At 35.2% G+C, this 57,671-nt stretch carries 50 protein-coding genes and 1 pseudogene (1 of these 51 running past the window's edge); 24 read left to right on the top strand and 27 right to left on the bottom strand.

What is annotated here, in order from left to right; translation table 11 throughout:
- Both BLQ19_RS03470 and fucP read left to right on the top strand, forming a co-directional pair.
- Positions 1-957, top strand: the 3' portion of a protein-coding gene (locus BLQ19_RS03470) for a solute:sodium symporter family transporter (RefSeq protein ID WP_074537409.1). 621 nt of this gene lie to the left of the window's left edge; only the last 957 of its 1,578 coding nucleotides appear in the window; its start codon lies beyond the left edge, outside the window; it ends in the stop codon at positions 955-957.
- Positions 958-988: 31 nt separating this feature from the next.
- On the top strand, positions 989-2,287 hold the full coding sequence (gene fucP / locus BLQ19_RS03465) for an L-fucose:H+ symporter permease (RefSeq protein WP_074537408.1): 1,299 nt from the start codon (positions 989-991) through the stop codon (positions 2,285-2,287).
- Between the two features lie 140 nt (positions 2,288-2,427).
- On the opposite strand, the gene BLQ19_RS03460 is transcribed toward fucP, so the two are convergent.
- The 3 genes from BLQ19_RS03460 to BLQ19_RS03450 form a co-directional block, all read right to left on the bottom strand.
- The gene (locus BLQ19_RS03460; RefSeq protein ID WP_024479538.1) at positions 2,428-2,613 is read right to left on the bottom strand and encodes a CsbD family protein; all 186 of its coding nucleotides are present in this window, start codon (positions 2,611-2,613) and stop codon (positions 2,428-2,430) included.
- Between the two features lie 114 nt (positions 2,614-2,727).
- Positions 2,728-3,315: a porin family protein gene (locus BLQ19_RS03455; protein WP_074537407.1), complete on the bottom strand. Its 588-nt coding sequence runs from the start codon at positions 3,313-3,315 to the stop codon at positions 2,728-2,730.
- Positions 3,316-3,532: 217 nt separating this feature from the next.
- Positions 3,533-4,081, bottom strand: a complete 549-nt coding sequence (locus tag BLQ19_RS03450; RefSeq protein WP_074537406.1) for a lipid-binding SYLF domain-containing protein — start codon at positions 4,079-4,081, stop codon at positions 3,533-3,535.
- A gap of 312 nt (positions 4,082-4,393) precedes the next feature.
- Between BLQ19_RS03450 and BLQ19_RS03445 the strand changes: the two genes are divergently transcribed.
- The 6 genes from BLQ19_RS03445 to BLQ19_RS03420 all read left to right on the top strand — a co-directional run bounded on the left by BLQ19_RS03445 (position 4,394) and on the right by BLQ19_RS03420 (position 8,918).
- Entirely contained in the window at positions 4,394-4,792 is a 399-nt protein-coding gene (locus BLQ19_RS03445) for a VOC family protein (RefSeq protein WP_029445524.1), read from the top strand.
- Positions 4,793-4,805: 13 nt separating this feature from the next.
- The gene (hpf, locus tag BLQ19_RS03440; RefSeq protein ID WP_074537405.1) at positions 4,806-5,108 is read left to right on the top strand and encodes a ribosome hibernation-promoting factor, HPF/YfiA family; all 303 of its coding nucleotides are present in this window, start codon (positions 4,806-4,808) and stop codon (positions 5,106-5,108) included.
- A gap of 136 nt (positions 5,109-5,244) precedes the next feature.
- Positions 5,245-5,640 carry a hypothetical protein gene (locus BLQ19_RS03435; protein WP_074537404.1) on the top strand — a complete coding sequence of 132 codons (396 nt, stop codon included), beginning with the start codon at positions 5,245-5,247 and terminating at the stop codon, positions 5,638-5,640.
- Positions 5,641-5,676: 36 nt separating this feature from the next.
- Positions 5,677-6,678 (top strand): DNA topoisomerase IB, encoded by a 1,002-nt coding sequence (locus BLQ19_RS03430; RefSeq protein WP_074537403.1) that lies wholly within the window; start codon positions 5,677-5,679, stop codon positions 6,676-6,678.
- A gap of 638 nt (positions 6,679-7,316) precedes the next feature.
- Positions 7,317-7,766, top strand: coding sequence for a response regulator (locus BLQ19_RS03425; RefSeq protein WP_024479545.1), 450 nt, complete (start codon positions 7,317-7,319; stop codon positions 7,764-7,766).
- Positions 7,767-7,883: 117 nt separating this feature from the next.
- Complete coding sequence (locus BLQ19_RS03420; RefSeq protein WP_074537402.1) at positions 7,884-8,918, top strand: helix-turn-helix domain-containing protein; 1,035 nt, start codon at positions 7,884-7,886, stop codon at positions 8,916-8,918.
- 24 nt (positions 8,919-8,942) lie between these two features.
- On the opposite strand, the gene BLQ19_RS03415 is transcribed toward BLQ19_RS03420, so the two are convergent.
- On the bottom strand, positions 8,943-9,434 hold the full coding sequence (locus BLQ19_RS03415) for a YciE/YciF ferroxidase family protein (RefSeq protein ID WP_074537401.1): 492 nt from the start codon (positions 9,432-9,434) through the stop codon (positions 8,943-8,945).
- 433 nt (positions 9,435-9,867) lie between these two features.
- On the opposite strand from BLQ19_RS03415, the gene BLQ19_RS03410 reads away from it, so the two are divergent.
- The 3 genes from BLQ19_RS03410 to BLQ19_RS03400 all read left to right on the top strand — a co-directional run bounded on the left by BLQ19_RS03410 (position 9,868) and on the right by BLQ19_RS03400 (position 15,064).
- Entirely contained in the window at positions 9,868-12,171 is a 2,304-nt protein-coding gene (locus BLQ19_RS03410) for a chondroitinase-B domain-containing protein (RefSeq protein ID WP_074537400.1), read from the top strand.
- An 11-nt stretch (positions 12,172-12,182) separates the two neighbouring features.
- On the top strand, positions 12,183-14,423 hold the full coding sequence (locus BLQ19_RS03405) for a heparinase II/III family protein (RefSeq protein WP_074537399.1): 2,241 nt from the start codon (positions 12,183-12,185) through the stop codon (positions 14,421-14,423).
- A gap of 77 nt (positions 14,424-14,500) precedes the next feature.
- Positions 14,501-15,064 (top strand): DUF6642 family protein, encoded by a 564-nt coding sequence (locus BLQ19_RS03400; protein ID WP_024479550.1) that lies wholly within the window; start codon positions 14,501-14,503, stop codon positions 15,062-15,064.
- Positions 15,065-15,246: 182 nt separating this feature from the next.
- Here the strand turns inward: BLQ19_RS03400 and BLQ19_RS03395 are convergent, their stop codons facing one another.
- The 6 genes from BLQ19_RS03395 to BLQ19_RS21475 form a co-directional block, all read right to left on the bottom strand.
- Positions 15,247-16,977, bottom strand: a complete 1,731-nt coding sequence (locus tag BLQ19_RS03395; RefSeq protein ID WP_024479551.1) for a RagB/SusD family nutrient uptake outer membrane protein — start codon at positions 16,975-16,977, stop codon at positions 15,247-15,249.
- 48 nt (positions 16,978-17,025) lie between these two features.
- Positions 17,026-20,217, bottom strand: a complete 3,192-nt coding sequence (locus BLQ19_RS03390) for a SusC/RagA family TonB-linked outer membrane protein (protein ID WP_074537398.1) — start codon at positions 20,215-20,217, stop codon at positions 17,026-17,028.
- 485 nt (positions 20,218-20,702) lie between these two features.
- Complete coding sequence (locus BLQ19_RS03385) at positions 20,703-22,580, bottom strand: CRTAC1 family protein (protein ID WP_074537397.1); 1,878 nt, start codon at positions 22,578-22,580, stop codon at positions 20,703-20,705.
- 29 nt (positions 22,581-22,609) lie between these two features.
- Complete coding sequence (locus BLQ19_RS03380; RefSeq protein ID WP_083332171.1) at positions 22,610-24,094, bottom strand: sulfatase-like hydrolase/transferase; 1,485 nt, start codon at positions 24,092-24,094, stop codon at positions 22,610-22,612.
- A 12-nt stretch (positions 24,095-24,106) separates the two neighbouring features.
- The gene (locus tag BLQ19_RS21480) at positions 24,107-24,940 is read right to left on the bottom strand and encodes a sulfatase-like hydrolase/transferase (RefSeq protein ID WP_254788202.1); all 834 of its coding nucleotides are present in this window, start codon (positions 24,938-24,940) and stop codon (positions 24,107-24,109) included.
- Positions 24,913-25,758 (bottom strand): sulfatase-like hydrolase/transferase, encoded by an 846-nt coding sequence (locus BLQ19_RS21475; RefSeq protein WP_254788199.1) that lies wholly within the window; start codon positions 25,756-25,758, stop codon positions 24,913-24,915. The genes BLQ19_RS21480 and BLQ19_RS21475 overlap by 28 nt, the downstream gene beginning before the upstream one ends.
- A 305-nt stretch (positions 25,759-26,063) precedes the next feature.
- On the opposite strand from BLQ19_RS21475, the gene BLQ19_RS03365 reads away from it, so the two are divergent.
- Positions 26,064-26,522, top strand: a complete 459-nt coding sequence (locus tag BLQ19_RS03365; protein ID WP_024479557.1) for a (2Fe-2S)-binding protein — start codon at positions 26,064-26,066, stop codon at positions 26,520-26,522.
- 2 nt (positions 26,523-26,524) lie between these two features.
- Complete coding sequence (locus BLQ19_RS03360) at positions 26,525-28,711, top strand: xanthine dehydrogenase family protein molybdopterin-binding subunit (protein ID WP_074537394.1); 2,187 nt, start codon at positions 26,525-26,527, stop codon at positions 28,709-28,711.
- Positions 28,712-28,797: 86 nt separating this feature from the next.
- Here BLQ19_RS03360 and BLQ19_RS03355 read toward each other — a convergent pair whose 3' ends face one another.
- The 14 genes from BLQ19_RS03355 to BLQ19_RS03295 all read right to left on the bottom strand — a co-directional run bounded on the left by BLQ19_RS03355 (position 28,798) and on the right by BLQ19_RS03295 (position 45,757).
- Positions 28,798-30,786, bottom strand: a complete 1,989-nt coding sequence (locus BLQ19_RS03355; protein WP_074537393.1) for a glycoside hydrolase family 127 protein — start codon at positions 30,784-30,786, stop codon at positions 28,798-28,800.
- 30 nt (positions 30,787-30,816) lie between these two features.
- Positions 30,817-31,143, bottom strand: coding sequence for a hypothetical protein (locus BLQ19_RS21470; RefSeq protein ID WP_254788196.1), 327 nt, complete (start codon positions 31,141-31,143; stop codon positions 30,817-30,819).
- A 29-nt stretch (positions 31,144-31,172) separates the two neighbouring features.
- The gene (locus tag BLQ19_RS03350) at positions 31,173-32,258 is read right to left on the bottom strand and encodes a family 16 glycosylhydrolase (protein ID WP_254788193.1); all 1,086 of its coding nucleotides are present in this window, start codon (positions 32,256-32,258) and stop codon (positions 31,173-31,175) included.
- A gap of 49 nt (positions 32,259-32,307) precedes the next feature.
- A complete protein-coding gene (locus BLQ19_RS03345) occupies positions 32,308-33,873 on the bottom strand; it encodes an MFS transporter (protein ID WP_074537392.1) in 1,566 nt (521 codons plus the stop codon).
- Positions 33,874-33,909: 36 nt separating this feature from the next.
- Positions 33,910-36,003: a glycoside hydrolase family 127 protein gene (locus BLQ19_RS03340; protein ID WP_074537391.1), complete on the bottom strand. Its 2,094-nt coding sequence runs from the start codon at positions 36,001-36,003 to the stop codon at positions 33,910-33,912.
- Positions 36,004-36,030: 27 nt separating this feature from the next.
- Positions 36,031-37,446 carry a sulfatase gene (locus tag BLQ19_RS03335; protein ID WP_074537390.1) on the bottom strand — a complete coding sequence of 472 codons (1,416 nt, stop codon included), beginning with the start codon at positions 37,444-37,446 and terminating at the stop codon, positions 36,031-36,033.
- Between the two features lie 170 nt (positions 37,447-37,616).
- A complete protein-coding gene (locus BLQ19_RS03330; RefSeq protein ID WP_025614218.1) occupies positions 37,617-37,943 on the bottom strand; it encodes a hypothetical protein in 327 nt (108 codons plus the stop codon).
- A gap of 65 nt (positions 37,944-38,008) precedes the next feature.
- Positions 38,009-38,656 (bottom strand): bifunctional 4-hydroxy-2-oxoglutarate aldolase/2-dehydro-3-deoxy-phosphogluconate aldolase, encoded by a 648-nt coding sequence (locus BLQ19_RS03325; RefSeq protein ID WP_025614219.1) that lies wholly within the window; start codon positions 38,654-38,656, stop codon positions 38,009-38,011.
- Positions 38,646-39,593 carry a 2-dehydro-3-deoxygalactonokinase gene (locus BLQ19_RS03320; protein WP_074537389.1) on the bottom strand — a complete coding sequence of 316 codons (948 nt, stop codon included), beginning with the start codon at positions 39,591-39,593 and terminating at the stop codon, positions 38,646-38,648. The genes BLQ19_RS03325 and BLQ19_RS03320 overlap by 11 nt, the downstream gene beginning before the upstream one ends.
- Complete coding sequence (locus tag BLQ19_RS03315; protein ID WP_074537388.1) at positions 39,594-41,042, bottom strand: aldehyde dehydrogenase family protein; 1,449 nt, start codon at positions 41,040-41,042, stop codon at positions 39,594-39,596. It abuts the gene before it with no gap.
- Positions 41,014-42,183 carry a mandelate racemase/muconate lactonizing enzyme family protein gene (locus BLQ19_RS03310; protein ID WP_024479571.1) on the bottom strand — a complete coding sequence of 390 codons (1,170 nt, stop codon included), beginning with the start codon at positions 42,181-42,183 and terminating at the stop codon, positions 41,014-41,016. The genes BLQ19_RS03315 and BLQ19_RS03310 overlap by 29 nt, the downstream gene beginning before the upstream one ends.
- 76 nt (positions 42,184-42,259) lie before the next feature.
- On the bottom strand, positions 42,260-43,267 hold the full coding sequence (locus BLQ19_RS03305) for an L-rhamnose/proton symporter RhaT (RefSeq protein ID WP_074537387.1): 1,008 nt from the start codon (positions 43,265-43,267) through the stop codon (positions 42,260-42,262).
- A 158-nt stretch (positions 43,268-43,425) separates the two neighbouring features.
- Positions 43,426-44,730, bottom strand: coding sequence for a GntP family permease (locus BLQ19_RS03300; protein WP_074537386.1), 1,305 nt, complete (start codon positions 44,728-44,730; stop codon positions 43,426-43,428).
- A 142-nt stretch (positions 44,731-44,872) separates the two neighbouring features.
- The gene (locus BLQ19_RS03295) at positions 44,873-45,757 is read right to left on the bottom strand and encodes an AraC family transcriptional regulator (RefSeq protein ID WP_024479574.1); all 885 of its coding nucleotides are present in this window, start codon (positions 45,755-45,757) and stop codon (positions 44,873-44,875) included.
- A gap of 216 nt (positions 45,758-45,973) precedes the next feature.
- Between BLQ19_RS03295 and BLQ19_RS21180 the strand changes: the two genes are divergently transcribed.
- A complete protein-coding gene (locus BLQ19_RS21180) occupies positions 45,974-46,144 on the top strand; it encodes a hypothetical protein (RefSeq protein WP_175444391.1) in 171 nt (56 codons plus the stop codon).
- 121 nt (positions 46,145-46,265) lie between these two features.
- Here BLQ19_RS21180 and BLQ19_RS03290 read toward each other — a convergent pair whose 3' ends face one another.
- Complete coding sequence (locus tag BLQ19_RS03290; protein ID WP_034656635.1) at positions 46,266-47,081, bottom strand: glycosyltransferase family 2 protein; 816 nt, start codon at positions 47,079-47,081, stop codon at positions 46,266-46,268.
- Between the two features lie 165 nt (positions 47,082-47,246).
- Positions 47,247-49,133, bottom strand: a complete 1,887-nt coding sequence (locus BLQ19_RS03285; RefSeq protein ID WP_074537385.1) for an immunoglobulin domain-containing protein — start codon at positions 49,131-49,133, stop codon at positions 47,247-47,249.
- Positions 49,134-49,424: 291 nt separating this feature from the next.
- On the opposite strand from BLQ19_RS03285, the gene BLQ19_RS21175 reads away from it, so the two are divergent.
- The 10 genes and pseudogenes from BLQ19_RS21175 to BLQ19_RS03240 form a co-directional block, all read left to right on the top strand.
- Positions 49,425-49,571, top strand: a complete 147-nt coding sequence (locus BLQ19_RS21175) for a hypothetical protein (protein ID WP_155854901.1) — start codon at positions 49,425-49,427, stop codon at positions 49,569-49,571.
- Between the two features lie 419 nt (positions 49,572-49,990).
- Entirely contained in the window at positions 49,991-50,353 is a 363-nt protein-coding gene (locus BLQ19_RS03280) for a hypothetical protein (protein WP_074537384.1), read from the top strand.
- A 108-nt stretch (positions 50,354-50,461) separates the two neighbouring features.
- The gene (locus tag BLQ19_RS03275) at positions 50,462-51,088 is read left to right on the top strand and encodes an MCP four helix bundle domain-containing protein (protein WP_074537383.1); all 627 of its coding nucleotides are present in this window, start codon (positions 50,462-50,464) and stop codon (positions 51,086-51,088) included.
- Positions 51,089-51,223: 135 nt separating this feature from the next.
- Entirely contained in the window at positions 51,224-52,069 is an 846-nt protein-coding gene (locus tag BLQ19_RS03270) for a universal stress protein (RefSeq protein ID WP_074537382.1), read from the top strand.
- A 165-nt stretch (positions 52,070-52,234) separates the two neighbouring features.
- A complete protein-coding gene (locus BLQ19_RS03265) occupies positions 52,235-54,136 on the top strand; it encodes a SulP family inorganic anion transporter (protein WP_074537670.1) in 1,902 nt (633 codons plus the stop codon).
- A 1,059-nt stretch (positions 54,137-55,195) separates the two neighbouring features.
- On the top strand, positions 55,196-55,528 hold the full coding sequence (locus BLQ19_RS03260; RefSeq protein ID WP_074537381.1) for a single-stranded DNA-binding protein: 333 nt from the start codon (positions 55,196-55,198) through the stop codon (positions 55,526-55,528).
- Positions 55,529-55,621: 93 nt separating this feature from the next.
- A complete protein-coding gene (locus BLQ19_RS03255; RefSeq protein WP_074537380.1) occupies positions 55,622-56,002 on the top strand; it encodes a DUF6876 family protein in 381 nt (126 codons plus the stop codon).
- An 11-nt stretch (positions 56,003-56,013) separates the two neighbouring features.
- Entirely contained in the window at positions 56,014-56,211 is a 198-nt protein-coding gene (locus tag BLQ19_RS03250; protein WP_074537379.1) for a hypothetical protein, read from the top strand.
- Positions 56,212-56,640: 429 nt separating this feature from the next.
- The gene (locus BLQ19_RS03245) at positions 56,641-57,021 is read left to right on the top strand and encodes a BfmA/BtgA family mobilization protein (protein ID WP_074537378.1); all 381 of its coding nucleotides are present in this window, start codon (positions 56,641-56,643) and stop codon (positions 57,019-57,021) included.
- An 11-nt stretch (positions 57,022-57,032) separates the two neighbouring features.
- Positions 57,033-57,356 (top strand): annotated as a pseudogene (locus BLQ19_RS03240) (DUF5712 family protein); the annotation flags it as partial.
- A 6-nt stretch (positions 57,357-57,362) separates the two neighbouring features.
- Here BLQ19_RS03240 and BLQ19_RS03235 read toward each other — a convergent pair.
- The coding region (locus BLQ19_RS03235; protein WP_139150191.1) for an integrase core domain-containing protein at positions 57,363-57,671 on the bottom strand (309 nt) is incomplete at its 5' end.

Raw genomic sequence — 57,671 nt, 5'->3', positions numbered from 1 at the left:
GTAAGCATTGGTGATGGTAATCCAATAGCGGGTTTAACCAAAGTATATAACCATAGTCCAGAAAAATTTAATGTAATAGGCGCTAAAGATTCGGTACTTCCCTTTGAGGTACTCTTTACGGGGTTGATTATTAATCAATTATATTTTTGGAGCATGAACCAAACCATTGTTCAGCGTGCTTTAGGAGCTAAAAATTTAGTAGAAGCTCAAAAAGGATTATTGTATACAGGTGTTTTGAAAATACTAGTACCTATAATTATTATCCTTCCCGGGGTCATCGGGTTTTACTATTTCGGAGATTCTTTATATGACAAACAAGATATGATCTATCCGGAACTGATAAAAAAGGTACTTCCTATAGGTCTTGTCGGTATTTTTGCAGCCATAGTTATGGGGGCTGTTTTAAGTACTTTTAATAGTGTGTTAAATAGTGCAGCAACTATATTTAGTATCGATGTGTATAAACGTCATTTTGGAAGAAATGCTACAGATAAAAAACTCGTTAAAATTGGGAAGCTTACTTCTGCAGTTTTAGCCGTTTTCGCTATTCTTGTGGCGCCAATGGTGGCCAATGCACCAGATGGTTTGTATCAACTTTTACAACAATTAAACGGAATTTTCTTTATCCCGATTGCATCAATTATGTTAGCAGGCTTTTTTCTAAAAAAAATATCGGCGACTGGTGCGAAGGCTGCTTTATTTATAGGTTTGGCCTTCTATATTCTGACCACTTTTGTTTTTAAGCTTAATATACATTTTGTGCATCTCTGGGGAATAGAATTTGTATTAAATGTTATTGTAATGTTTGCAGTTTCTTATTTCTACCCCAACCATAAGAAAAGTGTTGAAGAAGAACATGATTATGTAGAAATGAAAGAATGGAAATATACAAAACCAATGGCGATAGCACTTTGTGTGATTACGGTTTTAATTTACGTGCTTTTAGGAACTAACTAACTAACTAACTAACTATTTAAAATTCACTATTATGAGCAAACCAGCAATTGTTTCTAAATCGGTTTTGTTGCCATTTATATTAATAACCTCTCTTTTTGCTTTATGGGGCTTTGCGAATGCCGTTACTGACCCTATGGTACAAGCTTTTAAAAAAGTGTTAGAGCTATCTAATTCTCAGGCAGCATGGGTGCAAATGGCATTTTATGGTGGTTATTTTTGCATGGCATTACCTGCAGCATTATTCGTAAGAAAATATTCCTATAAAACAGGAGTGTTAATAGGCTTAGCCTTATTTGCAGGAGGAGCGCTTTTATTTTATCCCGCAGCAATAACACAGCAATTTTGGTTCTTTTGTTTGGCACTTTATATTCTAACCTTTGGCTTAGCTTTTTTAGAAACTACGGCAAATCCTTATGTTTTGGCAATGGGAGCTCCAGAAACGGCAACTTTGCGGCTAAATTTAGCACAAGCTTTTAACCCAGTAGGTTTATTATTGGGACTTTTAGTGGCACAACAATTTGTACTTAAAAAATTACAATCAGATGATGTGAAAAATTTTAGTGCCCTTGCAGAAGCCAAGAAAGCATTGATCCGTACCTCAGATTTAATGGTGATTAGGGATCCTTATGTGATCTTAGGATTGGTAATCTTGGGCGTATTTGTGCTCATATTGGTGAGTAAAATGCCACAAGCAAAGGAAGATGGAGCCATACCAAGTCTATCTACCACCTTTAAAGATCTAGGTAAGAACCACAAATATGTCTTAGGGGTTATTGCTCAAATCATGTATGTTGGGGCGCAAATAATGTGTTGGACCTATATATACCAATATGCAGAAGCTATGGGTATGTCTAGTGAAGATGCGGCCAACTATCAATTTGCTGCATTCTTCTTATTCATGATAGGTAGAGCTATAGGTACGTACCTACTTCGCTTTTTGAGTTCAGGAAAGTTATTGATGTATTTTTCAATCCTTGCGGCAGTCTTTGCTTTAGGAACTGTATTTATTGATGGTATTTATGGACTGTATTGCTTGGTAGCGATATCCTTTTGTATGTCTTTAATGTTTCCTACAATCTACGGTATTGCCTTGCATGGCTTAGCGGAAGAGGAATCAAAGATAGGAGCTGCAGGCCTAGTTATGGCTATTGTAGGAGGGGCCTTAATGCCTAAGCTTCAAGGAATGATTATAGATTTGGGAGGTAATAAGGTCAATGATATAAAAATTGCGGGGGTTTCAGAAGTGAATTTTTCATTCGTACTTCCATTGGTATGTTTTGTATTCATAGCGTATTATGGCCGCCTGGTGTACAAGAAGTACATGAAGTAACTAAAGCTTGTTCTTTATTGGAATACTCTATGAAATAATAAACCACCAAAAATTGCTTTTTGGTGGTTTATACATTCGTCTTAACAGAATTTGCAATAAGAGTACTCTCTTAAAAAAAGTATACTCTGTGATTTAGAATTTTACAATTCTTGAATCTCTTTTTCAATTTCCTCTTTCTTCTTGCCTGTTTTTTCTTGAAGTTTTCCAATCATCTCGTCAAACTTTCCTTCAGTATAGGTAAGGTCGTCATCGGTAAGTTTTCCATATTTTTGTTTAAACGTACCTTTTACTTGTTTCCATTTACCTTCTAATTGTGTCGTATTCATATCTTTATTTTTTAGATTATTATTTTTGTATACCCTAAAATTAAGAATGATTACGCGAAGAAATTGCTCCATTAGCGTTAAGTTTTAACGGGATGCATTAAGCAGTTGTTTTTATTAAAACATGTATCCTATACCTGCAGAGAAATAAGAATTATGAACGTCTGTGTCTTTAATTAATTCAGAGAAACCGTACGTGTATCTTGCTTGAATAAAGAAAGATTCTGCAAACTTATATTCCAAGCCAGATGTTAATTGAAAATCAAAATCTCTTACAGCATCCGTGTCAATATCACCATCATCATTTGTTGGTTGAAAATCTACTTCTTCATTTACTTTAAAACCAAATTGAGGTCCAGCTTGAATGTTTAATCCGTCTACCAAATAAACTTTCAGAAGTACAGGAACTTGAATGTAATCTATTTGATATTCTGCATCTGCTCCGTTCGCATTGTCATTTAAATCAAAACCTTGTCCTGAATAAAATACCTCTGGTTGTAGTGATAATGTTTCCGTTAATGGCGCTTCTGCTACAAGACCTGCATAAAAACTTGTTCTACTATCTGGACTGTCAAAATCATCACCGGCCACGGTAGCAAAGTTGGCTCCACCTTTAATACCTATTTGAAATTTATCCGACCATGATTGTGCAAATAGAGAAGAACCCGCTGTCATAAATACTAATAATGCTACTACTTTTTTCATAATTTTTATGTGTTTAAAATTTTATAAATTGTTTTTAATTTTGGTCAAAACTAAGTCTCAAGAATAGAAGAATTTGAAACAATCAAAACACTTTTTGACGCTAAAAAAAGTGCTTTGTTAAAATGTTTTAAGGGCATTTTTAAGTACAGAATTTAAATGTAGAGCAAAAAAAAAGGCTGTCTATTTAGACAGCCTTTTTACCATATCAAATATGTTATTATTTATCAGAACGATCATCAAAAGAATCGTAACTCAAACGTTGTCCTCCAACAGATAAATCGGCCATAACTCCAGCTTTCGGCATTGCAAATACAACGACACCGTCACTATAGTTAGCATTTTTTGAGGCTCCAGATTCTAACACTACTGCAGATGCTTCTGCAGAAAAAGTAAGCTCATCATCTTTAAATTTAGCTAGAGCTTCTTCTGTTTCAAAAAAGATAATTTCAGAAAGTGCTTGTCCACCAGCTTGTAGCCCTATATCTACTTTTTTAAGATCTGCTAAACCTACTGGTTTTCCGTTCTCGTATACAACTCCGTTTCCAGAAGCCCCACCGATGATAAGTGCTCCCTCACCAACATTTGGAAAAATTACGTAAGCTGTAGAATTATCCATGAATGTTTTTAAGCCTTTGTCCGTTTTCACCATTTTCATTTTAACTTTTTCAGCATCTTTCATAATTTTTGCTTCTTTCTCTGTTTGAGAAAATCCACTGAAAGTGGTGAAAAGTATTGCTCCTAATAATATTGTTTTTAAAGTTTTCATATGTGTTTTGTTTTTAATTATTACTACCACAAAATTAGAAAGCTCCTTCGTTACAATTTAGCTTGATTACCGATTTTCTTGACGCAATGAAATCGAGTTTATTAAGAGAATTATAAAATATTTACTACAATATAAAAACTCCTTAATTTCATACCTTATTATATAGGGGTGCTTGTTTGAAATCAAAATTAAGAAGGTACTTTTTTTTATTCTATAAATGCCAATTTTACATTTATGGAACGCATCAAAACTTATTTCTTTCGAGCAAACGTAGCTGTTGTGATAGTTCTAATTTAGTGAAAAATTAAAATTATGAACGTACAAGCATATTTAGCCTTTAATGGCAATTGTCAAGAAGCCCTAAGCTTTTATGGGGATATATTTAACGCAGAAATTAAAAACCGTCAGACCTATGAAGACAAAAAAATAGATGTTCCAGGTAATTATCGGAAGAAATTACAGCACGCAGAGTTAAAAGGTAAGGGCGTTAATTTTATGGCCTACGATGCCTCTCCGGATACTCCAATAAATAACGGAAGTCAAATTCATATGAGTGTGGACTTAGATACCGTAGAAGAAGCTGAGAAGATTTTTACTAAACTCTCTAGTGGAGGACAAATCCATCATGAATTTAGAGAGCGAGAATGGGGACATTTTGGAAGATGTAATGACCAATACGGAATTAGTTGGATGGTAAATTGTGATAAATAAAAAAAACAGAATTATGCAGATAATATATGAGTACCATGACGTTGCTTCAAGTGATCGATTGGAAGCAATAGTGAAGGAAAAGTTAGATAAATTAAAAGATAAATATGATATGTTGATTAGAGCAGATGTATTCTTTAAAGAAGAAAATACATCTTCCGATGAAACTGGCAAAATTTGCAATATTCGCTTAAGTTTACCGGGACCCCGTTTATTCGCGGAATCTAGTCATGACAACTTTCAAAGCTCTATTAGCGAAACAATTAATGAGTTAGAAAGACAGTTGCGAAAGAAGAAAGAAAAGATGCAACAGCATTAGATTTAAATGATACTTAGAAAAAGCCTTGAGAACCATCTCAAGGCTTTTTTTGTAGCGATAAGATTCAAAAAAAAAGTAATCAGATTAATAACACATAAAATCTGGACTTAGATTTGGACATCTAAAAATTATACATATGAACTCCACTATAGAAGAACAATTACAGTTATTAAAAGAACAGGCTTTAAGAAGAGAAACGCAAATTAGTGCGTTTAAGAAATCGTTACTTTCTAACTATGATTCATTGGTATTATCCAACGGTTTGGATGAATTAAGAGATGTAAACATTCTAATTCTTGATTGTGATTATACCAATAGAAATATGTTAAAGCTTATTGATGAGGCTTTTGCGGTCAAAGATGATCATCATTTAGTAGATAGAGTTGAGCTAGATACGCTAGTGATTAACAATTTGGCATGCGTAAAAGAATTTCAATCTTTAAAAGTTGCCATGGGCAGCATCAGAAGCTCAAATAAAGCTAGTGCGTTGAATATATTAGGATCAAATGCTAGTATAGAGCAAAGATTTTAATCGTACAAATTATTTAAAAATTCAAAACCACTCCCGATGACTAAGATTCAAGAAGTAGACGATTCTGCGATGTGTATTTCAAGAAAAAAGAAGGGGAGGGGTTTTGCTTTTTATGATGAAGATGGTATAAAAATTCAAGACAAGAAAATCTTAAAGAGACTTAGAAATCTTGTCATACCACCTATGTGGTCCGATGTGAATATTTGTCGTTTTGATGATGGTCACATACAGGCCATTGGTCGGGACCTCAAAGGCCGAAAGCAATACATTTACCATTCTGTCTATGAGAAAAATAGACAAGAGGCAAAATTTAAAAAGATGTTAGATTTTGCAGATCATTTACCTAGAATTAGAAAGAGAGCCTATAAAGATTTACAAGCAAATGAGTGGGGCAAACGTAAGTTATTAGCATTAATCATACTTATCTTGGATGAATATGGGGTGAGAATCGGTAATAAACATTACCGGAATGAAAATGAAACATTTGGATTAACCACCTTACGTAGAAAGCATTTGAATTTTGAAGGTGATGAGTTAATCTTTAAATTTAAAGGCAAAAGCAATCAAGAAAGAGAAGTGCATATTGATGACGCAGATTTGATCCCATTTATAAAAGAAACAGCTAATCTACCTGGTTACGAAATCTTTAGATATAAAGATCAAGCCGGAGTATTTCAAGATGTGGATAGCGAAGAAGTAAATACCTATATCAATACCTTTATGGGAGAAAGTTTTTCTAGTAAAGACTTCAGAACATGGTCTGGTAGTAGACTGGCTATAGAATGCTATGATTATGCTTTGAAAAATCAAGCAAAAGGTACCCGCAGAAAGTTTAGCAATATGGTCATTAAAATGGTAGCTGAAGAACTGGGGAACACACCATCGGTATGTAAAAATTATTATGTGCATCCGGCAGTATTCAATGCAATAGATACGAAAGAGGTTCCTAATCCAAATCCTTATAAAAATACCCGCAGTACATACAAACTTTCTGCTAGTGAACGGTTAGCCTATCAAATTATTAAGGACAGTTATTAGGAGCACTATTTTTTAAAGTCGATTGTTGCGTATTGACAACGATATCGTAAAAGAAATTATAATAAGTACAGGCGACTTCTAACGCTAAACTTTTGACAAATATAAATTGTTTAGGCTAACTAATAATTGGGCAATGCTATTTTTAGGTAAAATTGAGGCTGAATTATTCGAGGGAAGTTCTACTCTATAAATACCTCGCTTCTACAAAAAAAATCCTGAAATTCCACGAAACAGGTATACTTCCGATATTTACCATTATTAATTGTATTTTGTTAACAGAGTGCTAATTAATTTGCTTCTTTTGCATGGGAACATAACGATTATAATTAACTTCTAAGATAATACCCTCTCAGCTTTAGGTCAAACTATACGTGGGTGTAATTTTTTAAGGGGTTTATTTAACTAACCCTATGTAGTCGTACTTTATTATTACTAAATTGACTTTTTTAATCTTGTATCAGCGGGATTTAAATAAACTACAAATCTCCAGAATATAATGGAGATCATAATTAGTAGGGTTTAGTCTTTTAATGATGAAAAATCTAAGTATAGCCAACAATAGATTGGTGTAGTGGATTTATGAACTTGGTCATTAGCTTGGCAACTAGTATTTAGTTGAATCGTTAAAAGAGGACTTTATGAATTTACAATTTCGAAAAATTGCCATTGCAGATGACGATGAAGATGATAGATATATCTTTCAAGAAGCATTTGAGTCTTTAAATCTAGGCTTGGAATTATTTCAATTTAAGGATGGGATGGAATTAATGAATTATTTGAATTGTTCCTTGAATGAATTGCCTAATTTTTTGTTTTTAGACTTAAACATGCCTAAGAAAAATGGTTTAGAATGTTTACAAGAAATTAGAGCTAATGAAAGATTAAAAGGGCTGCCAATAAGTATTTACTCTACTTCTAATTCGGACAGAGATATTCAAGAAGCCTATGCGTTAGGAGCTGATATTTACTTAACGAAACCGACTAGCTTTAATTTGCTTAAAAACTCTTTAGAACGTCTATTTACAAGTAGTTGGGTAAAAGAGATGACGAAGCCTAGCAAAAAAGAATTTATTTTTAACCTGTATTAGAAACAACATAAAATTTATTTTTCTGGAGATTACAGTGGCTTAGAGGACAATATGATTGCAAATATTAATTTTTTGAGCTTAATTTGGAGTAATCATTAAATAAGTATAAACGTAGTTATGAAGCGTATTGTGGTTAATTCTTTGCCCTTAAAAGATGTTATTAATGATATTGCGAAAGCATTAGATACAGAATTTGTTCAAAAATGTGATCAATTTATATTATCAGTTCCGGAACACTACGGCCGTGGTGAAATAATGGGAGTGAACTTTAAAAATAACATGGGAATTTTAATCTATAATTGTGAGTTCAAAGAAGATTTTGAAATTCAATTTGTCATAAAAGAAGTACATCCCTTAAAATTTTTATTTTGTCTGGAAGGCACTTTGGAACATAAGTTTGCGGAAGATGATCACAGACATTCTATCGTACAATATCAAAATGCAATTGTATCTAGTAGTAAGCACAATGGACATATATTATGTTTTAAAAAAAACCAGAAAACCATATTTTATAGTTTAGAAATAGATCGCCTCAACTTTTTAGAACATTACCAATGTGAGATTGATAGCCTTTCAGATACATTACAGCATTTGTTTAGAGATGAAGCAGCAGATAACGTTTTTTATTATGATGGTTTTTATAGTCTAGAATTAGCAACTTTATTTACAGAAATTCAAGAGTTTCAACACGGAAGCTTTCTCAAGAAAACTTTTCTAGAAGGTAAGTCCTACGAAATATTGACAAAACAGATAATTCAATATGAAGACGATTTAAAGAATGAAAGCAAGCGGACTTTACTTCGTATTTCTGAAATAAAGAAAGTAAGAGAAGCCATTATTTTGATTGATACTGATGTGGCCACCTATAAAAATTTGAAAGTAATATCTGTTACAGTAGGACTTAATCAAAGTAAGTTGCAGTATGGCTTTCAGTATTTCTTTAAACAAACTATTCATCAATATATTCAAAACAAACGTTTAGAGCAGAGTAAAGTTTTATTAATTCAGCAAGAGAATTCTATTGCGGACGTCATGTTTTTATTAGGTATAACAAGCAGGAGTTACTTCTCTAAATTATTTAGGGATAAATATGGGATGACACCTTCTTATTATAGAGATAATTTCAAAAAAATAATTGATAATAAAAAGTAGTTAAAATATTTTTGTAGTGATAGCTTAGTACTTATTTGCTGCTTTTTTGTTCATATGATTTTCTGCCAAATCTGTTAGGCTTTCATTAATTTCGTATACTTGGTTTAGTGTGTCATTTAAAAGAGAAGTGATCGAAGTTAATTTAAGCTCTTTGGCGTAGCTTAGAGCAGTATCATAACATGCTATTTTGTAATACTCAATTTTTTGTAATTCGGCAATAATCCCCGCATCTTTAAGCTCTGATTTAATGTCTTTATTTAAAAATAGCGTAATCTGTTTGATTAGGCTCGTCATCACCTCTGAAGTTTTAGTTGTATGTAGTATTTCTAGTACTTGGCCGACTTGACCTATTTTGATACTTTGAATTGTAGTCTCTTGCAAATGCAAATGAAGTAATTTCAGAAGGTACTTGTCTTTAGCACAGAATATAATTTTAGGTAGAATTTGAAGTAATTGTAGTTCAATATCTAGTAAATCTTTTACTTGATATTCTAAAAGATGAGTAAGATGTTTCATGGCGTATGATTAGTTGCCAAAGGTCGTCACGTAAAGATTTGTAAAGTACTCTTATAAATCTTTTAATTACTCCTAATACATCAGTATTTGAAATAGTTAGCCTTACACTCCCGGGAAACATTTTTTTTATACATACTATGATGATCAACATTTATAAACCTACATAATTACCTGTGTCAAATTTATTTCTAGAGATTTATTTCATTTTTTTTAATTTTAGGTAGAGAACCTTTTTGCTATAAGTTTAAATTCTTCTTTACAGAATTATATATAGTTGAAATAAAAGTTAAAAATTCGATAATACGACAAATATCAGTATATTTGGTAAACCAGTTTGGAAAACCAATTTTATAAAATTTGCAGTGCTCTTAATTACGCATCGTGACGGTTCTCTAATCCTAATTCATTAAGAATTTTACATAAACCAAATAGCATGAAAAAGAGTTTTATCCTTTTATTTTTAAGTCTTGCACTATTTTCGCACCAAGAAAAAGTAGTAGCCCAAACTTTAAACGCTAGTACAGCCCAAGAATTACAAGACGCTATCGCTGAGGCGAAAGCAGGAAACGAAATTGTTCTTCAAAATGGGGTTTGGAAAGATATTCAAATTAAATTTTATGGAGAGGGAACAGTAGATAAGCCGATTATATTGCGGGCAGAAACACCTGGGAAAGTAAGCATAGAAGGAGTATCTAATTTAAAATTAGGAGGAAAGTATCTTGTTGTTAGGGATTTACATTTTAAAAATGGATATACGCCTTCAAATAGTGTTATTCAATTTAAAATTAATGAAGATTCTATTGCAAACCATAGTAGGATTACCAATTGTGTAATAGATGAATTTACACAACCAAACAGGGAAGTGTCAGACCATTGGATAGAGTTTTGGGGAAGAAATAACCAATTAGATCATAGTTCTATTGTTGGGAAATCAAATTTTGGACCTACAGTTCGAGTCTTTCTAAAAGGAAACGAGCATGTAAACAATCACCATCAAATTGTATATAATCATTTTGGCCCTAGACCCCGTAAGGGTGGGCCACATGGCGAAACTTTACAGATAGGGAGTAGTCATACTTCAATGACCCCATCATATACGAATGTTTCTAATAATTTTTTCGACAGGTGTAATGGTGAAGTTGAAATAATTTCTAACAAGTCTAATTTCAACGAGTATCGTAATAATATTTTCTTTGAGAGTGAAGGTTCTTTAGTTTTAAGACACGGTAACTATTGTACTATAGATGGGAATGTATTTATTGGAAATGATGATTCTGAATTTATAGGAGGTATTCGGGTGATTAATACGGGGCATTGGATTACGAACAACTATTTCTACAAAATAAAGGGTAATGAGTTTAGAAGTGCCTTAGCAGTAATGAACGGTATTCCTAAATCGCCACTTAACCGATACAACCAAGTTACAGATGTGGTGGTGGCTTATAATACATATATAGATTGTAAATCGCCATTTCAATTTGGTGTAGGAACTAATATTGATAAAAAGGATGTTTTACCAGCTTCAGAAATTCGTTCAGCCAGACCAGAACGCATGCTTCTTGCTAACAATTTAGTTTATAATCATAAAGAAGATCAATACCCGATTGTAAATTATGATGATGTTGGGGGTGTGACTTTTAAAAATAATATTTTAAATAGTGAAAATAAAAGTGGTGTTACTAGTGATGGAATTAGTACTAAAGTTTTCGAGGTAAAACAAGTATCAGAAGATCTTTATATACCTACAAAAAACCAAGAAGATGTATTTCATGGTTTCGATTTTGAAACTATTAAATCAGATCTTTTCGGAGCGGATAGGCAAAAACAAAATAGTATTGGAGCAATAAGCTTACCAGTATCAGGAAACCAAGTTTTAGTTCAAAAAAATCTTTATGGTTCTAAATGGTTTTCAACAGAAGCATCCAATTATACCCCTAAAACAATAGCGGTAAGCTCAGCGAAATCATTGATATCTAAACTTAAGAACGCACATTCTGGAGACATTTTATCTTTAAAATCTGGAGTTTATAAAATCAACACTACATTGTTAATTGATAAAAATATAACAATTACTTCTTCGGATAAAGATAAGAAAGCCGAATTGCGATTTGCTACAGGAATTACAGGGTTTGAAATGCACCCTAAAGGAATATTAAATTTAGAAAACATCAGTATAAAAGGAGACAAAACACAAGATGCGATAGTTACCTTGGATAAAAACATGTCTAAAGCCTTCAACCTTTTTATAAAAAACACAGAGATTTCAAAGTTTAAAAGTGTTATTAAAGCCTACAAAGCATCCTTTGCAGATACGATAGCAATAGACAACAGTAATATTAAAGATTGTTTAACGGGGATTCTTTTAAATACGGAGACGGATGCAAAAGGCGATTATAATGCAGAGTTTGTTTTTATCACGAATTCTACCTTTGATCAGGTTCAATCTTCAGTTTTAAATTATTATCGAGGAGGTTATGATGAGTCTACTATCGGAGGAAATTTAGTATTGAAAAATAATACATTTACCAATAGCGGTCAAGCCGATGAAAGTGGCTTGTTAATTCAGAATCACGGAATTGTAAATGTTATTTTTTCTGATAACACATTTAGAGACAACCCAGTAAAAGAGATCGCTATATTATGGGGAGAAAAAGGCCAAAAGCCAGTAAATAATGTTACTGAAAATTCTGGAGAAATTAGAATAGAACAAAACTTGAAACAAAAACTAATGTACTAGATACACCTGTTATGACTAATTTTAAGATCTATTTTATTACATTTTTACTAATTTCTGTATATGGTTTTTCTCAAACGATACCAGCCAATGAAGTAATAGCTGCTGAAGACTTAATCAATTATTTAACCCCAGAGGTTAAAGCAAAATTAAGTAAAGAAGGTGCAATTACAGAAGCTAGTTTAGCACAATACTTTCGCGATAAATTTTCTGAGCGTTATTTCTTTGACTTCAAAGATATTGATACGCGTTTTCAAGCCTATAATACTATTTATATAGGAGTTGAAAAGTCTCATGAAGAAAATGCCAAGGATCATATGGGCAAGTATTTAGGCCCTGCACAATGGAAATTACCTTTTGATTATTTAAATGGGACACCTGTAAACGCTTATGCACTGCGCCATTTAGCACGCCAACATAAAATGGTAGATGTGGCATATCAGTACTATTACCAAAATAAAGATCCAAAATATATTACTTATTTCAAAGACCAGTTGCAATCATTAAATGGAGCCTTGCAAGCAAATGAGTTTGAAAAAATAGAAGATGGGAATGGCGTATATGAAGTGTTTAGATCTGGTTACCGGGTTTTAAATTGGTTGCAGATTCATAACCTATTTTTAGGACAAGAAGCGTATACAGATAAGGACCAGTTAACCACTATTGCCACCTTATTACAGCATGGAGCGCATTTGTATCAGCATAATCCTGAGTTTGCTTCAGGAAACCATCAAACCAGAGGAATGTCTGCGCTTGCTATGATTTCTATGTTGTTCAGAGATTTTAAAGATACAGACACCTGGTATGAGCATTCCATGTTGCTTTTAGAGCAACATATGTCTAAGGAAATTAATGATGATGGTTTTCAATTTGAACGTTCTATTCATTACCATATGAGCGATATTGATAACTATTTTTATGTGTATCAATTAGCTGAAATTAGCGAGTTAACGGTAAAACCGTTTTGGAAAGAACGCCTAAAATCACTCTTCATCACCCTTACAAAAATTGCATATCCAAATAAAACAGCTCCTGTATTGTCTGATGATACAGATAACCCTTGGGCCACTTATAACGATATTTCAGGAGCTTTAACCCTTGGATATTTACTCTTTGAATCTCCTAACATTGGTCATTTTGCGAATGATCATGTGGAGCGTAAAATGTTTTGGTATGTAACCAATTCCCAATTAAAAATGTTAACGCATATTGAAGGGCAAGAACCAACAATGAAGTCGGTTGAGTTTCCTACGACAGGATATTATGTGATGCGTGAAGGCTGGAGTCCTGAGGATAAAATGATGGTAATTTCTGCTGGACTAGATGCTGATAAGCCAGATCACCAACATGGTGATATGCTAGGAATCCAAGCTATGGCACATGGAAAAGTTATGCTGCCAAACTATCAAGTACGTTATTCTTTGGAAGATTATGATTTTTTTAAAAATTCTATGGTTAAAAACGTAGCACTAGTAGATGATGAGTTACAAGGCAAGCAGTATACTTCAAACCAAGGAGGTAGTGGTTTTGGGAAATTTTTGGAGTTGCCACAACCAAAAGTGATTGCTTGGAAAAAGAATGAAAATTCAGATATATTTATAGGAAGTCATAATGGTTTTGAAAAAAGTGGTGTACGTTACAGTAGGCAAGTTATTTACTTAAAAGATGATTTCTGGGTTGTAAAAGATAATTTCTCATCAGCAGTGCCACATGATTACAAGCAAGTTTGGCAAGGACATTATTCTTTAGAAGAAGCTCCAAATTTAATTAGATCTAGTTTTGATAATGCTTCAGGTTTAGATATTTATCAACTTAAAAAAGCAGATACCATAAGCACTTCTGGCGCCCGTGGTAAGCAGTGGACCGTAGTTACCAAAAAAGAGCAAAGTACCTTTAGCTTTATTAGTATAGTATATCCGTACCAAGGGTATGCCAATAGAATTGATGAGAACAAGGAGAAACCCAGTTTTAGAGATTGGGTACTAAATGATACTTTCTGGAAGGCTTCTGGGGAAGAAACCTATTCATTATCTAAAGGGGAAACAGCCGTATTCTTTTCCGTAAATAAACTGGAATTTGAAAAAATAGTTTTAAATTTTTCTATAGTATCAGATCTTATAGTGACCCTCAAGGATAGGAAGCTAAAGGTACAAGCTATCGGAGAACAGGAGACTGAATTATCGTTTCAAAATAAATCAACTAAAAAATCTATGATGTTAAAGCCTGGAGAGACAGTAGCATTTAGTATTAAATAGAAGTAGCTGATTTATTTGTTAAAACCATTTTAATAGAGGAATTTTGCCAATTATATTTAAATTGAAAGCAGACCTTTATGGAGATTGAAAAATTTATTTTCTGTCTTGAAGCCGTTCCGGATGTAGATGTTGATAGCACTACGGAAGTGGTGAATACTTTGGAAGATATCGCCTTAAACCAAGGTATTGCAAGTATTTATAAAACTTGTGATACTATTGAAGGATTAGAACAGAGCTTGAATGACTTGTTGTATGAAGATCATAATTTTAAAGATTACGAAATTATTTATCTCGTGATGTCAGGAGAGCCTAATAATGTGCTGTTGAATGACTATTATTATAGTATTGAGGAAATCGCAGAAATTTTTGAAGGTAAAATGAATGGGAAAGTGATACACTTTGCCAATGAAAAAATCTTAGACTTAACAGATGAGGAATCCCAGTATTTTTTAGATGTTACTGGAGCAAGAGCAATATCAGGATATGGAGCGAAGCAGGATGCAATTTCTAGTATAGCAACTATTGACAGAGTATTTTTTAGCTTGTACCAAGAGAACGATGATTTTACGGAAGTTGTAGAATTGATGTTTCAAAAGCATTACAACCTCTGCAAGCTACTAGATTTCAGATTGTATTATTAAAACTGATTTTTTGGTGCCTTGAGAAGATTCAGAATTGCTAGTACTATTTTTAACATTAAAATATTAAGACTACGCCGTTAAAATGCTGGAGTTTATACTGAACTGAAAAGGATCCTTTTTCAAGGACCCTTTTTTACTAAACTAACTCAACTATAGTCTCAACTCAACTTCAAACTAGATTTTTAATACCCAGAATTCTGCAATAGTGAAGGAGCTTTTTCAACCTCAGTAGCAGGTATCGGTAAATAGTAATGTTTTTGGAACCAAGGTCTTGTCACCACAGTGTATTCCGTATTTGACAAAGTACCATCAGGTGCTTTTGTCCAAGTAAGTCCTTGAATAGGGAATCCCAGATGCTCTTCGTTCATCCAACGTCTTTCATCAAAAAAGTTATGCCCTTCAAATGCAAGTTCAATTCTTCGTTCTCTTTTAATTGCTTCTTTTAGTTCTTCACCAGCAGCTGTGATAGCTGGTTGCAATGCTCTACTAGAAATTTTATTTACAAAAATTCTAGCGCTATCATCATTACCTAGTTCCGCTTGCGCTTCTGCATAGTTAAGATATATTTCAGCTAAACGATATAGAATAAAGGGGCGCTGTGCAGCTATGTCTGTTGGCGCGGTAAGGCTTTCATCTTGAAATTTTCTAATATTATACCCGGTTTTAGAAGAGTGTTCTTGATTTACGCCAATCCCTTCTACAATACCATTGGGGGAGTCAGGACCATCGGGTGTTGTTGCGCTAGGAGTATCCGCAAGGGCATAATCTACCGTGCGGCCTCGAAACTGTGCTCCTTGATAATTCAAATCAGCATAGTAGCGCATTTCTCTATTAGCATTTGGGTTTGCAGGATCATAAATACTTCCTGCGGCGTCAGTACGTGTACCATCTGCCATATTAAACTGTAAGGCAAAATTATGAGTAGGTGATGATAATCCCCATCCTCCATAACCGCTTGGGGATTGTGTTTGGTCCCAAAGCGAATTTACATCCGTTCCAAAATCATAATAGGCAGCACTAAAAGGTCTAGCAAAAAGAATGTCCTCATTTGGGGCTAAAAATAAATTCTGATAGTCCGTGGCATCGCTTACGGCAATTAGGTCTCTGGCACCAACCATGTCAATAACCGCTTTGGCTGCATCTGCAGCATCTTGCCACTTGCTTGCTTTGGCATAATCATATAAAGGACCATTTGGAGCCGTACTAGGATCATGTAGCTTACTAGCGGCATATAATAATGTTCTAGATTTGACAGCTAATGCTGCTAGTTTAGTTGCTCTACCAAACTCTACATCCGGGCGACTCTCAGGAAGGACTGCTGCAGCCTCATCTAATTCGTTCACTATAAAAGTTACGCACTCTTCATAACTGTTACGTACCAATTGAAAGTTATCATCTAGTCCTAAGGCGCGCTCTAAAATAGGTACACCGCCATAATATTTCAGTAATTTACTATAAGCATTTGCTCTTAAAAATCTCATTTCAGCTTTTAGGATAGCAACATGTTCAGGATCTTTCTGCATGGCTTCACTTTCATCAATGCGGTCCAAAAATTCATTAGCTAGCCTTATGTAATCCCAATAGTTTCTCCATTTTTCATTTAATATTCCAGCATTACTGTCGGTCCAACCCGCTCTTAAACGGAATAGATCAAGGTTTTTGAAATTGAATTTAGCTTCAAAAGATCCCGCTTCAATATTAAACCTTCGTGACCACCATTGGGCTTTATTTATACCCCAACTTTCAGTACTATTGTATACAGTGTATACTAGCCTTTCTACTTGTACGGGGTCACTATATATAAGATCTTCAGCAAACGCATCTGAAGCTTCAACATCTAAAATATCTTCACAACTTAGTGTTGTAAGCATGCTAAAAGCGACGAATAGATATATAAATTTTAGTTTTTTCATGGTGCTACATTTTTATTTTAATAAATGAGGGTAGTTGATAATGTTGGATTAAAAGGAAAAATTTAAACCCAACGTGTATGTTTTTAAAGATGGGTAGGTACTACCTCTAAAGTTGTTGTAACCATCTGCTTCAGGATCTAGACCCAGTTTGTAAACATCAGAAAACATGGTAAGTAAATTGAAACCTCTGGCAAATATTTTTATGTCACCTACTTTTATAACATCTTTAGATAAGGTATAGCCAATCTCTACTTCTTTCAATCTTAAAAATGACGCATCTTTTAACCAGAAATCTGCTCCTTGAAATGCGTCTGCTACATTGTTTTGTTGACCGCTAAAGGAATCTCCTTGTTGAAAAGCTCTTGGATATGCAGCACTTCTGTTTTCAGGTGTCCATCTTTGGTTGTATACAAATTCTGGTTTTGCACCAGACTGATCAAAGAACACTAATGTTTCTGCTTTAGCCTGTCCCTGTAGTAAAAAGCTAAAGTTTACAGCTTTATACTTGAAGCCTCCAAAAAATCCGTATTGAACTTGAGGTACGTTAGAAGTAAATTTACGAACGCGATCTAAGGAACTAATCTCACCATCGCCGTTGGTATCTAAATAAATAGGTTCCCCTTCTACCGTATTATTCAATTTAACTTCAGTAGCATCTACCTGAGCTTGGTCTCTAAAAATACCATTCGTAGGATATACAATATAAGAATCTAATGGCCTGCCTTCTCTCTTTAACGCATCAGGAGTATCTAACGCTTCTGCTAAATATTTAACTTCATTTTTAGCTAAAGTGTAGTTCATTCCAAAGTTATAGGAAAAGTTATCATTGATTTGATCACTCCAGCTTAATTCAAATTCCCAGCCATAATTATCTACTTCTCCAATATTTTCTGCAGGTAGCGATAATCCAGCAGCATCAGGGATAGCTGCTGCTCTTGTCACTAATATATCTGTTCTATTTTGATTAAAATAATTGATATCACCATTTAATCGATTATCAAACAAAGTATAACTCAAACCAATGTTTTTCATGTAAGCTGTTTCCCATGTTACATCAGGATTCGGAACGTTATCACTTCTATACCCATTATAACTCGTGCCAGATACACCAAATACATAATAATTAGGTTGAGCAACGTTTATATCGCTACCATAATCAAAACGCGTTAAATATTGAAAAGGTCCAATACGGTCGTTACCCATTATGGCATAAGAAGCTCTAACTTTTAGCGCATTAAGCCAGCTTACATTTTCTAAGATAGATTCCTTATTTAGGGCCCAAGCTACAGCTACACCTGGAAAGGTTCCAAAGCGTTTTCCTGGTCCAAAGTTACTGGAACCATCATGACGTAACGTTAGGTCTATAAAATATTTTTTATCGAAATCATAAGACAAGGATCCAAAGTAACTTACGGTAGCAGCTTCACTAGAGATACCTGATGATTGCTGCCCTTCGTCACTTCCGGCAAATAATTCTGGATGATCTGCTGTTGGGAAATCTCTTCGTTCTGCCCAGAAATTTCGAGAATTAGAACTTTGTTGTTCATATCCAATAAACCCACTAATAGAGTGTAAGTCACCAAAAGTATTTGCGTACCTAAGTGTGGTATTTAATAGGGTTTCATCAAATTTCCAGAAACTTTCTCTTAAGATTCTTTCGTTACCTCTTTGAGAGAATCCCGTAGACGGTAAATATTCATTTGTGATTTCATCAAAAGCATACGTAGTCCAAGGTGTGTACCATGATTTTTGATCGTTATTCATCCTACGGATACCGGCATATCCATTTAAGCTTAGGCCCTTAGTTATTTTACTTAAGTCCCAATTGTATGAGAATCTACTTCTAAGATCGTTATCTACTTGTTTTGTGAAACCAGACGCATTACTTGCCATTACATACGGGTTAGATCCGTTTTCTAAGCCTACACCAGCGGGTAATCCATTAGGATAAATACCTACGCGAGTTGGTTGGTTGGTGTAAATTTGTTTGTAGATATTATTTGCATCCACTCCGGGTTCATTTGTTTCACCAAATCTTCCAGATAAATCGATTCCAATTTTAAAATTATCCGTAATCGTAATATCTAAATTAGAACGAATTTGCTTTTGTTGAAAATTCAAATCTCCAGAAGCGAACATCCCTTCTCTATCAATTAAATCGCCACTTACAAAATATTTGACATTTTCACTACCTCCAGATATAGATAAAGAGCTTCTAGATTCAGGAGCGGTTTTGGCAAAGGTAAGGTCTGCCCAATCTGTATTTGGAAAATTTATAGGATCTGTACCTGCAGCATAGTTATCAATTTGCTCCTGAGAATAGGGTGGTGCTGTTCCATTTCGAGTGGCTATTTCATTTTCATAGGTGGCAAATTGCGATGAAGACATCAATTTAGGAGCAACAGAAAAAGAAGAAATTCCGTAGGATGTAGAAAAGTTTATTTTTGGTTTTCCGTTTTTACCTCTTCGGGTAGTTACTAAAATAACGCCGTTTGCTGCACGCGTACCATAAATAGCAGCAGCACCATCTTTAAGAATGCTAATAGAGGCTATATCTTGTGGTGATAATTGAGAGAAAGATCCTTGACCCGCTGCAATACCATCAATAAGAATAAGCGGCGAATTATTCCCTAAGGTAGATTTACCTCTAATCAATAAAGAGATGTCATCATTAGATCCAGGGTAACCTCCTCTATCCGAAACAATTAATCCAGATACTTTACCCGCTAGAGATTTAGCAACATCCTTGTTAGAAGTGTTTTCTATCTCTTCGGTATTCAAAGTACTTACTGAACCGGTTAACTCTCCTCTTTTTCTAGTGGTGTACCCTAAGACTACTACTTCTTCTAAGTTTTGAGCATCAGCTTCAAGGCTTACATTCACTATAGATTGATTCCCAACGGCAACCTCTTTTGTAGCATATCCTATATAAGAAAATTGTAAGACAACAGCGTTTCCTTCCGTATTGATGCTGTAATTACCGTCAAAATCAGTACTGGTACCTGTAGTAGTTCCTTTAATTACAATACTTACACCTGGTAAGGGACCATCAGCATCGGAAACCGTACCTGTTATTGTTTGTTGTTGTTCAGAATTCCAGGATGCCATGGAGCTATCTAGCTCAAGTGCAAATCCAGATAATGGCACCAAAGTCATGGCTGTTAAAAATACGTGCAACAGGCAGTATTTTGTTTTAATGGAAGTGTAAGTTCCATTTTGTTTGCTTTTTGGTTTTTTCATAATTGTGAGTAATTAAGTGAGTTTTTTTTGAATAAACTTTAAAGATTGGTTTTAGTATTTGCATCACTCTACAAACACGTCAGGTAATGGCTAAACTTTAGAATAATTGTTTAGGGTACTTAAGTTGTACTCGTGTCTTTCGTGTTTTTAGATTGATAAAATAAACCTCTTAAATTGCGTATTTGATAAAATTTAGATTCAGTTATCAAAATAAACGGAAATTAATGCCATACTCATTATCAATTTTACCTTTCAGTAACATTATTTTAACCCTTTTGATGTAAACACGATAGAATTGGGGTAGTTTGATAAAAAATTTAGGGCTAATATGTTGATTTGCAAATTTTTGGACAGATTTTAGAGTCGCGTAATTAAATTGAAGAGAAAAGGGGGACTGAAATACATGGCCATACAAGAGCTGTAATTTGAGATCTCGTCACCCCGTAGGCATGGGATTTTTTTTAGGATAAAGCTACTGCAAACTTCTACTCACTACCTAATGAAATTTGCGTATTCAATTTTGAAACTTTTTTATGTAGTGCTTCCCCGTTAGACCAAGTTATTGTAATAGACAGTGGCTTCTTGCAAGTACCTAATCCAAAATGGATAAGGTTATTGAAACTTTGAGAATAGCCATCGCTAGTACCACCAACAATTCTCGATTGTTTATTTAGACAATTCTCTACAGATATGGTAGCACCTAGTGCCGTGGCTTCTCCAGAAGGCGCACTTTTAACAGCAACTTTTAAATAGTGGTGTTCTGTACTAGCTGTTTCGTTTTTAAACAAATGCCATTTTCCTCTATCGTGTCCCAGAAGTAAATCAATATGACCGTCATTATTATAATCAAAAGCTTCTATGCCCATTCCTATGGCCCCTAGTTCTGGGCTCACGACAATATGATCACTGATAGGAGTAAATACTCCAGCACCCATATTTAGAAATATCGTTGCGTTTATTTCGTGAATCAAATCTCCTCTAGGAACTAATATAAGATCTTGATAGCCATTATTATCTAAATCAGCTACAGTGATGCCTGCCGTATGCTCTTTAAAAAATAGCTTGTGTTTTTCAGTCACCTCTTCAAACGTGCCCTTTTTGTTTTCTAACAATATATCATTAAGCCCTTCGGGATTTGCGGTTGCTGTATAATTTTTAATCCCATGCAAGATTCCAGTTGCAGGAGACCAAATGTCTCCTGCAAGCATCCACTTGTTGTTTCCTATATAACCAATATAGGTCCCTTTTTCTGAAAAGCTGTCTGGAAATCCTAAAGCATCACTGTTTACCAATCGGATAGTTCTGCCAGAATGTGTTTCTCCAGGAAATTCATATTCATAAGCCGATTCGCCGATGTACAATGTTTTTTGTGGCCATTGCGACTGTAGGTTCTCCATATTTAGGATTTCACCAGCCTCTAAGGGATCTAATTTAAAAGGTCCCCTTTTGGTATAGAAACCGAGAATTTTTCTACTAGCATCATAAAATGTTTCTCCAACTTCAAAATCTTTGCCTCTAGTAAAGTAAAGGTCAAAGTCACCATCATTATCAAAATCTATTTCAGCGACACCCGTAACATTATCAATATCTTTTTTCAAAATTTTAGCGGTAACCTCCGTGTAGCTTAAATCACCATTGCCTTTGTATATTTTTATATTTCCATTCCCGTATAAAATGATATCTTTAATGCTGTCATTATTAAAATCTGTGATTAGCGTTTTTTGACCGTCTGCTTTAATTGCTGGTAAATTTGTAGTATGCACTAATTGGTGGTTATTACTATTCTCATAAATATAATTTTCACTTGCACCTCTTTTTTCTGCATCGGGAAAGGCAAAGTTGAGAAGATCTAGGTCGCCATCGTTATCTCCATCTATAAATTTCACGGTCCTACCGCGCATTAGGTGCAAAGGAGTTTCGAAATCGGCAACAGTGCTAAAATTACGTTGGGTATCTATTTTAAATAGTTTAGAATTTCGTGCATTACTTCCAGAACCACCACCTCTGGCAAGAATGAGTTCTAAATTGCCGTCAAAGTCATAGTCTCCTATAGCTATACCGTGCATATCGCCCATAATAAGATCATAAGGTTTTTCAAATATGCCTTTATTATTCCAAAGAACTTTTATACTAAAACCATGGTCATTTAATAAAAGGTCTAAGAAGCCATCTTGATCTAAATCAGCAATAACAGGTGCCCCCCATTTTCTTAAGTTTTTTTCCTCTCTAGGAAACTCTTTATGAACTTCCGAGAAGCTGAGTTGTTTGCTATGTTGTTGCCCATAAATTTTAGTGGCGAATGGCTGTGACAATAGGGTAATACTAAAGAAAATAAATAAGTTGGTAAGCTTTTGCTGAAACATAGATTTTATTTTTAGAGGATTTAGGATCCTTAGTCTTGTGATATTTTAAAAGTTTGATTAAATGTTGCCATGGTACTATCGTTCCACATTTGCTCTAAATACAATGGATCAAACCATAAGGGCTCTGTGTGTGTTTTGCTCCAATTCTCGGTCTCCGTAACTAGTTTTTCTAAGATTGCTGGTTGTTCAGTACTTAAGTCTGTCTTTTCGCTGATGTCATTCGTAATATTATAAAGTTTCCAAGGTTCTTGATGGACTTTTACAGCTTTCCAATCGTTTTGTCTAGCAGCAACATCAGTATAGCCTTCACGATGGCGCATGGCAAAAAGTGTCTCCTTGTCATGTGGATTTTGATTGGAAGTAAATGCCTCCCAAATATTTTTACCATCTAGAATTTTGTTTTCAGGTATAGTTGCTCCGGCTAAATAGTTTAATGTAGGATAAAAATCTAAGGAAGAAACAGGGAAATCAAACTTTTGCCCTTTAGGAACCTTGTTAGGCCAGTGAAAAAACATAGGTACTCGATAACCACCTTCCCAGGTATCTCCTTTTCTTCCCGTAAGCGGAAAGTTATTCGCTCCATGACCCGTATGTCCGCCATTATCACTTAAAAAAATAATTAAAGTATTCTCAAATTGGCCAGTTTTCTTTAAATTTTTAACGATACTACCAACCCCGCGATCTATGGCGTAAACCATAGCCGCATAGGTTCGTCTATCCTTGTCTTCAATATGTTTAAATTTATCCAGATCCTCCTTTTTAGCTTCCAGTGGTACATGTGGTGCATTATAAGCTAGGTATAAAAAGAAAGGTTTATTTTTATTCTTAGCTTCACGTATAAAACGAGAAGCTTCTCTTGAAAAGGCATCCGTTAAATATTCATTTTCTTGAAGGGTAGTGCCATTGTGTTCCAAAGGGAGTACGTAATCATTAATAATTTTCGCGCCAGCTTCTTTTTGTCGCTTATATTGTTGTCTGTATTCTTCTGGGAAATATTTATGTCCTCCAGCAAGAAACCCATAGAAATCATCAAATCCCCTATTATTGGGATGATATGCTGTTGTCTCTCCTAGGTGCCATTTGCCAATGGCGCCTGTATAATAACCAGCTTCTTGCATGGGTACGCTAATAAATTGTTCTTGAGCAGTAATTCCTTTTCCGGTAGAAGCACCATTGGCAGGTAAATTAAATTGAGAGCCAATGGTATGTGGGTATCTGCCAGTAAGCAAAGCGGCTCTACTAGGTCCGCAGAAAGGATGAGCAACATAAGCCGAAGTTAAAATAGAACCATCTTGAGCTAATTGATCAAGGTTTGGAGTGGTTATATCCGTGGACCCATTAAAACCTACATCGGCATAGCCTAAATCGTCACATAATATAAATAGAATATTTGGTGGTAGATTTAGTGGGGTTTTATATTCTGCAAGATCAGTGGTATTTTTTTCTTTTTCTTTACAACTATTAAATGTAAGTAGGCTTATAACTACAAAAAGTACTATATTTCTAATGCTCATAATGATAGTTTCTTAATTTAATTGCGCCTCATTTTTTTGCCATCCTTGGTTGAATTGCAGCATCAACTCAGCCACTAATTCCGGGTTTTCCTTCGCTATATTGATTGTTTCTGAAGGATCAGTTTTATGATTATATAATTCTATAAAAACAGGCTCGCTATCCATTTGTGTATAATCTTTCCAGACGATAAAACGGTATTCTTGGGTACGCATAGAATAGCCCATCAACCTATTTTCGAATAAATCTCTATCCCACTTATCACCTTGTTGATTCATGATGCGCTCTTCTACTTTTTCTATTAAGGGGCCGAAGTAGGTTTCACGCATTCCTTGAGATAATGGATTTGCCGCCCATTCACGTAACGCAGGAGTAGGGAATTGACTAAAAGCTGCTTTTTTCCATGGTAGGTCGGGGTTTTTTAATAGGGGTGCAAAACTTTGACCTTCCACCGTTGCAGGAATAGAAACCCCAGTTAAATCGCATAAAGTAGGATACATGTCTACAAGCTCTACTAAGGCATTTGTTTTTTTACCCCGATGTTCTTTTGCCATATCAGGAGACCAAACAATTAAAGGTACTCTTGTTGCTATCTCATAATTGGTAGCTTTTCCCCAGATTCCCATATCGCCTAAGTGCCATCCGTGATCACTCCAAAGAACTATAATTGTGTTGTCGCGGATACCAGCCTCGTCTAAAGCTGTAATCATTCTTCCTATTTGTGCATCTATATAACTTACACAAGTCAAGTAGGCGTGTTTTAGTTCTAAGGCTTGTGCGTCGTTTATTTCTCCTGCATTCGGAATATTTGCCCGCGCTCTTAATTCAAAAGAAGCATGTAATCCCATCTCAGCACCATCCTTTGGCCCTGTGGTTCTTTTGCTAATTTGATATCTTTTTCATCATACAAATCCCAATATTTTTTTGGAGCTACCCAATCCAAATGAGGTTTTAAAAAACCCAAGCCTAGAAAGAAAGGCTTGTCTCCTTCTTTAATTATATCTTTTAGCGTAGCAATGGCTAAATCTGTATTATAGCCATCCTCGTATTCATTGTCAGGCAGGTCTACAAATTCATAAGCAGGACCTCGGCCTAAACCGCTCTTTAAAGATTCTTTTCCGTATTTTTTTGCCATTTCGGCACTATTATTTTTATAAAGTTCTTGGTTTTTAACCAGTTTAAATCCTCCAGGAGTTCTTGGTGCTCTTACAGCGATACTATTAGGGTCTGCTTTTCTGCTCCAGGATAATGCTTCATCGGTATATCCAGGATGAAATATCTTACCGGTATAGACCGTTTCGTAGCCATTGGCTCGTAAATGTTGCGGTAAGGTTTTTATAGCTGGATTAAGATCCCTGAAATAGGAGTAATTTTCAATGACACGTAAGGTTTCTGGGCGTGCTCCTGTCATTACACTAGCCCTTGAAGGACTACAGATAGCTTCCTGACAGTATGCATTGTTAAATAGCAAACCATCAGCGGCCAAGGCATCAATATTAGGAGAGATAGCAATATCAGAACCGTAGGCTCCTAGTTCGGGTCTTAAATCATCAATGGCTATAAAAAGAATGTTTGGTTGTTTTTTAATTGTATCTTTTTTTACCTCTTGTTCTTTACAACTACTCAGAATAGCCAAAAGGATAAAAATTTTCAGATAATTAATCATGTTCATAAAATTAGATGGACTCAAAGTACAATCATTTAAAGGACTTGTACTTCTTGTAATTTATCTTCTTCTTAAACTATCTTACCCTAGTAAATTAATGCAATTATTTGGTTGTGCATCTCAAAGCCTTTATCATCTACAATGCTTAGATAATTCCTGGTATTATAATCATACATTGTCTTGATTGAGGGGGAGTCCTTCAAATAATGGTTAAAATAGTACCCATAATGGGGAAAAATCTTTATTTTTATCTATAATGTTTGACGTAATTTGTTCAGATAAAATAGGTTTTAACGAAAGGATATATGGTTACACTTAAAATTAATGGAAAAGAACATCAAGTAGATGCTGCGGAAGACATGCCGCTACTTTGGGTTATACGAGATATTATTGGTTTTACAGGGACCAAATTTGGTTGTGGTAAAGGTTTGTGTGGCGCATGTATGGTGTTGATGGATGGTAATGCTATTAATTCTTGTCAGCTTCCAGTGTCTCTAGCAGTAGGTAAAGAATTGATTACGGTAGAAGGCGAACAAGAAAATTTACAACGTCTTCAAAAATCTTGGGAGAAATTTAATGTACCACAATGCGGTTTCTGTCAATCAGGACAGTTAATTACCGCAACGGCATTATTAACTTCAAAAGCAAATCCAACGGAAGAAGATATTCATAATGCCATGGGGAGAAATATTTGTAGATGTGGCACCTATCAAAGGATTAAAAATGCGATTAATCATTCTGTAGAATTAAAAAATAAAGGATAGGTATGAAAGATGTACAAAATGTAAGCCGTAGAAGTTTCATTAAAGGCATTGGATTGGCTTCTGGAGGGTTAATTATAGCCTCAGGCGCAAGTCTCTTTAATAGTTGTTCTGTAGAAACAAAAGAACTTATCGCGTTTAATCCAAATTTATTTGTTCAATTAAATTCTGATGGTTCTTTAATTTTAGTAGCTTCTAGATCAGAAATGGGGCAGGGAGTACGTACTTCTTTAACGTCTGTGATTGCAGATGAGATGGAAGCTGATTGGGATAGAGTTCGTATCTCTCAGGCTGTTGGTGATGTAAATTATGGTGACCAAAATACAGATGGTTCTAAAAGTGTCCGACTCCTATATGAAGAAATGCGAAAAATCGGAGCGGCAACAAAAGCCGTACTGATTGCAGCAGCAGCTAAAAAATGGGAAATAGCCGCAGAAGACTGTCATGCAGAAAATCATTTTATCTTTAATACTCAAGGCGATAAAATTGCTTTTGGAGATTTGGTGGAAATTGCAAAAACCTTGGAGGTTCCGGAAGAGGTACAGTTGAAAGATCCGAAAGATTTTAAATATATAGGCAAATATCTAACCAGTAAAGATGTGAAAAATCTAGCAAACGGTAGTGCTGTATTTGGTTTGGATGCCAGATTGGAAGGAATGAAATTTGCGGCAGTTAAGAGATGTCCAGTAGCTTTTGGAAAAGTGGTTTCTTTTGATAAAACAGCTGCTTTAAAAATTGCAGGGGTTATAGATGTGGTGGAAATTCCGATGATAATTAAACCTTTTGGACCCTTAGGAGGTGTTGCTGTAGTTGCAACTAATACATGGGCAGCATTTAAAGGAAGAGATGCATTAGAAGTAGTATGGGATTTAGGTGATAATAAAGCCTACGATTCTGAAAAATATATGGAAGAGATTACGGCAAATGTTCATAAAAAGGGTGCTGTCGTAAAAAGTCTTGGAGATGTGGATCAAGCATTTGAAAAGGCTTCTAAAACAATTGAGAGTTCCTATCAATTACCACATTTGGTACATGCTCCTATGGAGGTGCCAAATGCTGTGGCTTGGGTTACAGAAGGTAGCTGTGAGATTTGGGCGCCTGCACAGGAACCGCAACGTACCCGAACAGAGGTAAGTGATTTTTTAGAAATTTCCGAAGATAATGTAACAGTTAATGTTACTTTTTTAGGAGGCGGTTTTGGAAGAAAATCTAAACCTGATTATGTGGTTGAAGCTGCAGCAATATCTAAAGCAATAAATGCTCCTGTTCAGGTAGTTTGGACCCGTGAAGATGATATTCAACACAGCTATTATCATACAGTGGCATCACAATACATGAAAGGAGGCTTAGATGAAAACGGAAAAGTTACGGGTTGGTTGCATCGTTTTGCATTTCCTTCTATTGGGTCTACTTTTAGTCCCGGTGCAGATGAGCCGGCATCTTGGGAGGCCGCAAGTGCTGCCAATGTGCCTTTTGAAATTCCAAATATGCAATTTGAAACAGGAAAGGCCCCAGCGCATGTTAGAATAGGATGGTTGCGTTCTGTGATAAATATACCGCATGGCTTTGCTATCAATGTATTTGCAGATGAACTAGCGCATGAAGCAGGTATAGATCCTTTAGAATTTAGACTAAATCTTATTGGTAGTGACCGAATAGAAGAGACTCAAAACGATTATAAATATGATACGGCCCGATTAAAGCATGTTTTAAAAACGGCAGCTAAAAATGCTGAATGGGGTAAAGAGTTACCAGAAGGTCATGCTATGGGATTAGCGGTACATTATAGTTTTTTATCCTATGTAGCCTCTGTAGTGGAAGTTTCTGTTATCAATGATAAAGTAAAAGTGCATAATATACACTCTGTGATTGACTGTGGTCTAGCTGTAAATAAGAATACGATTACGGCTCAAATGGAAGGCGCTGCAATTTTCGGAATGTCCTTAGCTTTTTATGGTAAAATTACGGCTAAAGACGGAGCTATTGAGCAAAGCAATTTTCATGATTATCAAATGATACGAATGCCACAAGTGCCAAATATTCATGTGGAAATTGTAGAAAATAGTGAGAGACCAACTGGAGTAGGGGAGCCGGGTGTTCCTGTAATTGCACCAGCAATAGTAAATGCTATTTTTAAAGCTTCAGGAAAAAGGTATAAGAATTTACCTTTAATGGATTATAAGTTGGTGTAATATAGATCGATCAGAACTTAAAGAAGCAAAAACCCACTATAGCAATTAAGTTATAGTGGGTTTTTTATAAAAGATAGTGCAAGCTTTTACTCCCAGACTACGGGCATAAAAACCGTCATTTCTGCCTGCCCTCTATTACTCCAGGCAAAATAAGGAACTAGCTGTGTTTTGTACGTTTCAAATTCAGGTGTTTGAACTGTTCTATACATACTTTCACTTTTATCTTTTCGCACTAATAATTCGCCTTCTAAGGTAGTTACACCACCTAAAAAGTCAGGCTGGTGCTTCGCTACTAGAGGTTGTTTTTTATCAAAATAGACCTCTAAAATGTTCGTATGCTTAGGTAAATCTGGAGATTCTATACAGTATACAATAGGGCCTCTTTTTACCGCAATTTGATTTCTAATTTCTTCAATTCTTGGATGACCTTCTATTATTTGAATTTCCATGGGCATGTCTAATACGACAGTATCGCCTTTTTTCCAAATGCGATTGATAGTAGCATATTTTCCCGCGGTTACGGCTACATCCGTTTCAGATCCGTTTACCATAATTTTTGCGTCTATAGCCCAAGACGGAATGCGGATCATTATATCGAAGGCGGTTTCCTTACATTCTTCAATGGTTAATTTAACCAAACCTTTCCAAGGGTATTCTGTATCTTGGTGCATAATTAGACTTGACTCATCTGCTAATTTTGTTTTTAATACACTACTGCCAAATAAATTTATAGCAATACCATTTTTGGCGATACTATACGTCCATCCAGAAACTTGTGCAATAGTACGTACTAAGTTAGGCGGACAACAAAAACAACTTAAATAAGGTTCTCTATTTGGTGTTTCTGTAACATTTTCATGTGCATGGTAATCTCTTGTGTTGTTAAGCATTCGTAGCGGATTAGCATAAAAATAAGAGTCGCCTTTAATGCTAATGCCTGAAAGTGCACTGTTATATAGTACAAGTTCCATAATGTCTGCATATTTAGACTCGCCATGGAGTCCTAACATTCTATAACTGAACATAGCATTACAGATATTGGCACACGTTTCATTATAGGCAGTCATATTTGGCATCATATATTCATTGATGAAGCCTTCTTCAATCATATCCAGATTTGTAGAAGCGCCGTAATGCGCTTGCCCTACAGCACCAGTAAGGTACATTTTTTTCTGAGTGACATTTACCCAAAGACGATCTAAAGCATCAATCAATTCTTTTTCTCCAGTTTCCGAAGCTACATCTGCAGCGCCGGCATAATAATATAATGCTAGCACAGCATGACCAACAGCCTCACTAGATTCTCTTAATGGAGTGCGTTCTTGTACCATATCTCCAATAGGGTATCCAATAGTTGTATCTGTATGTTCTACCGCATATTTCCCTCTATTATTTATAAAGCGTTCGGCTAATTCTAGATACTTTTTATCGTCAGTTGTTCTATACAATTCTACCAATCCCATTATCTGAGTCTGATTAAAACCAAACCTGCCATAATGTTTAGTTTCAGGCATAAAAATGGTATGCAATAGGGTAGCATGCTTGATGGCAATGTCCAAAAAATTACGTTGCCCTGTTACTCTATAATGCACGCAAGCTGTAATTAATAAGTGACCTGTATTGTACATTTCATGATATTTACGATTCTCGTAACGGTCTACCTCAGGACGTAATTGAATTTGGGTTTGCAAATAGCCATCAGCTTCTTGCGCTTTGCTTATGATGTTTATATAGTTATCTATTTCTTCAAGAATTTTACTGTTTTTATTTTGTGCGTAAACATAAATTTTGGCTTCTATGAACTTGTAAAAATCACCATCATGCCAGAACATACCTTTATGTTCTCCTTCCTTTTCTCCAGCAGCAATCTTAAAATTATTTAAGGCGTGACCAATATCACCACACAAGACCTCACCCATGTAGGGAACCATCACCTCTTCACAGGTTTTAAACTTTTCAGCCCAAAATCCACTGGTCCATTGACAATCTGTTAGATTGATATTTTTTAGTTGAACAAATGGACTCAAGGAATTATCAATGCTGGAGACAATAGGTTTTTTTAGAGTATTATTCATAAATACTGAATTATTTTTTTTCTAAACGACTTATTTTTTGATTTCAATATCATCAATAAAAAACTTTGCAGCTTTTGTTGCTGGTAGATCTTCTTTTTTGATTTCTAGGATCATTTGATCATCTGCTTTAGAAGCCATGTTTCTGTTAACTGTTGTTTCTATAGTTACCCATTCACGTCTAGGTAATTTTTTAAGATCGGAAAAAACCAAGTTAATCGTTGGATTGGTTAGTGTAACATGAATTTTATCAGCAACACGTCCTTGGTCTAACCAAATGTTCATGGAAACCTTCAATTCTCCTGCAGGTATTTTTAGAGCGCCTTTTGGGCTTACTAGTTTAACAGTATTAATCGCCAAAGAGTCATTTTTGCCATAGCCTGTAAATTTTAACTATTTACTCCCGAGTTATAATCGCCATGAACAATACGTAGATATTGAGCGGAAGCCTCATCAATAGACCAAAATTTTTGATAATCATTAGGTTCAGAATCTTCAGGAACCATTTTTAAGGATCTCGGGTTTTCTTCAAATAATATAGGACCTTCAAAGCCATAAAATGCAGGTGCTAATAGATTGCTTGTTGGCTTTTGCCATACCCGCATGTAGTCAATCTCAAAATCTACAGGAAGCTCTTCTTTGTGAGGAAGCCCTAACCATTTAAAAATTTCAGAATCTAACCATATTTCCATCGGATTATTTAATACCCAATCTGTTCCTACTTGATCTTGGGTAAAATGATGAACCATTTTACCATCTATGAATAATTTTAGAAAGTCTTTTCCCCATTCCGCACCATAAACATGAAAATCGTCTGCTGTTCTAAAAGGTAAGTTTTCTACATGATTAAAAACTTTGGTAGGTCTTACCGCAGGAGGGCTCCAATCATGAGCGGTTGCTAAATAGGAATTAGCTTTTATACTTCCGTCTATTTTTGGATTCCCCATTAATTCATAGACATCTAACTCTTGCTCATAGCCAATAGCCCAAAAAGCTCCAGTGATAGCAGCATTTCCTTGTTTAGATTTTACTTCCATATAGCCATTTAAGAAGCGTTTTTTACCAACAACTCCAGCCGTTGTTATAGGTAAAGGTTCTCCTTCAAAAACGCCATAGGTGTCATTATTACTACCGTCTGCATAACTTTCTTGTGCAAAAGGGTAATCCGGTTCCCATTGAGTACGTAATTTAAGAACACCGTCTTCTACGATGACGTTGTGGGGTGCAAATTGAGACGGAGCTCTCCCTTTCCAGATATAGTAATCGCCATTTTGGCCTTCTACAAACCATTTGGTAGTGTCAATTTCTGTACCTTCAAATTCATCGCTAATCTCTTTATTTAAAATCCAATTTCCTTCATTTTTAGGGTCTGAAAAAGGGTAGGAGTTTATGGTGTTGGTTTTTTCTTTTATAGCTCTATTCTTCTTTTTTTGGGCTATGCTTATGGTAGACCAAACCATTAAAAAGCTTATCATTATCAGCTTATAAATCCTGATGCATTTCATAATTGTAAAAGTTTAGGTTTTATTTATTCTGGAGTTTTAATTGAATTTCTTCAATCGTTAAGTTCTTGGTTTCAATTAAATAGCGGTAAAGAATAAGCATGCCTATAAATACGGTTGCGGCATAAAAAAGTAAGGTGTTACTAATCCCGAATGTTGCCAATTGTGTAGGGAACATCATTTGAATTAACCAGCTTGCTGTACTCGTGATCAAAGTAAAAAATGGGATTGCGATACCACGTAATGAAATCGGGAAAATTTCTGAAAATAAAACCCACATCACGGGTCCTATAGAGAAATGAAAGGCCGCAATAAAACTTAGAATACCAACCAATACTAAAACAGCATTTATAGTGGCAGATTTCTGGATTAGTAAGCTAGAATGTTCACGGGCATCTTTTTCGCCTAATGATTTAATTAATGCCTCTTTTAAATCAATATCACTATCATATTCAATATCAATCATGCTATGCAACCGTTCAACATTTGGTATTTGGGTCATTTCGGTGATGGCCTCTTTTGTGAGGGTGTAAGTAGCCGTTTTAAAACCTGCATAGGCAATTCCCAAACTTATAACAACCCATACCATTCCGCCAATAATCATGGGGCGTCTTCCTATCTTATCTACTAATAGTAAGCCTAATAGGGTAAATAGTAAGCCAGTTAATCCTGTCCAAATGGCTTGCATAAAAGCAGCATCAGTACCTATCCCTATTTGTTCAAAAACTGTTGGTGCATAGAATAAAATTGCGTTAATGCCAGAGGTTTGCTGTGCTATTGCTAAGGTAAATGCGATGATAAAGGTTATCCTGTAATTTTTACTAAAAATTTCTTTTAGCTGTGAAAATACAGAACGATTATTAGCACTAGTTTTCATGCTTTTCTCCATGTCAAGAAGCTGTTCGTTTACCTCGTCTTCAGGTAAAAGTTTCAGTAAGGTTAGTCTAGCGTCTTCCTGTTTTCCATTGTAAAATAGCCAAGCAGGACTCCGAGGAACAAAGAATAAAAGTATAAACCAAGCGATAGCCGGTAAGATTTCGGAGCCCAACATCCATCGCCAAGTGTTTTCATTAAAATTTAGCTCTTGTATCCAGGCTGTATCGGAGAGCCCTAATTGTAGTATCAGATAATTAATGAAATAAGCTCCAGATAATCCTATTACAATATTAATTTGGATCATGGTAACTAGCTTTCCTCGCAATTTAGGAGGCGCTATTTCACCTATATACATGGCGGCTAATGAGATTGATGTAAAGGCTAAACCACCTAAGAATCTAAAAGATAATAGGCTTATATAGTTAGGAGCAAAGGCAGATCCGATAGCCGAGAGCACATAGAGGGCAGCCACTATTTGCAAGGTTTTTCGCCTTCCATATTTGTTACAGGCATACCCTGCAAAAAATAAGGCCAATAATACACCAAGTGCTGGGGCACCTACGACCATTCCTAATTGCAGATCATTCAACGCAAATTCTTGAGAAATGAATTTTACAGTACCCGATATTAAGGCTGCATCTAAACCAAAAACAAAGCCCCCCATGGCAACAATGAGTGCGTAGCTGTAAGCGTTTTTTTTATATGAATTCATAAATTATAGGCTTTTGGTGTAGTAATTCTAAGTGTTTTATTCCCAAATAACAGGTAGAAAAACAGACATTTCTGTTTCTTCATTACTTCTATTAGACCAGGTAAAATAGGGAATAAACGTAGTTTTGAAAGTGTTCCATTCTGGTTGATTTACTTTTTGGTACATTGCCGTACTATTCGCAGTTTCTTTTCTAAGTAATACCTCTCCAGAAATTGTGGTAACACCTCCCAAGAATTCAGGATGATACGCTGACTTTAAATTTCTGGTATCTCCTTTGATATAGGCTTCTAAAATACTCGTGTCTTCTGGTAAATCTACAGATTCTAAACAATACACTACCGGCCCTCTTTTTATGGCTACTTGATTTCTAACTTCTTCAATACGACCATGACCTTCGATTAAATTAATGTCTAATGGCATACTTAAGCGAATGACATCTCCTTTCTTCCAGGGTTGATTTATGGTAGCATAGGCTCCTGGAGTAGTTTCTATATTGGCCTCCTCATTATTAATTGTAATTTTTGAACCTACTGCCCATTCAGGAATTCTCAATAGAATATCAAAGGGTTCGTCTTTACAGGCTTCAATAGAAATTGCGATATCGCCCTCCCAAGGGTATTTTGTTTCTTGTTTTAGTTTAAGAGCTGAACCATCATTTAAGGTTGTTGCTAAATTATTGCCACCATATAAGTTAACAGCAATACCATTTTCAGATTTACTGTAGGCCCATCCAGATACTTGAGCAATGGTGCGCACGAGGTTGGGAGGGCAGCAAAAACACTCCAAATACTCCTGTCTAGTAGGAAATTCTGTGTTCATTTTGTCATAATCTCTTGCGCCATGTACGGTACGCAGTGGATTTGCATAATAGTACCTATCGCCTTCAATATTAATTCCAGACAACGCGCTATTGTATAAAACAGTTTCCATGACATCAGCATATTTTGCTTCTCCATGTAAGCCTAACATTCTATAACTAAACATTGAATTACAGATATTTGCGCAAGTTTCATTGTAGGCGGTGGTATTGGGCATCATGTATTCATTAATAAAACCTTCTTCAATTTTATCTTTATTGGTTGATGCTCCGTAATGTGCTTGTCCCACGGCACCAGTAACATACATCTTTTTTAAGGCTACATTCATCCAAAGTTTATCCAGAGCATCGATTAAGGCTTGTTCTCCGGTTTCGGCATATACATCTGCAGCCCCAGCGTAGTAGTACAAAGCAAGAACAGCGTGGCCCACGGCTTCATCAGATTCTCGTAATGGAGTGCGCTCTTGCACCATATCACCAATAGGATATCCTTTGGTTTCTGGCGTTTCTTCTACTTCATATGCACCTCGGTTATTTATGAATTGCTCCGCTAAATCTAAGTAATTTTTGTTTTTGGTAGTTCTGTATAATTCTACCAAACCCATAATTTGGGTTTGATTAAAGCCAAAGCGTCCGTAGCGCTCCTTGTCTGTCATGAACAAAGAATACATAAGATCGGCATGCTTAATTGCAATGTCTAAAAAGTTGGTTTGTCCGGTGATGCGGTAATGAATGCAAGCACTGGTTAATAAATGACCAGAATTATACATCTCATGAAATTTTCTGTTTTCATAAGGTTCTCTATCATCAAAGAGCTGTATTTGTGTTTGTAAATAGCCGTTTTCTCTTTGTGCTTTGCCGATGATGGTTATGTAGTCATCTATTTCAGTTCGTAGTTTTTTATCTTTATTTTGTCCATATACATACATGATGGCTTCCATGAATTTATAGAAATCACCATCATGCCAATGCATACCCTTATGTTCTCCTTCTTGTAACCCCGCAGCTATTTTAAAATTGTTCAGTGCATGACCCTTGTCGCCCGTTAGTAAGCTCCTCATGTAAGGAATCATTTTGGTTTCAGCAGTTTTAAATTTTTCTGCCCAAAAGCCTTCCGTCCATTGGCATTCCCCAAAATCTATACTTTTAAATTTTACATGTGGACTATGAACATTGTTTAATATGCCCTTGCCAGCATCTAAGCTGTAACTGGCTGATGGTGTGCTGGTGTTCGCTGCGACAGTTTTTTTTGTATCTGGGTTGCAAGAAATTAATAATATCCCAATTAAGGTCAGTAATGGTATCCTTTTCATGTTCATCTGGAAACGTTTAGTTGAGTTTTAGTCTTTTAAAAGTGAAGGAATCTCATTTTTTATGAGTTCAGGAGAACGGTACCGGTCCATACGCTCTATGTCGTAGTTTTCAAAGCTTCTCTTTAGCATCCATAAAGGGCGTTCTAAAGTAGATTCCCATTCGAACATTTTTTTAAACATGCTTTTAACACGTTCCGGATGTGTCGTAGCTAAATCAGTTTGTTCTCCTATATCTGTTGATAAATCATAAAGTTCTGCGGGTCTATCTGCAAAACGGATTAGCTTCCAATCACCTTCTCTAAAAGCTAAGCGAACTTCCTTTTTCCAGAATAGTGTTTGGTGTGGTCTTTCCTTAATCTCGTTATTGATGTATGGAATAAGATTTACACCATCTACATCTTTTAATTCTGATACATTACCTCCGCCAGCGGCATAAAAGGTAGGGAGTAAATCTAAGGTGCTGATTGGATAATTATAGCGACTACCTTTTTTTAACTCTTTAGGCCAACTTATAACAAAAGGCACTCTAATTCCGCCTTCTAAATGATTTGATTTAGTACCGCTGAGTGGTAAGTTTAATGAGGCATTTTTATCTGTTGGTCCCCCATTGTCATTAGAAAATACAACGATGGTGTTTTTGTCTAAACCTAGCTCTTTTAGTTTATTTAAAACCTTCCCACATGCTCTATCTAAGGCTAACGTCATTGCGGCTAGCTCTTTACGCTTGCCAGTTAAATCAGGAAAGGCATTCATATCTTCTTCGGTGGCTTCCATAGGAGTATGCACGGCGTTAAAGGCCAAGTAGATGAAGAATGGATTTTTCTTATTTTTACGCATAAAGGCGATGGCTTCATCTGCTAAAGCATCCGTAACATATCGTTGAGGTTCTTCAAAGTTGCCAAAACCTCTTTCCATTTTAGTGTCATGATGAGCGCTAGAAACTTCCTCGTAGCCAAAATAGCTGCGCGCCCCGCCCCTAAAACCATAAAATTCATCAAACCCTCTTTTAGTTGGGTGAAAACGGTCCGCATCACCCAAATGCCATTTACCGTACATGGCCGTTTTATAACCTAATTTTTTTAGACAATCGGCAATAGTTACTTGATCTAGAGGTAAGCCCATATCATCAGCCAGAAATTTTGAGTTTTCACTCATGTATCCGGGCACGTTTATTTCCTCATAACCAAAACGCTGTTGGTATTTTCCTGTAATTAAACCCGCCCGAGATGGGCCGCAAGTAGCATCGGTCACATAACCTTGCGTAAAAGTAACCCCTTGTTGGGCTAATTTATCTAGGTTAGGCGTTTTCATTTCGGTACTACCTTGAAATCCAAAATCGGCATAACCTGCATCATCAGCAAATAAGATAATAATATTTGGTTGCTCTTGTGCAGCGCTTATATGATATAAACCAATCGAAAGAAGTATAAAGAGGATTCTCATTTTCAAATTATTAATTATAATTCTTATTTATTGATGAAATAACAATAAATTCATAGAATAATTACAAAATAATAGAAAACTAAAAGAAAAAGGGTAGCTGATTTTATCCGGTTATAGCACTATATTATCCATATTGAACTATGAGAAGTGTATAAATAGATATTTGAAGGTTAAATTTGAGATGCAACTTCCATAAACTCTACAGGAGCACCGTTATGTTTTATAAATGCTACACGCACGCCTTCACCAGGAGAAAAAATATCAACTAAAATATCTTTGCCTTGTAAAGCATCTTCCATATTGGCAACTACATAAGCTACGTGTGGAATGGTACGTACTAATTCTGGCATAGGGCTATCGGCATCAAACTTTACCCATTCAATTTGATATTCATCTTTGTTAAATTTGGTATAATGAATTTTTCCAGGTTCGTAAAAACCATCCCATTCTTTTTCTTCACTTGTAGGTATGCCGATATGGCTAAATTTATAGTTCATACTAGAAATTATTAGTGCTTAAATTATTTCGGCTACTGAGCCTTTTTAGGATTGACTGTTTCGCGTTATTTTATAAAATCTACAATTTCAGATTTTATACTTTTGAAATAGGTGGTGAGCTCTTTGAAGTTTTTATCTTTAATAAGCTGTTTGTTTAATAAAGAACTCCCCATACCAGCACCAATGGCGCCAGCGGAAAAGAATATTTTTATGTTTTCTTTATTTACACCACCTGTAGGGAGCAGTTTTACCGTGTTTAACGGTGCTAATACATCTTTAATATAGGTAGGTCCTAGTTGAGTAGCAGGGAAAATTTTAACTGCAGAAGCGCCAAGAGACCATGCTTTGTAGATTTCCGTAGGCGTATAAGCTCCAGGAAATATAGGTATAGCATCTGCAACGGCTTTTTTGATCACCAATTCGTCTATAATAGGTGTCACAATAAATTGAGCACCTGCGCTTACGGCAACCGAATAATCTTCTAAAGTGCACACGGTACCGGCACCTACATTTAGACTAGGGAATTCTGTTCTTAGCATTGCAATAATTTCAGCGACACCTGCTGTGTTCATCGTAATTTCAATGGTAAATAATTCGGCCTCTATATACGCTTTAGCTATTTCTCTAACGGTCTCTAAAGTTTCACCTCTAATAATACCTACGATTGGAGCTTTGTAATAAGCTTCCCAAGAAAATGTTGAACTAGTTGTCATAATGCTGTAGTATTTTTTTCTGACCCATTAAAAGGGCTTTTTCTAAAGAAGCGCCATTTAATGAGATTAAATTTTCTTTTGCTATGATTTGATTTAGTGCTGTTTTATACAGGCTATATACGGGGTCAGGAGCAGCTAAAAAGATGGTTTTGTCGGTATTTTTTAAATATTTTATTTCATCACCAATAAGCAAACCACTTAAAAAATAATAGTTACTTTCTTTAGCTTTATTTTGAAGAATATGTCTGGCTCTCACTGAAAATAAACTAGTACTAAGTAATCCTTTTAAACCAAGAGTTACTCCCTCAATAAATGGTTCTTCTTCAAATTTTGTACTTTTCACTTCAATAGAATTAGAGAGTATACTTTTTTGCGAAAGCACTTCAAACAGTTCTCCGGTCATGAAATTTTTCAAGTCGATAAACGTAGCATTGTGATAAGCCAAATGTTTACTATGGGTTCCTGGTAATAATAAGATGCCCTCTTTATAGGAGGCTAATTGGTCGTTTAGACCTATAGCTTGTATTTCTTCTCCGCGCATCATTCCTGTTTCGGTTTTTGCACCAGAGATTAACAGAACTTCTAAATGGGTATTGATTTTTAAATACTTCCACTTTAAATTATCACCATTAGCTTGAAGTGGAAAATTAGCATATTCCATTTCAAAAAGACCAATATTGGAAGAAGCCATGCCTGCGGTTACCACCATATGATCTCGATGTTCTTCGGGGAGTTTCGAAATTTGAGAAGTTAGATATTCTGCAAAAAAAGCAGTTTGTTTTTTTGTTTTTTGTGCTGTATACTGTTCGAATAAAGTTTTTATCCCTTGATTTGTTTTGTGCTCTGCTATAATTTTTAGGTTTGAAGTTGCAACAACTCGTAGTCTAAAATTAGAGGTTCCCCAATCACAACTGATAAAATATTCGCGTACTTTCATTTAAACTAAAGCTTTGGTTACTCTTTTCTTTATTAAATAATCGTCTAAAGCAAAAGTAGAACAATCTACACCAATTCCACTATTTTTGATACCACCATGTGGTAAGTAAATATCATATTTTACCCCGTTTAGCTGTACTTCTCCAAATTCTAATTGGTCTGCAAAATAAGTTAAAGTCGCGGCATCATTAGAGAAAACATAGGAGGCTAAACCGGCATCGGTATTATTCGCTAAGATTAGTACTTCTTCTTTTGTGCTAAATGGTACAATGGTAGCTACTGGTCCAAAAATTTCTTCTTGTAAAATAGCAGCATTATTATTTTCTAGGCGAATAACGGTAGGTTCAAAGTAATAACCTTTTCGGTCTATGGCATTTCCTCCGTATATTAATTTTCCTCCTTGGTTTAGGGCCTCTTTAATAATAGCGTTTACTTTTAAAACAGACTGCTTATTCGCTAAAGGTCCCATATCAGGTTTATTTTCCCTGCCAAAACCAATTTTTGTATTTTTAAATTTATGAACTATTCCTTCCGTGAACGCATCAATCACAGCTTCATGGATAAAAAATCGATTGGGAGCAACGCAAATTTGACCTGTATTTCCTGTTTTAAGTGCAGCACCAATAGTTATTGCTAGCTCTAAATCAGCATCATCAAAAACAATAAATGGAGCATTTCCACCACATTCCATACTGTATCTTTTAATAGATGTTTTGCTACTTTGGGCTATTAATTTTTGCGCTGTTTCTGTAGCTCCTATCATCGTAATTAAACGAGGAATTTTGCTTTCGCAAAGCGGAATACCAACGGCTGTTACATCTCCACTTATAATTGTTATAACTCCTTTAGGGAAATTTATTTCATGACATAGTTCGCCAATAATATAGGCCGATAGAGGAGAGAATTCAGAAGGCTTTAATATTATACTACATCCAGCAGCAAGTGCAGGTCCTAACTTAAACCCTAAATTTAATAAGGGAAAGTTATAGGCTAAAAAAGCTACAGCTACCCCCAGAGGTTGTGATTTAATATAATGCTCATGTGTACCCTCCTTGTCAGCAATGCTGATATCTTGACGTTTTACAATTTCTTCAGCATAATAAGAAAGGGAATTGGTGATACTCGTTAGGTCTTCTAGGCTTCCTTCCCAAGTTTTACCCATTTCATACATTATAGCTTCCCGTAACAAATCGCTTTTTTCAAGGAGTTTATTTCGGAGTTTATCAATCCATTCAATACGTTTTTCAAGAGGTAAAGCAGACCAATATTTAAATCCTTCTTGAGCACTAGTTAATGCTAATTGGGTATCTTCTTCGGTTGCCCAAGCTAATGTGGCAATAATTTGCTCATCAGCTGGGCATACCACATTAAATGTTGCACCGTTAGAGGCATCCCTTAAATCTCCGTTTATATATAATTTTTTATGACCGAATTTCAAAGTTGTGTTCATTTTGAAGTGTTTCTTTATCCAAATATTCTTTTAATTTATTCATGTCTACATCTACCCCCAATCCAGGAGTTGTAGGGACGCAAAATTGACCATTAACTACGTTTATTTGGCCTTGCGTAACAATGTCTCTCAATGCATTTTCTGTTCTATCTAACTCCATGGTAGGAAGGTCATTATACATCCTACCTGGATTTTTATCCAAATTACCGATAAAATGAGCAGCAGCACTTATAGCAATCCAAGTGCCCCAAGTATGCGGCACTACATCTTTGTGAAACGCTTGCACAATAGTAGCAATTTTCTTGGCTTCTGTAAGTCCGCCCGCGGCACAAATATCTGGCTGTGCAATATCAATACATTCATTTTCCAGTAAGCGTTTAAAACCAAATTTTAGATATTCGCATTCTCCTCCAGCAATAGGGATTGTTGTATTCTCTCTTAGTTTTTTATACCCTTTATAATCTTCCGGAGAAACAGGCTCTTCAAACCAAGAGATATCATATTGTTCTACTTTTCGGGCCAATTCAATGGCCTCTTTATACGAATAGGCATGGTTAGAATCGATCATTAATCTAATATCAGAACCAATAGCTTTGCGTATTGCTGCCACGTATTTGATATCTTCTTTAAGACTTAGGCCCACCTTCATTTTTATCGCTTTAAACCCTTGAGATTTGTAAAGTAAGGCTTCTTCTATTAATGATTTTTCTAAATTTTCTACTCGTGTAAAATACAATCCGGTAGCATAAGGCTGTATGATTGGATTTTTTAAACCACCTAGAAGTACGGATACAGGCTGATTCAGGAGTTTTCCTTTTAAATCCCATAAAGCCACATCAATAGCACTTAAGGAAGCTTGTAGGGAACCACTTCTGGCATAATCCATAGATCTGCGGTACATTTCTTCCCAAAGTACTTCATTTTCTAATGCAGTTTTACCAATTAAAAAAGGAGTGAAAAATTCGATTCCAGCTTTAATAACGTTGGCAGGACCATAACCTTCTCCCCAACCATACGTTCCATCTTCTAAGGTAATTTTGACTAAGCAAATTTTTCGCGTGTCATATTGCCATTGCGAGAAATAGAAGGGTGTATCTAGCTTATGGCTAATTACGAAGGGTTCTATAGTTTTAATTTTCATGCTTAATCCTATTGTTTATAAATTTTCTTGTCATTTGGGAACAAGAAATTAATGGTTAGTTATTTGTTTGTAGACGCTAATAATTGGCATATCCTAGAAGGCAAATGGCACCAATTAAAACGGCTAGCCCCCCTAGTAGAATTTTGAAAGGTTCTCGTGCATTATTCCATTCTCCTGCACGATAAGCCCAAATGTTACTAATGATTAATGCTAGTCCTAAAAGTATAGGCCAACCTATTACAGGACCTAAATTACCCATTAATGCTGCGCCTTGTCCATATACACCTAAGGCGGCAAACCAGAAAATACCTGTTAGAACTGCCCAGAAATATGCTTTTTTGCTATTTTTTACTTTATAAGAGCTCCAAGAATTATTTTTTATCAATAGAAATAAAGCATAACCACCGTTCATGATAAACCCGCCTATGAGTACCACTACCCATGAAGCTAAGCTTGCATTTTGTGTAGAAGCATTATAGCTTTCAATAGCTAACGATGAAACAGGCCCTGCTTTTATGAAGCCAACATTTAAAGAGGCAGAAAGAATGCCAGAGGTTACTGCGATGAGTACTCCAATTTTAATAGACTTGTTACTAGAGGAATTTTTTGTATGTAATTGATCTCTTTTTACACCCGCTACCGCAGTAATCCCAACGCCAATTAGAAGAAGAATTACTCCAGCTAGAATTATTGGGAAAGATGGTTGCTCAAAAGCTCCTTCTATTTGAAACAGCGGAATCATACTTCCAACAGATGCGGCAAGCCCCATTACTATCCCATAGGTAATAGATATTCCCGTTTTCTCTACACTAATACCAAATAAGATACCACCTATACCCCAAAGTAATCCATAAAAAGCAGCAATAAATAATGTGTAGGATGGCGTTTGTTGAATTACTTGAAAAAGATCTGGAATTACAAATAATGCCCAAGCTACTGGTACAATAATCATAGCTACTAATGAATGAATTAACCACCAAGCTTCCCATTTTAATGGAGCAATATTTTTCATACCTAATCCGAAAGTTCCTTGGAAGAAACTTGCAAATAGGACCAAGGTTATTGCTAAGGTGTAATCATTCATATGTTCTTAATTTTAGATGAATAGGATTTAAACTAGTGTTTTAAAAACAAACTCCTATCATACTACTACAAAGAAAATTGATTATACCCAGCCTTAATTCAATGATTTTACCCCAAGTAGGCATTATTTTAACCCTTCAGAAGCTATTTTATGAATATTTAGAGTAATCCTTGGATATAATACGTGGCTAAAACAATAACTCCTCCAGATAAGGACGTCAGCAAAGAAAGCACACTAAAAGATTTTAGAAGTTTACTTACGGATATATCGTGCACTTCTTTAAATAGCCAAAAGAAGCTACTATTTACATGAATTATTCCTAAGGAACCAGCACATATAGCAGCAGTGGTAAATTTTGGGTCTAACATGCCATTAGCAATTAAAGGAGCTACTATAGAGGCGGTAGTAATCAGAGAGACCGTTATAGAACCAGTTACTGTTGTAAATAGCATACTTAGAAAAAAAGGAATTATAATTACCATTACCCCAGTGGCGTTAACATCAGAAAACAGGGCGTTTACAATTTCAGTGTCTTTAATCACTTGCCCGAAAGCCCCACCTGTGCCAGTAATAAGAATTACTAAAGCTGTTTTTGACGCGGCATTTTGAAAATATTGATGTATAGTTTTACTAAAATCTAATGTTGATATCAGCGGGAGTGCACATAAAATTCCTAGCGATAGAGCCCAGATAGGATTTTTAATGAAAGCTATAATTTGGTTGTCAGAAGAGTAAATTGCGCCAATAGACATAAGTGCTAGTGGCAATAAAAGTGCTACAAAAGGCAATATTTTTTTAAAGCCTTTAAGCTGCTTTTTTTTGACGCTAATTTGAATGGTTTCTTGTGTTTGGGCTCTTTGTAAAAACTTCTTATTCCATTGGAGCCAAATTAAGCCACCACCGATAGCAAATATTGCGATTAAAATATTTAGAGGGATAATGTCACCCACATTAACTTCTAAAAGTGCGGCTACAGCTAGCGGACCAGGAGTAGGAGGTATAAGCGCATGTGCCACGGTTAAACTCATAGCTAATGAGAGCCCTAGGGCCAATATGGAGTGGCCAGATTTTTTAGATAAGACCTGTAATGTTGGTAGTAAAGTTAAGTAAGCAACATCCATAAATACAGGAATACCAATAAGAAAACCAATGAAAGCCATACTTAACGGTAAATATTTAACTCCAAATACTTTTATAATCGTATTTGCAATTATTTCGGCACCTCCAGATTCGGATAGAATTTCACCTAAGAATGCGCCAAAAAATATGATGAGGCCTATCCATTTCAATGTATTTCCAAAACCATTTAATAAGCTTTCCGTCACAGTGCTTACGGTACCGCCAGTAGTTATTCCTAATAGTAAACCGAAAAAAAGCAATGCAGGAATCGGGTGAATCTTAAAAATTGTGATAGCTATAATTAATAGCGTAATACAAAGAATTAAGGTGATTAATGCCGACATAATTTGCGTTTAAAATAGTTTGGTTAGAAATCAAAAATAGTAAGAGGTTTTCGCTGTTAATGCCTAGCCACTATCTTTAATTAGCATTATTTTACCTTATGCGATATTGAGGTTTTTAATAAACAATTGTTGAGGAATATTACTATCGTGCCCCTAAAGCTTCATTATACTTTTCCATATATTCTGAAGGAGTAACTTTCATGAGCGTTTTAAATTGTCTATTAAAATTGGTGAGTGTATTAAAGCCAGATTGATAGCAAACTGTTGCTATTTGCATTTCTCCTTCAATTAAAAGTTTACAGGCATGACGTAACCTAATTTCGTTTAAGTATTGTGTAAAGGATTTATGGGTTCTTTTTTTAAAGTAACGACAAAAAGCATTGGGTGTCATATAAGCAATAGCCGCTACTTCATCCAATTCAATTTTTTTGTCAAAATTCTCTGTTAAAAAAGTGACCACTCTCCCCATGCGATCTTTTTCATTTTTACTATAGTTACTTGTAATTACTTCTGAACATAAGGTTTTGTAATTTTCACCTACAGAGAGGATATCTAAAATATTCAATAAGCCAATTATTCTTGAAAGTCCTTTGTTTCCTAACAAGCCTAAAATATAATTGTGTACTAAATAGGTTACCGCTTTAGAAAATTGTAGCCCCATATTTGCACGCTGAAAGAGTAACTGTATTTTTTTTGATTCCGCTAAATCTAAAAAATTTTCACCTAAGAAATCAGGCACAAATTTGATAACCACCAGATCTACAGCCTCATCTTCTAAATTGTCAGCATAATACTCTTTGTGATTTTTAAAGAGATGAGGAACATTGCTTCCTATTAGGTATAATTCTCCTGGAGCAAAATTACCTATAGAATTGCCAACATACCTTGTTCCTGTACTTTTTATAAAATAAATTAATTCTAATTCTTTATGAAAATGCCAATTTTGTTCAATGCACGGCAATCTGTCTTGTCTTGCTAGAAATGAATTCTCAGGCCTGTTTTCCGTCTGTTTATAGGTCAATTTCATAAATAAAAATTTGTTTGTTAAATCACTTGTAATGGTGAAATAGCAATATTGGGGAGGTTAAATTATCAATTATTATATAAATTTCACTAAATAAAACAAAAAACTTAATAAAATGGGTAATATAGTGTTGGTTAAGGAAAGTCAATTTTTTAATCGTAAGGTCTGTTTTGTTGGGTGTAGTAGATAACAAAAACTTCAAATTCTGTTGATTACTGGGTGCTAAAATGGAGTGCTATTAATGCGTATGATACTCCTGATGTTAATGGATCTAAATGCATCAAAGCAGGGAATCTTCCGAATAAAATTGTTAGGACGTGGGATACCGATAAAAATGTTAAAGACAATTATGGTATCTCTAAATTCAACGGCCAAAGCGGTATTGAATAAGTTATGAAAGATAGGCTCTTTTTTTTTATATCAAGAGTTTCTAAGAAGGAAAACGTCCTGTAATGGGACTAAAAACAGGTAGTAGAATTGTAAGTTGAATGCTTTGTTGTCTGAAGTACTTTTACTTCATAATCCCATAGGGTGTCCAGATACTTTTTGTGAATTTAGTTTCCTTACGTATTTTCTTGTTTATGGCGATTATAGCATCGTTTTTGTAGCTTCTTTCGTGATCTAAATGTACGCAGACGGCACTATATCTAATTTGTATTCCCTTGATTCCTCTGAAAAATAAACGGTGCCCCATTTCTCTATCTTCGCCACCGTATTGCATACGTTCATCAAATCCGTTAACAGCAAGAATGTCCTTCTTCCAACCAGATGAATTATGACCATTCCAAGATGCTTTCGTCGTTGTAATTTTATTTAAAAAGGCTGCTTTTTCGGCATCTGCAATCAATTTTTTCTTTTTAAATTTTTTAGGCAATCCATTTTGCTTTAACCATTTTATATCAAAGCAATTTTGCGCTTCAATATCCATCTGGGTAATTTGTTCTGAGATAGACAGTGGAAGCTTACTATATCCGCCGGATAAGAAGAACCCTTTTTTTCTATTTACATAGTGGACCTGTACAAAATCTTTTCGAGGTATGCAGTCGCCATCCGTCATCAGGATGTAATCAAAATTACAGGCTCTGATAGCCTTATTTAAAATCTTACATTTTTGGAAGCCATTGTCTTCGTGCCATACATGTTGTATGTTGTAAAAGACATCTTTTTTAATCTCATTAATTAATTGTTTTGTGGCGGGAGTAGAGCCGTCATCGGCAATAATAATTTCAAACTGTTTATAGGTTTGAACATTATAACCCCAAAGTACTTTTTGCAACCATTTTTCAGAATTGTAAGTACTTATAATTATCGAAAGTGTGTCTTCCATCAGAACGGTATACTATCTTATATGAAATGCTAAAGTATAACGCTAATGATAAGCGTAGGTTATCTCTGTTTTATTAAAACCTTTGGAATAGGTTATTAAATTAGGTAGTGTTTTTTTGTACAATTAGATATGAACTTTAAAAATGCTCTTAAAACAATTGCAATCTTATGCTTTATGAATTCGGTATGTTATTTTCCGATTGGTAATCATTGTTTTTATTCTGATATCTAATACTACACTTTCGGAAATAATAGGAGAGGAGCATACATACCCTTCATTTGAAAGTATTACTCGAAATTCCAAGCCGTTAAATTCTATATTTGCATTATGAATGGTCAGAGTAGCTGTTTGAATTCCTGTATAGCTTGCAAAATCGATAATATCAGAAAAACTTGTTCCTCCATCCGTACTTATTTGCCACTGATATTGTGCGGTATTTGAGGCTGTAACAGAAATAGAGCCAGAATTTCCATCAATAATAATGGTGTCTTGTGGTTCCATAGTAATAGTTGGTGCTGCACTAGCTTCTTGGTAGTCGGGGACAGCATTTGTATTTCCATCTCTTGTACCGGTGTATCCGCCTTGATTAATGATTACCCCCCAGAAGTCTATAGATACTGGAGAATTGCCTAGTATAGCATCGTTGTCGGGATCTAGAAAACCAGCTTCTATAACATCAGTACATCCATCAGCATCACTATCAGAAGATAAAAAATCAAAAGTGTTATCCGTATCAGAATCATTAATTTGATAATTTATTGTACCATTGTCAAATTGTCCTGTAGCCTGTACGCTATCGGGTATACCATCCGTACCCACAGATCCGGTTACTCGTCCATCAACAAGTGTTTTTCCGTGACCAGCTTCAATACCATCATATATGCCATCGTTATCACTATCCAAATCTAAACTGTTTGGTATCCCATCGCCATCAGAATCTAAAGGAGTACAACCGGTGTAAAAACTTTTATCATTTACTACAAAAAATATAGGATCTGCATTCGCGGAAATTTCAAGTCGAAATATTATTGCTTTAGCTCTTTCGGCAGCTGTAAGTCCAAATTCAGATAATTCAACTGCAGCAAGGCGAATATTCTTTTTTTGATTTCTACCGCTAGAGGAATCATTTGCATTGTATTGATCTACATTAGAGTTTCCTACTACAGGTGTATCATTCCAATTAACTTCAACACCATTATCTAGATAATTTCCATCTTCATCTAACAAATGTAGTCTGTTATAGTTCAAACCACTCCCTAATTGTGCGCCTTGGGTTAGAAGAATATCCATCTCACCATCTCCATAGGCAGCTGTGTTTGTTCCTCCTAGACTAAAATACCAGGCATTGTCAATATTTGCAATAGCATACCCCATATCAAGACCTCTTTCTCCTTGATATAGGTATGGATTAAAGGGTATTCCGCCAGAGGTGAGCTGTGGTCCTACGGCATTTGAAGTATTGCCATCTATGGCTCTACCTTCTAGACGTACGCCAGATGTAATACTGGTCACAGGTCTTAATGCGGTCCACGAAGTTTCTGCTACCGTTAAATCTGCTACGGCATCTCCATCCGTGTCTACATTATCATAAAACCCATTATTATCTGTATCTATCATAGCAGTGGCTCCAACGCCTGTAGCATAGGTTTGGCTACCTACAGTAAATGCTAAAAGTTCAGAGACATTATCATAAGATGTCGTGTTCAGGGCTCCCACAGATGAGGACCAAAAGCCGCTATAGTTGGTGTAGATAGAAGTTACATAGTTTGTTGACCCTAGACTAGGAGGAGGCGTTCCAAATCCGGTGCTTACTTCACAACCGTCTTCAAAAAGATCGGGAATACCATCATTGTCATCATCCTCATCAATGTCATCTGTGAGTCCGTCTCCGTCACTATCAGGAAAAAGGCTAAGGTTGTCAATTCGTGTGTTTGAATTTATTTCTTCTGTTGTGGAGTAGGGCACAATAGTGCGGGTATTAGTTCCAAATAGAAGAATAAATAAAGTAATAGGTAAGGCTAGAAATAATTTTACTAATGCGGTATGCTTCAATCTGTGTGTGGTATTAAAGGTGTGTGTAAAAATGATTTAGCGGTTATCCTAAAGCAGCTCTAAGCTAACAGAATTTATAATAGGAGAGTTTTAATTGTTGTTAATAGAATTCTTTTGAGGGTGTATTGGAGGTTTCTTGTTGTTTATGAAATGACCAGCACTAGAAATTGTGGTGCAGACTTGCTAATTTGGATTCGTTAATCCTAATATTATACAATAATTTCTTGAAATTGTATAACAACTTCTTCGAGGTGAGAGTTCATCTTTGTAGCACACATAAAACTATACCAAATGGAAACAAATCAATATAAAGGAACGGAAAGAATTAGCGAAAAAGTAATTATCACAAATAATGAATTATTGTTGCATGAAAGTATTGTGAGGGCATTAGTTCCTAAGCAGTCTTCAGCTCCAAATTATTTTAGCGCTATGGGGTAATGTAAAACTCAGGCTATTGTAATAAGAAAACTCCGGTAAGCAAAACATATTTGTTTACCGGAGTTTTTTTTATGCCTATATGTTACAGGTGTCGTCCACAAGATTTTTAGAAAAAGCCAAGATTCTTCATAGGGCAAATTTCCTCATGCGGGGATTTATTACCCGATTTAAATAAATGATATATAGTGAATTTTTTATTTAACTTGTTAATTTTCAGTTATTTGTGTTTATTAGTTTTTAATTATTCTTTTTAGGCATACCATTTGCTTTTTACCAGGAGGATATCATAAGTAGTTGACGCTGTAGCATTTACACAGTAATAAAAAGGGTGTGGATGTCATTCATGACAGTGCAATGATACACTATGAAAGTGAAAGCCATAAAAATACAAACGAAGTTAAATCCATACATATATAGCTATGATTAAATATCTAATTATTTTTCTATTCTCCGTAAGTTTTCTGAATGCTCAAACGTATACAAGTGAGACCTCTGTGGAGGTGCGTGTTGGCGATCTTTTTGAAATAGGTAAGCCAAAAGCAAAGGCCTACAAGCATATTGATTTTCCCAAAGCAAATTTTATCATTAAAAAAGGAGGTATTGCTAATTATAAGAATACCGAAGGAGAGCTAGTGGTGGTAACAGCTATAAAAGAGAAGAAAAATGGCGTTACTCAAGTCTATATTAGGCGCAATGATGGAGGGCGTTTCTTTGGAAGTCACACGGTAGTTAAGGCAGACGTTAATCAAGCCTTAAGCGCGGGAGAATTGCGAGTATTATAAGGTATTCCATGCTGTAATCCATTTAATTTGATAGGCTAAACCTTAGCTATATGATGGATTCTTTTGAAACAATTGATTCTATATAAAGTAGTACTAAAGGTTTAAAATATGTTTAAAAATTTTACAATAGCGCAAAAAGTTCAAGTTGGATTAATTCTAGGAATAGCTTTCTTATTAGTCTTAGGCACAAACCGATTGGATAAAAGACATTTCTCAACAGTTCAGACCACAGTAAATTCGGTATACAAAGACAGGGTTATTGTGCAAAATTTGATTTATAAATTGAATGCCATCTTCCATGCGAAGGAAATACGGTTTATACGTAAAAAAGATTTTAATACAATCCCAGACGAAAATCAAAAGGCAGAAGAATTATTTTCAGCTTTTGCAGCCACCAAGCTCACTGGTAAAGAAAAAAATGTTCTTGATGACTTACAGGATCAGTTTCAAAACCTCAAAAAGTTAGAAACTAATTTGCTTCAGAATTCTGAGGTTTTACAAGCAAATCATCAGACATCAGCAGAGCGTATCTTAAGTAAAATAGAACAAAATTTGAATGTTCTCGCTAAAATTCAGCTCGAGGAAAGTAGAGAACTAACACAACTTTCTAATAAATCGTTAGGGATGACTATTCTCTTGTCTAAATTAGAAGTTGCTTTTTTAATATTGATTGGTATAGCTATGCTGACTCTTATTTTTTATCCCGTAAAAACAGAGGTAGTAGTACAAGAATAATTCTTTTTCTTAATAGGCTCTATTAAGGATGATTAGTATCCTTAATCTCAGCTACTGGTAGAAAAGAAATGATATCATTTGTCTTCGACCATTTATCAGAAATACGACGCAGCCTTAATCTTAAAATATAATGTTATGCCAAAGAAGATATTATTAACTACTGATTTTTCAATGAATTCTTGGAATGCTATTCAATATGCTATAAAGCTTTATGAGAATCAGGAATGCGATTTTTATCTTTTGAATACCTATGCAAAAGATGTATATGGGTTGGATAGTTATGTGCTTTTAGACCCTGATGACGTATTTGATAAATTGTCTGAGAACATTTCAAAAGAGGGGTTAGGAGATGTTTTGGCGCAACTATCTAGTATTGATAAAGATTTGAAGCATCGGTATCATATAATCTCACGATCAGAAAGATTTTTAGATGCGGTAAAGAGTTTGGTACATAGTCTTAAAATTGAAATGATTGTGGTTGGAGCAAAAGGGAAAACAAATGGGGAGCAAGGTAAATATGGAAGAAATACTTTAGGTATTATTGAGACTATACGAAAATGTCCAGTTTTAATTGTTCCTAAAAATGCAACTTTTAATCAGCCGGAAGAAATTGTTTTAGCGACTAATTTTAATACCGATTTTGATATTTCCGAAATTAAATACCTTGTTGAAATAGCTAAAATGAGTAATGCGCGTATTCAAATTTTGAGTCTAACGGATGATAGCGTAATGACAGCGCAGCAAAAGAATAACAAATCGCTTTTAGAAAAATATCTGGTTGGTCTAGATTATATTTTTAATGTGCTCCACAATGTAAAGATGTCTGCGGCACTCAGCTGTTTTGTGGAAATTAAACATAGTAATATGATAAGCTATGTAGATAAGAAGCCCTCTGTTTGGGAAACCCTTGGTTTTGTTAGACCATCTCTGGGTAAGTTAGGGTATTTCAATGATGTGCCTGTGCTCGCACTTCATGGTTAGATAAGTTTCCATATGCTCAAAACCAAACAAATTACGTAGTATAATTTATGATTTATAATTTTTTTAGTATCCATTTAATGAGGATTTCTTTTCTAGGAAAACATTAATATCTTAAGAAATATTCCTTTTTAGATGTGCTATGCATTTGATAAAACACATGACAATATGAAAAAACTTTTTACCAATTTTAGGGGTGATCTTTTTGGAGGAATTACGGCAGGAATAGTGGCCTTGCCTTTGGCATTAGCATTTGGTGTAAGTTCAGGTTTAGGGCCTAGTGCAGGACTCTATGGCGCTATATTTATTAGCTTTTTTGCAGCACTATTTGGCGGTACAAATACGCAAATTTCAGGGCCAACAGCACCTATGACTGCTGTTAGTATGGTTGTCATTGCTGGTATTGTAGCCTTAAATGATGGTGATTTAGAGAAAGCACTTCCGGCCATTTTACTAGTTTTTCTTTTAGCAGGGTTAATGCAAATAGGCCTTGGGCTATTGGGCATAGGAAAATATATTAGATATATACCTTATCCCGTGGTTTCTGGTTTTATGACCGCCATAGGAGTTATAATTCTTGTAACACAAATTTTACCGTCTATAGGGTATTATCCAAAAGACGATACAGCTTTTGTAGCGGGTTTTAAGCCAGAAGCAGAGGAAATTATATTGAGTAATATTTTAAAAGAAGAAACCGGGGAAGGTATTTTAGTATTAGAAAATTTTCAAGAGACCATAGATAGAGCTAATGAGGTTACTGAAGAACAAATACTTAAAGAAGCAAAAACATTAGCAAACACAGAAGCGTCTGGTGTTATTGGTGCACTAAAAGTATTGCCAAGGGCACTTCAAAATATCAATTGGCTTGAATTGATTCTAGCCTTATCTACAATCGCTATTATATATGGTTTTAAGAAAATAACAATACTGATACCTAGTGCTTTAGTCGCCCTAATTGTAGTGTCTAGTGTGGCGTTTGGGTTCGGTCTTAATTATCGACCTATAGAAAAGATTCCTGGTGGTTTTCCAATACCTAATTTAAATATGTTTTCTCAATTTGAGTTAGGAGCTATCACCCCATATATCTTTACGGCATTGACTCTTGCTCTTTTGGGAGCTATAGATTCTCTGCTAACTTCAGTAGTGGCAGACAACATGACCAAAACGAAACACCAACCTAATAAAGAATTAATAGGGCAAGGCGTAGGAAATAGTATAGCTGCTATTTTTGGGGGCCTCCCTGGAGCAGGAGCAACAATACGTACCGTCGTAAATATTAATGCAGGAGGGAAGACAAAATTATCAGGAATGATTGCTGGAGTATTACTATTACTTATCTTATTAGCCTTAGGACCAATAGCATCGCAAATACCAGCGGCCGTTCTAGCAGGTATTTTAGTAACCGTAGGTATAGGTGTTATGGATTATAAAGGATTGAAAGCAATTCCTTTTTTGCCTAAAGATGCAAAAATAGGACCTTTTAAATTTAGTTCAGAGGTTGTTATTATGTTGGTGGTATTGGTATTATCATCGGTATGGAATTTGGTGTACGCAGTGGGTGTGGGGCTTATCATAGCGTCCTTACTATTTATGAAAAAAATGGGCGACCTTACAGCAGAGCGGTCAGATGTTAAAACCTTAAAAAAAGAAAAAGGTTGGGCTGATGAAAAAGACTTTCCTGAATCCTTGAAGGAAGAAATTTTTATCAAACATCTAAAAGGACCTCTATTTTTTGGATCTACTAATGATTTTCAAAATTTAGCGAACCAAATACCAAGAACAGCATCTACGGTAATAATTAGAATGGGTCGCATGCAATATCTAGACCAATCGGGACTCTACACCTTAGAGGATGTATTGTTAGATTTGAAAAAAGAAAATATTAATGTCTTTTTTGTCGGTGTACTTAAGCAGCCTAGGTATATGATGGAGCGTGTAAATATAATTCCACACTTGGTGCCAGATACTCATATATTTAAAAATTTCTCAGAGTGCCTTGCCTATTTGAAAGATAATGTCGCTCATGATTTGGAAGATAGAAAAGAGATAAAATATCAGGAGCTCGTCTAAAGTTACATCTTATGAAAGTAGCTATAAAAACTTATTAAGAGATAAGAACCCTTGCAAATAGTCTTTTGTAAGGGTTTTCTTTTGTTGTAAAAACGGACTTACCTTATTAAAGGGCTTAATTTTTTTTGAAGCTAGATAGTATACGAATAAAAAAAGCTTCCAATTTCTTGGAAGCTTTGATTTTAGTGGTGACCTCGACTGGATTCAAACCTAGCGTTTGTATCCCTTTGTCTATAAGGTCTTAGCAATATTCTATTTTCTTTGTTGTCGATTTGTGAACCTGAAAAAAATCAGTTTACTATTTTGTATTTCGTATTTAGTAAAATTAAACATTATTTGGTAAATGCTGTTTTATGACATTTAAAAACATCAAATTTTATTACTTCAAAATAATATTTACGTGTTTAACGGTTTTAAATTAACTGTATTTCTCACATTCCGTTCAGCACATTCCTCTTTATTCCGTTTCCCTACATTTCAGGGAAATAGCTTCTCTACAAAAGTCTTGGACACAATCCCCGATGTTAACTTTCCATTGCGCTAACCCAATCCGTCCCGAAGCTTCGGTACTGGATTGGAACACTGCATTCCAACGTTAAAATCGGGAATAGCGTCCGCCACATCGGAATTCCATAATTCATTTGGTATCACTTCCTATGTTTTTCTTCTTCACATAAGCCTTTAGATACCCTTCCGCTCCCTACTGTCTAACCTTTTTTTGACAGCAAAACAACAACATTTTGAAGTTAAACAGACTGCATAAACCAGGCTCATGCTTCGCTCTTTTTTATAAGTCTCTATCAATTCAAAATATTGAATCCCAGTAAGCAACAAAAAAAGGTAACAGCGAGGGCGCTATAGGAAGTAAATCTAAAATGAAACTTATGAAATCGTATAAAAACATCAAAAGAGGAAGTGAAACCAAAAAAACAAAACAGGAAAACGCTCCAGATATAATAAGTAAATCATTTAAAAAAAAATATAAAACTAAACTGTCTGAATGGTTCAGATAGATTTTATTAACCTGCCTGTCGGTAGACAGGTCTTAAATAATACATTATGAATTCTTTAAAAAATCATGTACAGTTAATTGGAAATGTTGGACAAGAACCAACGATTACGAACCTTGAAAGCGGAAAGAAAGTTGCCCGATTTTCAATAGCCACCAACGAGTATTACAAATATGATAAGGGTGAAAAACAAACAGACACCAATTGGCATACTGTCGTAGCTTGGGGTAAGACTGCTGAAATTATTGAAAAATTTGTAGACAAAGGCAAAGAAGTAGGGGTTACGGGAAAATTGAAATCTAGAAGCTACGAGGATAAAGATGGAGTCAAAAGATTCGTTACGGAAATCGAAGCCAACGAAATTCTATTACTTGGAAATTAAAACAATAAGTAAATCAAAAAAAATAAAGAGGGCGCAGCCTTGGAAAGTTTCACCCTCTTTTTTCATTAATAACTTCAAATAAGAAATCAAATAATGAAGACACAAGTTAACGAAATAACAGCAGGATTACAACATTTTCACGGTACGGAAATGTTCTATCAAATTCCACTATTAAGAACCCGATTTACAGACGGATTAAAATATCTTGCCAATGTTGCAGATTGTTTTTGGCTGATTACGGATACTTCTGTAATAGCAAAAAGTCTGATGCACCGAAGCGAATTTATTACCATAGACTTTAAAAGGCTATCTAAGGAAAAACAAGATTTTACGGATTATGAAGCCGAAATTATTTATACGGATGGCAACGATACTATTCTCGAAAAACATCGCTATCGCTCAACTGATTTTCCACTCGATGAACTGCGTTTATTTTTTGTAAATAATACACTGATGTTACCAAGCGAATATTAATATAAAGCGTCATGGTATATCTCAATTTTACAGACCTAAATGAAGAAGCTCAAAACCGACTTTTGGAGGCTTCTAAAAAAGATGTAGAACGAAAATTTGGCGATGATATTCGCAAATACGTAAAAGAAAATTACACTTGTTTTGAAACGATGATTGAAGAAGAAGCGATGCGAAATTTATACTCTTATAAATTCATTTTCAATATTTAATTTTTTTAAAATAAGAAACAAGCACCTCTAAAATTTAGAGGTGTTTTTGTATGCAATTTATATCATATCAATAAAAAAACGTATCTTTATTTCGCTGGAAATACAGCACACAAATAAAGTAGGGTTGTCCAATTTTCGACTTTCGCCGATAACCGTACCCATCGAAAAATAACATACTGGAAATTCATTTCCTTAAAATGGCAATTGGTTTTTGAACCAGATTGTATGAAATTTTTGTTCGCCTGGGGCGAACGAAAAGGAGTAGCAAGAGGGTAACACGCTGCGCGATGTTTAGAGCTCCTTTTCGTTTTCAAACTGCTGATAATCAATAGTTTGAAAATAGTGTAATTTCTTGTCCTGCTACAATTTGCGACAAACGCCTTGTAAACGCCCATTTTTAGGAAAGAATTTGCGACAAATCGGCGAATTATGGACTCATTTATCGGAATTAGATTTAAAAAGGAAACAGCAAAACGCTTTCAACAATTTTCAAGAACACACTTTAAATCACATACTGAGGCGATGGCTACCATGCTCGATTTTTTCTTCTACAACGAGATATCGCCGAAAGAAAAATTTGGTCCAACGGGAAGAACTATGGAAGCCAAACTCCTAAAAAGAATCAATGCTGTTATTGCCATTATGCGCGCTATGGAAAAGACACAAACCAAGCCGACAGTCGCCATGATAGAATCCCTTTTTCAGACCGAGATGCCTACAAAAAAAACGTTGATTCTAGAGAAGAAATTTCTTGAAGAAAAAAAGGCAGTCCGCTTTCAAGAAAAGAAAAATTCCAACCCTGAATTTTAAATTGTTGCGCTATGTATATCACCATCACACCCCAAAAATTAGGAGGTACATATTCACAAAGTTCAGCGGATTTTGTGGGCTATCTGGAGAAGGAAAATCAAAGCTTAGAACAAGAAGAAATGGAACACTTTTTTAACCAATATGGTGATGAAATTTCAGCCGAAGAAGTAGTAAAAGATATCGATGGAAATGGTGCAAAACTCAAAAAAACTGAACCGAAGTTTTATTCCATTACCGTGAGTCCTTCTAAATATGAATTGAACCGGTTGCAAAATAGTAGCGAAGATTTAAAAAGGTATACGCGCGAACTGATGAAGGATTATGTTGTAGACTTCCCCTTCTTAGGACACCTCTAATTTCGATAAATAATTATTATTTGGGTCAGATTTGATGAAGAATTTAAATTCTTCATCAAATCTGGGCATGAATTCTTTAGGTGATATATTACCTAAAGATTTATGCGGGTGATTAAAATTATAGTCTTCTCTCCAGTTGTCGCTTATTTTTTGAAGTTGATAAATGTCATTGAAATAATAGGCATCTAATATATCCTCCCTAAAGAAACGGTTAAATCGTTCTATATATCCATTTTGCATTGGCTTTCCCGGTTGTGTATATTTAATTTCTATAAAGTTCTTTTTACACCAGTT

This window comes from Cellulophaga baltica, from assembly GCF_900102165.1.
Lineage (GTDB): Bacteria > Bacteroidota > Bacteroidia > Flavobacteriales > Flavobacteriaceae > Cellulophaga > Cellulophaga baltica.
The sequence above is the reverse complement of the archived record's forward strand: the minus strand, read 5'-3'. Positions and strand labels throughout refer to the sequence as shown.

Coding starts and splice junctions, on each gene's coding strand:
- BLQ19_RS03450 (WP_074537406.1), bottom strand. CDS start 4,081: ATGAAAACTTTAAAAACAATATTATTAGGAGCAATACTTTTCACCACT.
- BLQ19_RS21475 (WP_254788199.1), bottom strand. CDS start 25,758: ATGATTAATTATCTGAAAATTTTTATCCTTTTGGCTATTCTGAGTAGT.
- BLQ19_RS03325 (WP_025614219.1), bottom strand. CDS start 38,656: ATGACAACTAGTTCAACATTTTCTTGGGAAGCTTATTACAAAGCTCCA.
- BLQ19_RS03345 (WP_074537392.1), bottom strand. CDS start 33,873: ATGAATTCATATAAAAAAAACGCTTACAGCTACGCACTCATTGTTGCC.
- BLQ19_RS03380 (WP_083332171.1), bottom strand. CDS start 24,094: ATGAGCATTAGAAATATAGTACTTTTTGTAGTTATAAGCCTACTTACA.
- BLQ19_RS03255 (WP_074537380.1), top strand. CDS start 55,622: ATGAAGACACAAGTTAACGAAATAACAGCAGGATTACAACATTTTCAC.
- BLQ19_RS03305 (WP_074537387.1), bottom strand. CDS start 43,267: ATGAATGATTACACCTTAGCAATAACCTTGGTCCTATTTGCAAGTTTC.
- BLQ19_RS03390 (WP_074537398.1), bottom strand. CDS start 20,217: ATGAAAAAACCAAAAAGCAAACAAAATGGAACTTACACTTCCATTAAA.
- BLQ19_RS03405 (WP_074537399.1), top strand. CDS start 12,183: ATGACTAATTTTAAGATCTATTTTATTACATTTTTACTAATTTCTGTA.
- BLQ19_RS03300 (WP_074537386.1), bottom strand. CDS start 44,730: ATGTCGGCATTAATCACCTTAATTCTTTGTATTACGCTATTAATTATA.
- BLQ19_RS03260 (WP_074537381.1), top strand. CDS start 55,196: ATGAATTCTTTAAAAAATCATGTACAGTTAATTGGAAATGTTGGACAA.
- BLQ19_RS03455 (WP_074537407.1), bottom strand. CDS start 3,315: ATGAAAAAAGTAGTAGCATTATTAGTATTTATGACAGCGGGTTCTTCT.
- BLQ19_RS03310 (WP_024479571.1), bottom strand. CDS start 42,183: ATGAAAATTAAAACTATAGAACCCTTCGTAATTAGCCATAAGCTAGAT.
- BLQ19_RS03265 (WP_074537670.1), top strand. CDS start 52,235: ATGAAAAAACTTTTTACCAATTTTAGGGGTGATCTTTTTGGAGGAATT.
- BLQ19_RS03410 (WP_074537400.1), top strand. CDS start 9,868: ATGAAAAAGAGTTTTATCCTTTTATTTTTAAGTCTTGCACTATTTTCG.
- hpf (WP_074537405.1), top strand. CDS start 4,806: ATGCAGATAATATATGAGTACCATGACGTTGCTTCAAGTGATCGATTG.
- BLQ19_RS03330 (WP_025614218.1), bottom strand. CDS start 37,943: ATGAACTATAAATTTAGCCATATCGGCATACCTACAAGTGAAGAAAAA.
- BLQ19_RS03360 (WP_074537394.1), top strand. CDS start 26,525: ATGAAAGATGTACAAAATGTAAGCCGTAGAAGTTTCATTAAAGGCATT.
- BLQ19_RS03400 (WP_024479550.1), top strand. CDS start 14,501: ATGGAGATTGAAAAATTTATTTTCTGTCTTGAAGCCGTTCCGGATGTA.
- BLQ19_RS03315 (WP_074537388.1), bottom strand. CDS start 41,042: ATGAACACAACTTTGAAATTCGGTCATAAAAAATTATATATAAACGGA.
- BLQ19_RS03340 (WP_074537391.1), bottom strand. CDS start 36,003: ATGAAAAGGATACCATTACTGACCTTAATTGGGATATTATTAATTTCT.
- BLQ19_RS03245 (WP_074537378.1), top strand. CDS start 56,641: ATGGACTCATTTATCGGAATTAGATTTAAAAAGGAAACAGCAAAACGC.
- BLQ19_RS03395 (WP_024479551.1), bottom strand. CDS start 16,977: ATGAAAAAACTAAAATTTATATATCTATTCGTCGCTTTTAGCATGCTT.
- BLQ19_RS03425 (WP_024479545.1), top strand. CDS start 7,317: ATGAATTTACAATTTCGAAAAATTGCCATTGCAGATGACGATGAAGAT.
- BLQ19_RS03435 (WP_074537404.1), top strand. CDS start 5,245: ATGAACTCCACTATAGAAGAACAATTACAGTTATTAAAAGAACAGGCT.
- BLQ19_RS03355 (WP_074537393.1), bottom strand. CDS start 30,786: ATGAATAATACTCTAAAAAAACCTATTGTCTCCAGCATTGATAATTCC.
- BLQ19_RS03295 (WP_024479574.1), bottom strand. CDS start 45,757: ATGAAATTGACCTATAAACAGACGGAAAACAGGCCTGAGAATTCATTT.
- fucP (WP_074537408.1), top strand. CDS start 989: ATGAGCAAACCAGCAATTGTTTCTAAATCGGTTTTGTTGCCATTTATA.
- BLQ19_RS03320 (WP_074537389.1), bottom strand. CDS start 39,593: ATGAAAGTACGCGAATATTTTATCAGTTGTGATTGGGGAACCTCTAAT.
- BLQ19_RS03275 (WP_074537383.1), top strand. CDS start 50,462: ATGTTTAAAAATTTTACAATAGCGCAAAAAGTTCAAGTTGGATTAATT.
- BLQ19_RS03385 (WP_074537397.1), bottom strand. CDS start 22,580: ATGTTTCAGCAAAAGCTTACCAACTTATTTATTTTCTTTAGTATTACC.
- BLQ19_RS03365 (WP_024479557.1), top strand. CDS start 26,064: ATGGTTACACTTAAAATTAATGGAAAAGAACATCAAGTAGATGCTGCG.
- BLQ19_RS03250 (WP_074537379.1), top strand. CDS start 56,014: ATGGTATATCTCAATTTTACAGACCTAAATGAAGAAGCTCAAAACCGA.
- BLQ19_RS03445 (WP_029445524.1), top strand. CDS start 4,394: ATGAACGTACAAGCATATTTAGCCTTTAATGGCAATTGTCAAGAAGCC.
- BLQ19_RS21175 (WP_155854901.1), top strand. CDS start 49,425: ATGGAAACAAATCAATATAAAGGAACGGAAAGAATTAGCGAAAAAGTA.
- BLQ19_RS03460 (WP_024479538.1), bottom strand. CDS start 2,613: ATGAATACGACACAATTAGAAGGTAAATGGAAACAAGTAAAAGGTACG.
- BLQ19_RS03415 (WP_074537401.1), bottom strand. CDS start 9,434: ATGAAACATCTTACTCATCTTTTAGAATATCAAGTAAAAGATTTACTA.
- BLQ19_RS03270 (WP_074537382.1), top strand. CDS start 51,224: ATGCCAAAGAAGATATTATTAACTACTGATTTTTCAATGAATTCTTGG.
- BLQ19_RS03350 (WP_254788193.1), bottom strand. CDS start 32,258: ATGATAAGCTTTTTAATGGTTTGGTCTACCATAAGCATAGCCCAAAAA.
- BLQ19_RS03280 (WP_074537384.1), top strand. CDS start 49,991: ATGATTAAATATCTAATTATTTTTCTATTCTCCGTAAGTTTTCTGAAT.
- BLQ19_RS03430 (WP_074537403.1), top strand. CDS start 5,677: ATGACTAAGATTCAAGAAGTAGACGATTCTGCGATGTGTATTTCAAGA.
- BLQ19_RS03335 (WP_074537390.1), bottom strand. CDS start 37,446: ATGAGAATCCTCTTTATACTTCTTTCGATTGGTTTATATCATATAAGC.
- BLQ19_RS21480 (WP_254788202.1), bottom strand. CDS start 24,940: ATGGGATTACATGCTTCTTTTGAATTAAGAGCGCGGGCAAATATTCCG.
- BLQ19_RS03290 (WP_034656635.1), bottom strand. CDS start 47,081: ATGGAAGACACACTTTCGATAATTATAAGTACTTACAATTCTGAAAAA.
- BLQ19_RS03420 (WP_074537402.1), top strand. CDS start 7,884: ATGAAGCGTATTGTGGTTAATTCTTTGCCCTTAAAAGATGTTATTAAT.